This window comes from Pseudoalteromonas arctica, from assembly GCF_012927645.1.
Classification (GTDB): Bacteria; Pseudomonadota; Gammaproteobacteria; order Enterobacterales; family Alteromonadaceae; genus Pseudoalteromonas; species Pseudoalteromonas arctica_A.
Genome location: NZ_JABBMT010000004.1, coordinates 1 through 57,671, shown reverse-complemented (window position 1 = coordinate 57,671; position 57,671 = coordinate 1). Strand labels below are relative to the sequence as shown.

General features: G+C 40.1%; 52 protein-coding genes, 1 pseudogene and 1 riboswitch (1 of these 54 running past the window's edge). Of the genes and pseudogenes, 38 read left to right on the top strand and 15 right to left on the bottom strand.

Features of this window, described 5'->3' with window-relative positions; all coding sequences use genetic code 11:
* Positions 1-424 carry the final stretch of a DNA polymerase IV gene (dinB, locus tag HHO47_RS03860; RefSeq protein ID WP_169019081.1) on the top strand. The gene continues 635 nt to the left of window position 1, outside the view, so only the last 424 of its 1,059 coding nucleotides appear in the window; the start codon falls outside the window, past its left edge; its stop codon occupies positions 422-424.
* Positions 425-584: 160 nt separating this feature from the next.
* Here the strand turns inward: dinB and HHO47_RS03855 are convergent, their stop codons facing one another.
* On the bottom strand, positions 585-1,016 hold the full coding sequence (locus HHO47_RS03855; RefSeq protein ID WP_432651928.1) for an IS66 family transposase: 432 nt from the start codon (positions 1,014-1,016) through the stop codon (positions 585-587).
* Between the two features lie 317 nt (positions 1,017-1,333).
* Positions 1,334-1,456, top strand: a riboswitch (cobalamin riboswitch).
* 90 nt (positions 1,457-1,546) lie between these two features.
* Here HHO47_RS03855 and HHO47_RS03850 point away from each other — a divergent pair.
* The 7 genes from HHO47_RS03850 to ung are packed head-to-tail and all read left to right on the top strand — an operon-like array spanning position 1,547 to position 7,182.
* Positions 1,547-2,377: an ABC transporter ATP-binding protein gene (locus HHO47_RS03850; protein WP_211183600.1), complete on the top strand. Its 831-nt coding sequence runs from the start codon at positions 1,547-1,549 to the stop codon at positions 2,375-2,377.
* Entirely contained in the window at positions 2,370-3,365 is a 996-nt protein-coding gene (locus tag HHO47_RS03845; RefSeq protein WP_169019079.1) for a FecCD family ABC transporter permease, read from the top strand. The genes HHO47_RS03850 and HHO47_RS03845 overlap by 8 nt, the downstream gene beginning before the upstream one ends.
* Before the next feature lie 4 nt (positions 3,366-3,369).
* Complete coding sequence (locus HHO47_RS03840) at positions 3,370-3,543, top strand: hypothetical protein (RefSeq protein ID WP_169019077.1); 174 nt, start codon at positions 3,370-3,372, stop codon at positions 3,541-3,543.
* A 37-nt stretch (positions 3,544-3,580) separates the two neighbouring features.
* A complete protein-coding gene (locus HHO47_RS03835) occupies positions 3,581-5,083 on the top strand; it encodes a cobyric acid synthase (protein WP_169019202.1) in 1,503 nt (500 codons plus the stop codon).
* Complete coding sequence (gene cobO, locus HHO47_RS03830; protein ID WP_169019075.1) at positions 5,067-5,666, top strand: cob(I)yrinic acid a,c-diamide adenosyltransferase; 600 nt, start codon at positions 5,067-5,069, stop codon at positions 5,664-5,666. Before HHO47_RS03835 ends, cobO begins: the two co-directional genes overlap by 17 nt.
* The gene (locus HHO47_RS03825) at positions 5,666-6,523 is read left to right on the top strand and encodes a cobalamin-binding protein (RefSeq protein WP_169019073.1); all 858 of its coding nucleotides are present in this window, start codon (positions 5,666-5,668) and stop codon (positions 6,521-6,523) included. The genes cobO and HHO47_RS03825 overlap by 1 nt, the downstream gene beginning before the upstream one ends.
* Entirely contained in the window at positions 6,520-7,182 is a 663-nt protein-coding gene (gene ung, locus HHO47_RS03820) for a uracil-DNA glycosylase (RefSeq protein WP_169019071.1), read from the top strand. Before HHO47_RS03825 ends, ung begins: the two co-directional genes overlap by 4 nt.
* Positions 7,183-7,292: 110 nt before the next feature.
* Here ung and HHO47_RS03815 read toward each other — a convergent pair whose 3' ends face one another.
* Positions 7,293-7,481, bottom strand: coding sequence for a DUF3545 family protein (locus HHO47_RS03815; protein WP_054205331.1), 189 nt, complete (start codon positions 7,479-7,481; stop codon positions 7,293-7,295).
* Between the two features lie 190 nt (positions 7,482-7,671).
* On the bottom strand, positions 7,672-8,622 hold the full coding sequence (gene tal, locus HHO47_RS03810; RefSeq protein WP_169019069.1) for a transaldolase: 951 nt from the start codon (positions 8,620-8,622) through the stop codon (positions 7,672-7,674).
* A 250-nt stretch (positions 8,623-8,872) separates the two neighbouring features.
* Here tal and yaaA point away from each other — a divergent pair, with 250 nt between their 5' ends.
* Together yaaA and HHO47_RS03800 are read left to right on the top strand one after the other, a co-directional pair.
* Entirely contained in the window at positions 8,873-9,652 is a 780-nt protein-coding gene (gene yaaA / locus HHO47_RS03805; RefSeq protein ID WP_169019067.1) for a peroxide stress protein YaaA, read from the top strand.
* A 100-nt stretch (positions 9,653-9,752) separates the two neighbouring features.
* Positions 9,753-10,667, top strand: a complete 915-nt coding sequence (locus HHO47_RS03800; RefSeq protein ID WP_169019065.1) for a mechanosensitive ion channel family protein — start codon at positions 9,753-9,755, stop codon at positions 10,665-10,667.
* A gap of 161 nt (positions 10,668-10,828) precedes the next feature.
* Here the strand turns inward: HHO47_RS03800 and HHO47_RS03795 are convergent, their stop codons facing one another.
* Positions 10,829-12,439 carry a sulfatase-like hydrolase/transferase gene (locus tag HHO47_RS03795; RefSeq protein ID WP_169019063.1) on the bottom strand — a complete coding sequence of 537 codons (1,611 nt, stop codon included), beginning with the start codon at positions 12,437-12,439 and terminating at the stop codon, positions 10,829-10,831.
* A gap of 217 nt (positions 12,440-12,656) precedes the next feature.
* Positions 12,657-12,965, bottom strand: coding sequence for a hypothetical protein (locus HHO47_RS03790; RefSeq protein WP_169019061.1), 309 nt, complete (start codon positions 12,963-12,965; stop codon positions 12,657-12,659).
* A 677-nt stretch (positions 12,966-13,642) separates the two neighbouring features.
* On the opposite strand from HHO47_RS03790, the gene HHO47_RS19260 reads away from it, so the two are divergent.
* Positions 13,643-13,792, top strand: coding sequence for a DUF4879 domain-containing protein (locus HHO47_RS19260; RefSeq protein ID WP_248290916.1), 150 nt, complete (start codon positions 13,643-13,645; stop codon positions 13,790-13,792).
* A 34-nt stretch (positions 13,793-13,826) separates the two neighbouring features.
* Here HHO47_RS19260 and HHO47_RS03780 read toward each other — a convergent pair whose 3' ends face one another.
* Positions 13,827-14,228, bottom strand: coding sequence for a hypothetical protein (locus HHO47_RS03780; RefSeq protein ID WP_086993870.1), 402 nt, complete (start codon positions 14,226-14,228; stop codon positions 13,827-13,829).
* Between the two features lie 176 nt (positions 14,229-14,404).
* Here HHO47_RS03780 and HHO47_RS03775 point away from each other — a divergent pair, with 176 nt between their 5' ends.
* From HHO47_RS03775 to HHO47_RS03755, 5 genes and pseudogenes are all read left to right on the top strand, one after another.
* A complete protein-coding gene (locus HHO47_RS03775; protein ID WP_169019059.1) occupies positions 14,405-14,998 on the top strand; it encodes a phosphatidylglycerol lysyltransferase domain-containing protein in 594 nt (197 codons plus the stop codon).
* Between the two features lie 150 nt (positions 14,999-15,148).
* Complete coding sequence (locus tag HHO47_RS03770) at positions 15,149-16,066, top strand: alpha/beta fold hydrolase (protein WP_169019057.1); 918 nt, start codon at positions 15,149-15,151, stop codon at positions 16,064-16,066.
* Positions 16,063-17,400: an NAD(P)/FAD-dependent oxidoreductase gene (locus tag HHO47_RS03765; protein WP_169019055.1), complete on the top strand. Its 1,338-nt coding sequence runs from the start codon at positions 16,063-16,065 to the stop codon at positions 17,398-17,400. The genes HHO47_RS03770 and HHO47_RS03765 overlap by 4 nt, the downstream gene beginning before the upstream one ends.
* Positions 17,401-17,850: 450 nt before the next feature.
* Positions 17,851-17,958 (top strand): annotated as a pseudogene (locus tag HHO47_RS03760) (DNA polymerase IV); the annotation flags it as partial.
* Between the two features lie 192 nt (positions 17,959-18,150).
* Positions 18,151-19,674, top strand: a complete 1,524-nt coding sequence (locus HHO47_RS03755) for a M17 family metallopeptidase (RefSeq protein ID WP_169019053.1) — start codon at positions 18,151-18,153, stop codon at positions 19,672-19,674.
* Positions 19,675-19,743: 69 nt separating this feature from the next.
* Here the strand turns inward: HHO47_RS03755 and HHO47_RS03750 are convergent, their stop codons facing one another.
* Positions 19,744-21,381, bottom strand: coding sequence for a methyl-accepting chemotaxis protein (locus HHO47_RS03750; RefSeq protein WP_169019051.1), 1,638 nt, complete (start codon positions 21,379-21,381; stop codon positions 19,744-19,746).
* Positions 21,382-21,566: 185 nt separating this feature from the next.
* Entirely contained in the window at positions 21,567-23,792 is a 2,226-nt protein-coding gene (locus tag HHO47_RS03745) for a DPP IV N-terminal domain-containing protein (RefSeq protein WP_169019049.1), read from the bottom strand.
* A gap of 116 nt (positions 23,793-23,908) precedes the next feature.
* Here HHO47_RS03745 and HHO47_RS03740 point away from each other — a divergent pair, with 116 nt between their 5' ends.
* Both HHO47_RS03740 and HHO47_RS03735 read left to right on the top strand, forming a co-directional pair.
* Positions 23,909-24,304: an HIT domain-containing protein gene (locus HHO47_RS03740; RefSeq protein ID WP_169019047.1), complete on the top strand. Its 396-nt coding sequence runs from the start codon at positions 23,909-23,911 to the stop codon at positions 24,302-24,304.
* Positions 24,305-24,439: 135 nt separating this feature from the next.
* A complete protein-coding gene (locus HHO47_RS03735) occupies positions 24,440-25,183 on the top strand; it encodes a substrate-binding periplasmic protein (protein WP_169019045.1) in 744 nt (247 codons plus the stop codon).
* 67 nt (positions 25,184-25,250) lie between these two features.
* Here HHO47_RS03735 and HHO47_RS03730 read toward each other — a convergent pair whose 3' ends face one another.
* The gene (locus HHO47_RS03730) at positions 25,251-26,948 is read right to left on the bottom strand and encodes a dipeptidyl-peptidase 3 family protein (RefSeq protein WP_169019043.1); all 1,698 of its coding nucleotides are present in this window, start codon (positions 26,946-26,948) and stop codon (positions 25,251-25,253) included.
* Positions 26,949-27,240: 292 nt separating this feature from the next.
* On the opposite strand from HHO47_RS03730, the gene HHO47_RS03725 reads away from it, so the two are divergent.
* On the top strand, positions 27,241-28,080 hold the full coding sequence (locus HHO47_RS03725) for an HDOD domain-containing protein (protein ID WP_169019041.1): 840 nt from the start codon (positions 27,241-27,243) through the stop codon (positions 28,078-28,080).
* A 67-nt stretch (positions 28,081-28,147) separates the two neighbouring features.
* Here the strand turns inward: HHO47_RS03725 and rdgC are convergent, their stop codons facing one another.
* Both rdgC and HHO47_RS03715 read right to left on the bottom strand, forming a co-directional pair.
* Positions 28,148-29,059, bottom strand: a complete 912-nt coding sequence (rdgC, locus tag HHO47_RS03720; RefSeq protein ID WP_169019039.1) for a recombination-associated protein RdgC — start codon at positions 29,057-29,059, stop codon at positions 28,148-28,150.
* 120 nt (positions 29,060-29,179) lie between these two features.
* Positions 29,180-30,943 carry a sensor histidine kinase gene (locus HHO47_RS03715; RefSeq protein ID WP_169019037.1) on the bottom strand — a complete coding sequence of 588 codons (1,764 nt, stop codon included), beginning with the start codon at positions 30,941-30,943 and terminating at the stop codon, positions 29,180-29,182.
* Between the two features lie 281 nt (positions 30,944-31,224).
* On the opposite strand from HHO47_RS03715, the gene HHO47_RS03710 reads away from it, so the two are divergent.
* The 14 genes from HHO47_RS03710 (at position 31,225) to HHO47_RS03645 (ending at position 47,179) form a co-directional block, all read left to right on the top strand.
* Positions 31,225-31,590 (top strand): response regulator, encoded by a 366-nt coding sequence (locus tag HHO47_RS03710; protein ID WP_211183599.1) that lies wholly within the window; start codon positions 31,225-31,227, stop codon positions 31,588-31,590.
* A 230-nt stretch (positions 31,591-31,820) separates the two neighbouring features.
* On the top strand, positions 31,821-34,238 hold the full coding sequence (thrA, locus tag HHO47_RS03705; protein ID WP_169019035.1) for a bifunctional aspartate kinase/homoserine dehydrogenase I: 2,418 nt from the start codon (positions 31,821-31,823) through the stop codon (positions 34,236-34,238).
* Between the two features lie 9 nt (positions 34,239-34,247).
* Complete coding sequence (gene thrB / locus HHO47_RS03700) at positions 34,248-35,174, top strand: homoserine kinase (RefSeq protein WP_169019033.1); 927 nt, start codon at positions 34,248-34,250, stop codon at positions 35,172-35,174.
* An 18-nt stretch (positions 35,175-35,192) separates the two neighbouring features.
* Positions 35,193-36,476: a threonine synthase gene (gene thrC / locus HHO47_RS03695; protein WP_169019031.1), complete on the top strand. Its 1,284-nt coding sequence runs from the start codon at positions 35,193-35,195 to the stop codon at positions 36,474-36,476.
* Positions 36,477-36,812: 336 nt separating this feature from the next.
* Positions 36,813-38,069: a serine hydroxymethyltransferase gene (gene glyA / locus HHO47_RS03690; RefSeq protein WP_169019029.1), complete on the top strand. Its 1,257-nt coding sequence runs from the start codon at positions 36,813-36,815 to the stop codon at positions 38,067-38,069.
* Between the two features lie 102 nt (positions 38,070-38,171).
* Positions 38,172-38,621, top strand: a complete 450-nt coding sequence (gene nrdR / locus HHO47_RS03685) for a transcriptional regulator NrdR (RefSeq protein ID WP_016708083.1) — start codon at positions 38,172-38,174, stop codon at positions 38,619-38,621.
* Between the two features lie 2 nt (positions 38,622-38,623).
* Positions 38,624-39,751, top strand: a complete 1,128-nt coding sequence (gene ribD, locus HHO47_RS03680; protein WP_169019027.1) for a bifunctional diaminohydroxyphosphoribosylaminopyrimidine deaminase/5-amino-6-(5-phosphoribosylamino)uracil reductase RibD — start codon at positions 38,624-38,626, stop codon at positions 39,749-39,751.
* A 23-nt stretch (positions 39,752-39,774) separates the two neighbouring features.
* The gene (locus HHO47_RS03675; RefSeq protein WP_169019025.1) at positions 39,775-40,428 is read left to right on the top strand and encodes a riboflavin synthase; all 654 of its coding nucleotides are present in this window, start codon (positions 39,775-39,777) and stop codon (positions 40,426-40,428) included.
* A 29-nt stretch (positions 40,429-40,457) separates the two neighbouring features.
* Positions 40,458-41,570: a bifunctional 3,4-dihydroxy-2-butanone-4-phosphate synthase/GTP cyclohydrolase II gene (gene ribBA, locus HHO47_RS03670; RefSeq protein ID WP_169019023.1), complete on the top strand. Its 1,113-nt coding sequence runs from the start codon at positions 40,458-40,460 to the stop codon at positions 41,568-41,570.
* Positions 41,571-41,671: 101 nt separating this feature from the next.
* Entirely contained in the window at positions 41,672-42,136 is a 465-nt protein-coding gene (gene ribH, locus HHO47_RS03665; protein WP_169019021.1) for a 6,7-dimethyl-8-ribityllumazine synthase, read from the top strand.
* Between the two features lie 15 nt (positions 42,137-42,151).
* Complete coding sequence (gene nusB / locus HHO47_RS03660) at positions 42,152-42,562, top strand: transcription antitermination factor NusB (RefSeq protein ID WP_169019019.1); 411 nt, start codon at positions 42,152-42,154, stop codon at positions 42,560-42,562.
* A 44-nt stretch (positions 42,563-42,606) separates the two neighbouring features.
* Positions 42,607-43,581, top strand: coding sequence for a thiamine-phosphate kinase (gene thiL / locus HHO47_RS03655; RefSeq protein WP_169019017.1), 975 nt, complete (start codon positions 42,607-42,609; stop codon positions 43,579-43,581).
* On the top strand, positions 43,578-44,063 hold the full coding sequence (locus HHO47_RS03650; protein WP_169019015.1) for a phosphatidylglycerophosphatase A family protein: 486 nt from the start codon (positions 43,578-43,580) through the stop codon (positions 44,061-44,063). Before thiL ends, HHO47_RS03650 begins: the two co-directional genes overlap by 4 nt.
* A gap of 29 nt (positions 44,064-44,092) precedes the next feature.
* Positions 44,093-47,179, top strand: a complete 3,087-nt coding sequence (locus HHO47_RS03645; protein ID WP_169019013.1) for a ligand-binding sensor domain-containing diguanylate cyclase — start codon at positions 44,093-44,095, stop codon at positions 47,177-47,179.
* 56 nt (positions 47,180-47,235) lie between these two features.
* On the opposite strand, the gene dxs is transcribed toward HHO47_RS03645, so the two are convergent.
* The 3 genes from dxs to HHO47_RS03630 form a co-directional block, all read right to left on the bottom strand.
* Positions 47,236-49,098, bottom strand: coding sequence for a 1-deoxy-D-xylulose-5-phosphate synthase (gene dxs, locus HHO47_RS03640; protein WP_169019012.1), 1,863 nt, complete (start codon positions 49,096-49,098; stop codon positions 47,236-47,238).
* A gap of 105 nt (positions 49,099-49,203) precedes the next feature.
* Positions 49,204-50,091: a (2E,6E)-farnesyl diphosphate synthase gene (gene ispA, locus HHO47_RS03635; RefSeq protein ID WP_169019010.1), complete on the bottom strand. Its 888-nt coding sequence runs from the start codon at positions 50,089-50,091 to the stop codon at positions 49,204-49,206.
* Between the two features lie 3 nt (positions 50,092-50,094).
* Positions 50,095-50,337, bottom strand: coding sequence for an exodeoxyribonuclease VII small subunit (locus HHO47_RS03630; RefSeq protein WP_169019008.1), 243 nt, complete (start codon positions 50,335-50,337; stop codon positions 50,095-50,097).
* 300 nt (positions 50,338-50,637) lie between these two features.
* On the opposite strand from HHO47_RS03630, the gene pomA reads away from it, so the two are divergent.
* From pomA to HHO47_RS03610, 4 genes are all read left to right on the top strand, one after another.
* The gene (gene pomA, locus HHO47_RS03625) at positions 50,638-51,405 is read left to right on the top strand and encodes a flagellar motor protein PomA (RefSeq protein ID WP_145241117.1); all 768 of its coding nucleotides are present in this window, start codon (positions 50,638-50,640) and stop codon (positions 51,403-51,405) included.
* Positions 51,406-51,407: 2 nt separating this feature from the next.
* Positions 51,408-52,328 carry a flagellar motor protein MotB gene (locus HHO47_RS03620; protein WP_169019006.1) on the top strand — a complete coding sequence of 307 codons (921 nt, stop codon included), beginning with the start codon at positions 51,408-51,410 and terminating at the stop codon, positions 52,326-52,328.
* Between the two features lie 147 nt (positions 52,329-52,475).
* On the top strand, positions 52,476-52,958 hold the full coding sequence (locus HHO47_RS03615; protein ID WP_169019004.1) for a hypothetical protein: 483 nt from the start codon (positions 52,476-52,478) through the stop codon (positions 52,956-52,958).
* Between the two features lie 72 nt (positions 52,959-53,030).
* Positions 53,031-54,941, top strand: a complete 1,911-nt coding sequence (locus tag HHO47_RS03610) for a DNA topoisomerase III (RefSeq protein ID WP_169019002.1) — start codon at positions 53,031-53,033, stop codon at positions 54,939-54,941.
* 15 nt (positions 54,942-54,956) lie between these two features.
* Here the strand turns inward: HHO47_RS03610 and HHO47_RS03605 are convergent, their stop codons facing one another.
* Positions 54,957-56,267 (bottom strand): M20 metallopeptidase family protein, encoded by a 1,311-nt coding sequence (locus tag HHO47_RS03605; protein ID WP_169019000.1) that lies wholly within the window; start codon positions 56,265-56,267, stop codon positions 54,957-54,959.
* 86 nt (positions 56,268-56,353) lie between these two features.
* On the opposite strand from HHO47_RS03605, the gene HHO47_RS03600 reads away from it, so the two are divergent.
* On the top strand, positions 56,354-57,211 hold the full coding sequence (locus HHO47_RS03600) for a tetratricopeptide repeat protein (RefSeq protein WP_169018998.1): 858 nt from the start codon (positions 56,354-56,356) through the stop codon (positions 57,209-57,211).
* The last annotated feature ends 460 nt before the right edge of the window (positions 57,212-57,671 follow it).

Sequence of the window (57,671 nt, the reverse complement as noted above, 5' to 3'; positions counted from 1 at the left end):
AATTAAGTATGGAAAACTAGGTCAATTGTTGTGGGAGAGGTGTAGTGGTATAGACAATAGGCCTGTCGTAGTAAGCAGAATAAGAAAGTCAGTTGGAGTAGAAAGGACATTTCCTGAAGACTATTGCGATATTGAGTCATTAGACAGAGTGCTGTTTGATGAACTAGTTCCAGAACTCAAGCGGAGATCCTCTAAATACTTAATCGACAGAGGAATAAGTAAGGTTGGTGTGAAAATTAAATTCTCTGATTTTCATCAAACAACAAAAGATTTTACCGTTGAACGATTAGAGCCTGAAATTTTATCCGAATTGCTCCGTGAGGCATTTCTTCGAGGTAATGGTAAATCCGTTCGTTTACTCGGAGTGCACATTGGTCTATCCGAGTGCAAAAGGGCATCTGAACAAATCTCTTTTGATTGGTAATACCCTCCAAGTATAGAAGCTGAAGTTTTTGCCAGTTTCCCAAACAACCTGTGGGCAGCACTAAATAAACTGTAAGCGTATAGCTAACGACACCTAGCTTTGCTAATGTTCCAAGGTAGCAGTGGCTCAAGGTTATCTGTAAGCGTATAGCTAACGACACCTAGCCTTGCTTAATATTCCAAGGTAGCAGTGGCTCAAGGTTATCTGGCTGCTCAGCAAGGTGCTGTAAGCAAGTAGTGATATAGTCATGCACCACAAGGTCATTTGCCTTTGCGGTTTCAACAAGACTATAAAGTATGGCGCTGGCATGTGCACCACTGCTGGTATTTGAGAATAACCAGTTTTTTCGCCCTATTACGAACGGTTTTATTGCTCGCTCTGCGCGGTTATTATCAATACTGAGCCTGCCATCATCGAGGTAACGCCGGAATTTCTCAAACTGATTTATCGCATAGGTAATTGCTTTACCTAGCGCCATTTGGGGTGGGATTTTATCTTTGTGCTTTATCAACCATTGATACAATTCATCAACGATTGGTTTGGCTTTTTGCTGTCTAACTTTGAACTTTTCATCCGCCGTTTTATCTTTGATGGCTTACCAAATAGTATCGGGAGGACATTGCTTTATGCAGGAAAATCCTCTGGGAATAGCTCAAATAATATTGACTGACAGCTTTCCAAAGGTTATCAAATGAGTTTAAAAGAAGGTATCAATTTTTGGTAAAGCCTTTGGCAAGTAACCCCCTCATGGCGAAAGTATGAGGGGTTTTTATCAGCGAATAGCAACGTAGTGGCAAACGTTACTAATTGATATTGCAAATAATCACACTCATGCACAATTAGTTATTACGCATGCAAGAGTAAGCAACTATTAGATGTTTTTAGCCGTCTAGAAAGATATTAATTGAAATATTTATTCACCCGCCCATAATAGAGCCTTATGTATTTTGGAATGGGGTGTAACTCCTCAACTGTTCCCGCAACTGTAAGTCGCAAGCGCGATAAGTCAGATACAAAATGCGTTAATTTATTACCTATTGAGCGGGCTAACTCTTCTATTATCACCATGATCATAATGGTTTGTAGCGTATTGGGTTTAGCTATTGCTAGCGAGATAACACATTGCAAATACCAGCAGTAATTGATCCCCCTTTACTTGAAGTAACTAATTTATCGTGGTCAGTGGTAAATACCGCCATTTTGCATGATATTAATTTTGCAATAAAACCAGGGCAGTTTATTGGTTTGCTAGGGCCTAATGGCGCAGGTAAATCAAGTTTATTGCGTTGTTTATACCGTTACACTAAACCAGGCTGTGGTGAGGTTATATTTGCAGGGAAAAACATTTGGCAGCTAAGTGCGGATGAATATGCCAAGCAGGTTGCTGTGGTGCTACAAGAAACACCTTCGCAATTTAACCTATCTCTTTATGATGTAGTGAGTCTCGGCCTTACACCGCATAAAAGCTTATTTAGTTCGACGACTAAAAAAGATCAACAAATTATTTTTCAGGCGATTGAGCAAGTTGGCTTGAGCCACCATTTACAGCAATCGTTTGATTCCCTTTCCGGTGGCGAGAAGCAACGTGCATTGATAGCACGTTCAATTGTACAAAGCCCTCAATTATTAATTATGGACGAGCCTACCAGCCACTTAGATATTAAATATCAAATCCAATTAATGGAGTTGGCTAAATCGCTAAATGTAACGGTATTAGCGTCGTTCCATGATCTTAATCTGGCAGCAAGTATGTGCGATGGGCTGTTGGTACTCAAGCAAGGCCGGTTAGTTGCGTCAGGCTCGCCAGAGCAAGTAATCACAGAAAAAATGCTCAGTGAAGTATTTGGAGTGTGCGCTGAAGTATCGCCGCACCCGCAAAGTCAACAATTGCATAAAGTGGTTCCGCGTATTACCTATTTTTATGGTTATGAAGCGGGAGTGAACCATGTCTAGTCATCGCTCTTTGGCTGTTATTGCAGCGCTGATATTCGCGGTTGTGAGTATTTTTGTGGCGTTGAGCTTTGGAGCAGCGCCGAGTAAATTTATTGATGTATACCACAGCATTATTGGTCAAGGGCATGGCTCGTTTATTGAGCGGATCATTTGGCAATTACGCATGCCACGTACATTACTCGCGTTTTTAGCTGGCTCTGGTTTAGCTATAGCTGGTTTAATTTTACAAACCGTAACCCGTAACCCGTTAGCCGATCCTTACTTATTCGGTATCTCATCTGGTGCATCATTTGGCGTAGTGTGTTTTATTACAATCACTGGCGTAAGTGCAGGGATCACTATGTCTGCGGCCGCTTTTGGTGGCAGTTTAGTTACTATGCTATTACTGGTTTTTATAGCTGGACGTACTGGGCGCGGGCAAGTTGAAACCATGCTGTTAGCAGGGGTGGCGTTATCATTTTTATTTAGCGCATTTACTAGTTTGTTATTGTACTTTAGTGATCCACAGTCGATCACGGCTATTTTATTTTGGACGCTAGGAAGTTTTGCTCGCGCTCAGTGGGTAACGCTTTGGTTACCAGCTTTAGTTATATTAAGCTGCACAGCCTTAATGATGAGCTTTCGCCGTCAACTCAATGCTATGCTACTAGGTGATGAAAGTGCCGTGACGCTGGGGATCCCAGTGCAACGCTTTCGACTATTAATGCTGATACTCAGCTCATTGATCACGGCTGTATTGGTAGCGATGTGTGGTGGTATTGGTTTTGTTGGTTTGATGATCCCGCATATAGTACGGTTTTTTGTGTCGCAAGGCACTATTACTGGTTTGATCATGACGGCTTTAGTTGGCGGTATATTTATGGTGTGGGTTGATGTGCTATCGCGTGTTTTACTTGCAAATCAAGAATTGCCAATCGGTGTAATCACATCTGCAATCGGTAGTGTGTTCTTTTTATCGTTACTTTATTTTCGTAAGCGAGCAACGTAACCAAATGTTTAATATACCTAAAGTCACCAATCAATATAGCAGCTTAATTGCGTATAAAATTAATCATAAAAGCAAACACTTTGGTACATTAGGGAAGTTGGAGCAAGGGCATCGACTGATGTTAAACGCACTCGATGCTAAGCCATTGCCGCAAAAGCTGCGCGAGTTGCATTTATAATGGCAGGTCTTACCTTAACATTGAAAGGGCAGTCATGATGAAAACATTAATGGTACAAGGTACGACTTCAGATGCAGGGAAAAGTACTTTAGTTGCAGCGTTGTGCCGAGTATTTGTTGAACGCGGGATCAAAGTTGCTCCATTCAAACCGCAAAATATGGCCTTAAACAGCGCTGTAACAGAGGATGGCGGCGAAATAGGTCGTGCGCAAGCTCTACAGGCGATTGCTGCCAAAGTGCCGCCACGGGTTGATTTTAATCCTATTTTACTCAAACCAAATAGTGATACTGGCGCTCAAGTGATAATTCACGGTAAAGCCATTAGTAATATGGAAGCAGGTGCTTATCATGATTATAAAAAAGTCGCGATGGATGCGGTACTGGTTTCACAACAACGCTTAAGCGAAGAGTTTGAATTATTGGTAGTTGAAGGGGCGGGCAGTCCGGCCGAAATTAATCTGCGTGCTGGGGATATTGCGAATATGGGTTACGCTGAAGCGGTTGATTGCCCTGTAATAATAATTGCAGATATCGACAAAGGCGGCGTATTTGCCCATTTAGTCGGCACACTTGCGCTATTAAGTGAGTCAGAGCAAGCACGAGTAAAAGGCTTTGTGATCAACCGTTTTCGTGGTGATATCGCATTACTGCAAAGCGGCCTTGATTGGCTTGAAGAGTACACTGGTAAACCAGTGTTAGGGGTATTGCCGTATTTACATGATCTCGCCCTAGATGCTGAAGACGCGGTAGCGATAGATAACCAAGTTAGCCAAGCAAAAATTAGAATAGCCGTTTTGCTACTGCCTCATATTAGTAACCACACTGATTTTGATGCACTGCGTTTAAACCCGCAAATTGACATTAATTACATTCGCCATACTCAAGCAATTCCACATGTTGATCTGATCATCATTCCTGGCAGTAAAAATGTTATAAATGATTTAGTCTTTTTAAACAATGAAGGCTGGGGCGAGCAAATTCAGCGTCACTTGCGTTATGGCGGTAAGTTATTAGGTATTTGCGGAGGTTTGCAAATGCTGGGCACAGACATTTATGACCCAGAGGGTGTGGAATCAAGTAAAACACACTGTAAAGCTTTAGGGTTCGCTGATTTTGCCACTCATTTAGGGCAGCATAAAACACTAACTCAAGCTGCAGGTGTGATCCATCTTAGCGGTCAACAAGCAAAAGTCGCAGGCTATGAAATACACGCTGGTTGCAGCGCAGGTCCAGCATTTAAAAAGCCTTTTTTACAATTTACTCAGCATCCACTGCATATTAAGCAAGATGGTTTTATATCAGATGATGATTGTATAGCAGGTACTTACTTACATGGCTTATTTGATAGCAGCGAAGCCACGCAATTAATACTGGATTGGGTCTTACCAAATAGTGGCATTACGCAGTTAAGAGACATAGACACCCATCGCGAGCAGCAATTAACGCGCTTAACCACTATATGTAAAGAACATTTAAATTTAGACAAAATAACGCAAATTTACCAAAACTGGGAAGGAGTTAATCATGAGCGACATACATAACGACAAGCACCAACAGCGCCAACAAAAAGTAAAAGATAAAGTTGATGAACGTATAGCCGCAGCACAAACAGAAAAAGGCGTTTTTCAGGTGATCACCGGTAACGGTAAAGGTAAATCAACCTCAGGGTTTGGCACGGTAACACGTTGTGTAGGCCATGGCATGAAAGCTGCCGTGTGCCAGTTTATTAAAGGCACTTGGCCGTGTGGTGAGCGTAATGTATTGCAAGGCGCAGGGGTTGAATTTGCCATTATGAATACCGGTTTTACCTGGGAGACGCAAAATAAAGAATCAGATACCGCAGCGGCGCAAGCGACTTGGCAAGAAGCAAAACGTATGTTGGCTGATGAATCAATTAATTTAGTATTACTTGATGAAATTACTTATATGATCACCTACGGCTACATTGATTTAGACGAAGCACTTGAAGTGATCGCTAATCGTCCGCCAATGCAATCTTTAATTATTACAGGGCGTGGTGCGCATCGCAAGTTAACTGACTTAGCTGATACTGTTAGTGAAGTGCGCAATGTTAAGCATGCATTTGATGCCGGTGTTAAAGCGCAAATAGGGTTTGATTATTAATGGCTACGTTTAGGTGTGTACTCGTTTTATCGCTGACTCTGTGCTGCTTTAAGCTCGTGGCTGAGCCTAACAAGCAGCAATTAAGAATCGTCGCGCTCGCCCCACATATAGTAGAAAACCTGTACAGCATAGGTGCAGGAGAGCAAATTGTAGGTACTGTGGAGTATGCCGATTTTCCCGCTGCTGCTAACGACATCCCCCGTATTGGCGGCCACCAGGGTATTCAAATAGAAAAGCTACTGGCTCTCAAACCTGATTTAGTTTTAGCATGGAAAACGGGTAGCAAAGCTGAGGATTTAGCACGTATTAAAAGTTTTGGCCTTGATATAATTTACAGTGACGCGAGTGAAGTAGATAAAGTAGCCAATGAACTGCGCCGTTTAGGTGAGCTTACTGGACGTGAGCAATCAGCCGAGCAAGCCGCACTTGAATTTGAGCAGAAAATTGCTGTAATCAAAGCCAAGCAGCAAGGTAAAAATAAGGTTGCGGTATTTTACCAGCTATGGCCAGAGCCGATGATGACGGTGGGCAAAGATACCTGGATCAATCAATTAATCGAAATTTGCCAAGGACGTAATGTATTTGCAAACAGTCGCACAGATTACCCGCAGATCAGCATTGAAAATGTGATCGTAGCAAAACCAGAGGTAATAATATTACCAGATGAGAAATCACAAAAGCCACAAGCTGTGATTGATTGGTCATTATGGCCCGAAGTGCCAGCGGTAAAAAGCAATCAATTTTTGCATGTAAATGCTGATTTATTACACCGTTTTACCATGCGTATGTTGGATGGCCTTGCTGATATGTGTACTAAAATAGACGATTCACGCGTTGTAATTAAGGAGGCACAATGAGTGATTGGCAAGGCTTTTTAAAAACTGAATGTGCAAAAACTTATATGCAGCAGACATTGGATACCGTTGCGCAAAAGCGCAGCGAAGGAGTTGCTGTATATCCGCCAGAGCAGTATGTATTTAGTGCATTTGATGCAACATCATTAAGTAATATAAAAGTGGTTATTTTAGGACAAGATCCATACCACGGTGCAGGTCAAGCACATGGTTTGTGTTTTTCGGTATTACCAGAGGTTGGTAAGCTTCCGCCCTCATTAAAAAATATCTATAAAGAGCTGGCTACAGATATCGATGGTTTTCGCGTGCCTACGCACGGTTATTTACAACGCTGGGCAGAGCAGGGGGTGTTTTTACTTAATACCGTACTGACTGTTGAGCAAGGCCAAGCTCATTCCCATAAACACTTAGGTTGGGAGCAGTTTACCGATAAGGTTATTGCCCATATTAATCAACACTGTGAAGGTGTGGTATTTATTTTATGGGGTGCTCACGCACAAAAGAAAGGTAAAGGCATTGATAGTGCGCGTCATTATATTTTAAATGGCCCGCATCCATCGCCACTGTCTGCGCATCGTGGCTTTTTTGGTTGCCAGCATTTCTCTACAACCAATCAGTTATTAACACAGCAAGGGCAAACAGCAATCGATTGGCAAGTTTAATAATTGTAGGCGGAATATCCCGCGCAGAATATACGTTAATCGAAAAAACAAAGGCCCTTACTTTATCGGTAAGGGCCTTTTAGTTGGTTAGTAGCTATTGTGTTGCTGAATTAAAAATCTAATTCATCAATCGCAATATTGTCTGCAAAAAAGTCTAATTCCTGTAGTTCTTTACGTAAACGTTGCTTATCTTTTAACGCTTCGATTTCGCGCCATTTTCGCTTTTTATTTTTCTGAGAGGTCTTTCTTGTTGTATCAGGACCTTCTAATATCTCTAAAATATCGTCTAGGCTATCCATGAACTTCTCCTATTGAATTTTTTTAACCTCGAAAATACCTATACCACAGGCCACACTAAAATAGAATAAAAAAGTGACATTTATGTTACGGGGAAGTGATGAATTAATGAATTGAGATTATTTTTAGGCATAAAAAAACGCCGCAATAGCGACGTTTAGTTTTTATTAACTAACGAGCCGATAAAAGCGATTACATTGCTTTAAAACGCGCTTCTAGTTGCTCTTGCGCATCAGCAAATGATCGAATACCTTCAGCTAGCTTTTCTGTCGCCATGGCATCTTGATTATGTAACCAACGAAACTGTTCTTCAGTTAAAGGTGCCGGCTTTGGCTCTTTAGCAATATCACTTTCAAGTAAATACTCTTGTGCGCCTTCAAGGTTGCCTAGCTCTTCTAACAGGTTAGGGCTGATGGTTAGTTTATCGCAACCAGTTAGTGCGATGATTTCACCCGTATTACGGAAACTTGCGCCCATAACGACCGTTTTATAATCATGGCGCTTATAAAATTCAAAAATACTGCGTACTGATTGTACGCCTGGATCTTGTAATGGATCGGTTGGTTTTTCCATACCGTTAGCAACGTGCCAATCTAAAATACGGCCAACAAATGGGGAAATCAAAAATACGTTAGCATCGGCGCAAGCACGGGCTTGGGCATCACTAAATAGCAGCGTTAGGTTACACTTAGTGCCTTCTTTTTCAAGTTGCTCAGCGGCTTTAATACCTTCCCACGTTGAGGCAACTTTAATTAAGATCCTATCTTTGCTCACACCTTCTTTTTCATAAAGGCTTAGTAATGTGCGTGCTTTAGCGATTGTTGCTTGAGTATCAAATGATAAACGTGCATCAACTTCTGTTGAAATATAACCCGGCACAATGTCACTGATCTCTTTACCTAGCAATACAGCAAAGTAGTCACAGGCTAGTTCTAATTGTTTAGCAGCGTCTTGCTCGGTTTCTTTAGCATAACTCCACGCTTTATCTAAATACGGCTTATAGGCTTTAATCTCACTGGCTTTTAATAGCAATGAAGGGTTAGTTGTTGCATCTTCCGGTTGGTGCTTTTTAATCGCTTCAATATCACCAGTGTCGGCCACGATAGATGAATGTTGTTTGAGCCTTTGTAGAGCTGAAGTCATTTGCTTTCCTCATTCCAAGCAAGTTAAAAGAAAATCTACTGTAACTACCTTATACTGCAGCACTGTGACAGCGCTTAATAGGTCTTATGTCCGTATCAGTGAAGAACGAAGGTGCATAGCATAATTTACTGTGCTGATAAGGTAGGTATCATACCAATCAATTCTAACTAATTGATATAAACAAAACGTGCTTTTTGTTTCATTTAATGTTGAAATTGACATTAAATAATTTCCAAGTCAATAGCTAACTATGATCACTGTTATTTCACCTGCAAAAAATTTAGATTTCGAGAGCCAACCAAGCACTGATAAATTCACGCAACCTGAGTTACTTGAGCACAGCGAAGAGTTGATGACGGTGTGCCGCGAATTAACGCCGGCACAAATTGGCAGTTTAATGAAAATTAGCGATAAACTAGCGGGACTTAATGCAGCTCGCTTTAGTGAATGGTCGCAACCGTTTACTACCGACAACGCGAAACAAGCCGTGATGGCTTTTAATGGCGATGTATATGGTGGTTTAGATGCAAACAGCTTAACCGCCGGGCAACTTGATTACGCACAAAGTCACCTACGTATTTTGTCAGGCCTATATGGGTTATTAAAACCACTGGATTTAATGCAAGCGTATCGCTTAGAAATGGGTACTAAGCTTGATAACAGCCGTGGTAAAAACTTGTATGAATTTTGGGGCAGTATTATTGCTGATAAACTCAATACAGTACTTGCAGAGCAAGATAGCCAATATTTAGTAAATTTAGCATCAAATGAATATTTTAAAGCGGTTGATAAAAAAGCCTTAAACACACAAATCATTACTCCACACTTTAAAGACTGTAAAAACGGCCAATATAAAATTATCAGCTTTTACGCTAAAAAAGCTCGTGGCTTGATGGCTCGCTACATTATTGAGAATAAAGTTACCCAGTTAAGCGATTTAAAAAAGTTTACTGTTGATGGTTACTACTACAGCAGCGAAGCGACCCAAAAAGAGCTTGAGCCAGTATTTTTAAGAGATGAACAAAACTAGTTATTAATATGTTTAAAAGGCATGCAATGCATGGCTTTTTAGTTTTGGCGCTTTTTTTGCAGTAACCTGACACTATTTATAAAACAATCAAGGTTAAGCAATGCTAAAAATGCCTTCTATCAGCGATGCCGAAAAACTTATTGAAGAAAAACTCGGTGGCTGGTTTGATGTCGTAATAAGTCACATACCTAATTTTATAGTGGCGGTGATCATCGCCATTGTTTTTTCCATTCTAGCGCGCTTTTTAGGCTCAATGATGCGTAATGTTTTACGCCGTTCACTGGACTCTAAACAAATTGCCGACTTAATGGCCTCAATTTTCAAAATGATTATATTGTGCGTGGGATTATTTGTTGCCCTCGATTTTATGGGGTTAAAAGGCACTGTAACGTCATTATTGGCTGGTGCTGGGATTGTTGGTCTAGCAATTGGTTTTGCCTTTCAAGATATGACCGAGAACTTAATCGCTGGTATTGCGATGGGTATTCGCAAACCCTTTAAAACCGGCGATGTTATAAAAACTGATGATGTGTTTGGTAATGTGCGCTCAATAAATTTGCGTAACACGCTTATCGAAAACTTTTATGGGCAATTGATTTTAGTACCTAATAAAATACTTTTTCGTAATGTATTACGTAATTACAGTACCTTAGGTGTACGCCGCATTGAAGTGCCGGTGGGCATTTCATATGGCGATGACCCAGAGCTAGCTGCCAAGGTGATAGTTAAAAAAATCAATGAATTTGATTTTGTAATTAAACAAGATGAAACGGCTGTTTATGCTGAAGCGTTTGGCGATAGCAGTGTCAATCTATTGGTGTGGTTTTGGATTAAATACCCTGGTGAGGCCGATTTTATGACTGTACGTCATAAAGCAATCGTGGCAGTCAAACAAGCGCTGACTGACGCTGATATTAGTATTCCATTCCCTATTCGCACCCTTGATTTTGGTATTAAAGGCGGTGAAAAACTCGATGCGATGATCAGTGAAAAGCATCAGCACCCAGAGCAATAAATGGCACTATCAACAGGTAATATTTACCTGTTGATAGTGCTAATTTACACAAATATACAGCTGGTAATACAGTTGTAGGTTTGCGCATAATAACCAGTAAAAGGCAGTGGTCATAATTTAGTTGTCGCTAGCCGCTCTATGAGCGGCTGAACACAAAGGGACTACTTTGAAAATTCTGGACAAGTTTTATCTTGTATTTGCTTTAAATCGTATTGCATAAAGCCTGCCTCGCCAAATATATCGGTGCCGTTTAAGTAATACTTACCTTGCTCTTCGTTCGGGTTTTTAATGTCATAACCTAATACTTTAGCCACTTGCTGACTAATTAAATAATGGTTCGGCATACAGCCTAATTCTTTTTTAATCCGGGCTATTTCATCTTTTGGAATATCAACACCGTAAAACATAAATGGTACTCGGGCGATATCCAGATCGACAGCGTTATGTCCAAAACGGCCATCTTGACCTGTCAGTTCGCCATGATCTGGTGTAAAAAAAATGTATGTTGGTTTACCAGAATCTTTAAAGAATTCATATATGTTAGCTATCACTTTTTGTGTGTACAGTACTGAGTTATCGTAGCTATTCAACATGTACTTTTCATAGGGTTGCTCATCAACTGGGTACACTGCTTGAGTTTTAGGGTAGTTTGCTACATAAGGTGCATGAGCGCTGCGCATATGTAACGTAATAAATTGAGGCTTATTATAATCAAGATCCATAGACTTAAGTTCGAGTAATAGACGGTCATCATACCCACCATTGAACTGATCTAAATGCTTATCTTCTTTCCAAGTATCAATATCCCCAAGAGAGAACGCATAGGTTAAACCTCCTGCATTTTTTTGTGTTGTAATGTAGTGGGTTGCAAAGCCTTGACGCTTTGCTAAACGAAACAAAGCAGTGTCCATTTTACTGATATGGGCAGCATTATTAGGCTCATATACGGTGTTAAAAAATAGGCTAAGAGAAACTCGTGTCGAAACAGCACTTGAAATTGCAGGCAAGTAAAAGAAAGAAGGGTCTTGTTTATACGGCATTAAATCTGGCGTTGTATCTCTTTTATAACCATATAAACCCATATTGTAATAACTCAGGCTTTCACCCATTAAAATTACAATATTTGCATCAGCAGGTTCGCTTTTGTTCAATTCATAAGGCTGATAGCTAGGCATTTCTTTACGTAATCCCAGAATTATTTTTAACTGGCGAGCACTAAAGAATGACACACTGTATAGGCCATTTTTCATAGCTGAGTGTGCAATATTTGGCTGGTATTTTTGAGAGCTCTTAGAATCTAAAGACTGTAAAAATGGTAACATGAGCAATAATACAAACAACACACAGATATAAGGCACGGTAAAACTGGTTTTGTGATATTTATTATAGGTGAAATACGCTAAGCCATAAAATGCCATGGATAAAAAGAATATTGGTAGCATAAATTTCAAACCATCAGCAAAGCCAATCAGTGCGTCATGCATTTCCCCCATCATTAGCACCATATCAAAAGCACTGTAAAAACCGCCAAAGTATTGGAAATACATCAGTTCAGTGGCCTGCATTAAGGCCATTATCAGTAATACAATATTGTTAAGTTTAGGGGTGCGGCTTAACAGCATGAAGAGCATCAACAGTAAGGTAATGACAATACTTTTGAAGTTATAGCCGGCCAAGTAGTTATGATTAAACAAGCCATAAATGACATCCGGCATCAGTGCGAATGCCCATAAGGCTAAAAGCGTTAAGATCGTATGTTTAAATTGTTGCACATGCAGTTCCACTATTCAGATTTGCAGGTATTGTAATAAAAATTACATATAAAGGCATGAGTATTAAAAATAATGTATGAATTTTAACTATTAGGTTTTATATATCTTCTTTATTTAGCGCAGCCTACAGCAGGCTCACACGTTGGTAATTTGCTTTTGATGGAGTAATTCTGACCAACAAAAAGGTCGCATCACACTAAAACGGTTTGATTGATGATTACTCATCAGGCCCGTTGAGAGTGAAAACTAAATGCTTGCGCATGTCTTTTAAAATAACGCCTTTTTTGAGCATTGCACCACTTAAACGTTTTTGCCACTTTAATAAGTCAGGCTCCGCCGCTGTTAATGTTTGCTGATCCTCAAATTGAAAACACATTAGTAAAGAACCTGGGAACAAGTGATATTCCACATCAAACCAGCATTGCAGCATGCCAGGGAGTTCTTTACGGCCTTGATCTTCAATAACATCAGCAACTTTTAGTACCAGTGCTTGTTGCTTTATTTGCACTGCAGAGAGTTTTTTCATCGATTTAATCCAATTAGAGGCCAAAGACATAGCAGAAGAGCGGATTATAACCGATCCCGACAGTATGCCAAGCAAGGGCTATTACTTAATGGCCTAGCTTCAATGAATTTAAATAGCATCAACATCACAGAAATAGTTGAGCAAACCAAGGCTCAATTGATACTCCTGCGCTAAATGCAGACACAAAAGCGCGATATATACCCAAACCAGGTACTGTATTCTGCTTGCCACATTGGCTCAAAAAGCTGAGCTATCAAAAGTGATAGTGACCAAACTTACTCAGATGTTCCCGCATATCGATAACATTGCGATGAATGTGAGTGACTTTGAAAAGGCCACTTATTGTAATAAAAATCAACTCGAAAATAAGGAAGTATAATACGTGATCAAGCTCAGGTCATTTCAGCCAAACGATGTCTTATTGCTTGTTAAGTATCTTAATAATTTACAAGTTACTCACTTTTTATCATCGAAAATACCTAGCCCATATACTGAAGAGGATGCGCGCTGGTGGATTGAAAAAGGCTGCATATTAAGTAACGATTGAACTCGATGGGCAATGTGTTGGTTGGTTGCAGTTCTGCAGTATGGATATGGCAATGTTAATGATGCTAGTTTTGGTGGGCAAGTTAAGCCACCTACGGAAACAGAGAACCTTTGCGGGACTTTAAACGTTGATGTTCATACCTGCTCACCCGGAAGAGACAGTAACTGGATTTCTTTATTATTTCGATTTTTATGGTCCTCAAAATGGTCAATTTACAGTGTCTTCAAGTTCAATAGCTTCTCCTTTTGGTTATTGGAGTGATTCTATAATTATTTTATAAAAAGAATAGATGTAGATGTGAGGCCATACTTGAATTACGCTCTCACATCTATTTTAGGTGGTAATATATATCCTTGGTAGCTTTTAAGTGCCGATAGAATTTCTTCATAGTTTGTCGTAGGTTCACCAATACTATTTTTATACTCAATTCTTCTTTCTAAAAACCCTAAGTAATCTTTGTTTTCCACACCTTTTAAAGTACTACCATCAAATTCGAATTTTTCAAAAGGTATAAATTGCCAAACACGATCATCACCTGTCGCTTTAGCTAAATCCCTAATTTCTCCACTTGATATGTTTCTCATATCGAGGCCTTTGGGCTCTTCTTTCGTTACTTTTGCACTCGATGGCAATTCACTGCCGTCTTTTGGAGGCATTTTAGGTTGCTGAACTTCTTGATATTGACTGTAAATAGCTGTTTGATTACCGATTATCATCGTGAACATCCTTATTGCTGGTTTTAAGTATATAAAACTAGCAATAAGGATGCCGTTTTTAAGAGGATTCATTTCTAAAATATACTTTGTAGTGGTTTTCAAAGTTATCTGATATATCAAAGCGTTTTAACTTAGTGGAATATTGGAATAGAGAGCAATGATAGGCACGCTGTCGAATGTATACAATTACTGAAATCTGTAATCAAGCAGAATTTAACCATCATCAGTTAGCGCTTGAAGAAATTGATAAACAGTGGCTTAATAAAAAAAATGCTAAGGCATTGGATTTTATGGTGACAGATCGCAATAAAGTTAATATTGACGATGGTGAGCATCGTATATTTATTGCATCTTTAGATGATGTTCCTTTGGCCTATATTTTATTTTCGAGAAGTTACGGTGAGGAAGCTGGTTGGTTTCATAACTTATCTCGACATTTAAAAAGTGCTCCTATGGGCACTATGCAAGCCATTAATGATGTCGCTATAGAAAGATTTCAACATCAAGGTGAACAATACTTACACTTTGGCCTTACGCCAATGGCTGATTTGAATATTACAAGTGAAATTCAAGGTTATTATTCCAAAACATTTTGTTGGTTGGTTCATTTCTTACAAAAACACGGTGATAAGGTTTACCCTTCTAGAGGTCAGCGGCAATATAAAATGAGTTGGCGTCCACAACAGATAATTCCTGATTTTATTGCCTTTGAAGGTGGGTTTAGTTTGAGAGCACTACTTGCTTTTTTAAAAATCACTAATAGCTTGTAATAAAAAAGTTGATAATTAAACCTAGGTATAATGCTATTTAGAAAACTTTACTATAGTAACTAATTTTAACTGATAACGGATAAAACATTATTTCAAAAAATTATTTTTATATTGAAGTTTTGTTTATATATATGAAAGGTATCTAGCATAGTGAATACTGAAAAGTCAGTTCGGTTATTGTCAACATGGCAGTATCCATTGCCAAATGGTGTAATTATTCGCGGCCAGAGAACTCGGCCTTCTGGTAAACCGGTGATCCATTTTGTGCATGGAACGGGGTTTTCTGGGTTAACTTATTGGCCTATGTTATCTCAGTTAACTGATTACTATGATCTGTTTATTCATGATATTCAAGGGCATGGAAATAGCGATGCGGGGAGGTGTTTTTATGGTTGGGACAATAATGCGTTATTTACTTCTTTAGTATGGAACTCCTTTGCAAAAGATTATCCTAATGTTCCTGTGATAGGTGTTGGTCATAGCTTTGGTGGAGTATTGACAGCGCTAATGGCAGCAGAAAACCCTAATTCCTTTCATTCACTAATATTACTTGATCCGGTGATATTCAGTCAGAAGATGTTAATAGGTATGAAAGTATTTAAATTTCTTCGCTTAAAAAGTCCTAACCCACTAGCCCACCGTGCTAGAAAAAGAAAAAATGGTTGGGAGTCTCATTGTGCTGCGATAAGCTATTTTAAAGAGCGCGGTATTTTTAAAAACTGGGACGACTCTGCATTACAAGCACATATTATTCACTCGCTTTATGAACAAGAGACTACACTATTGAAGTTAAAGTGTCCTCCAAGTATAGAAGCTGAAGTTTTTGCCAGTTTCCCAAACAACCTGTGGGCAGCGCTAAAGAAACTTAACGTACCTACACATATAATTCATGGTCAGCAGTCTTATCCTTTTATCAAGCACTCAACTTCACGTTTACAAAAACTTAATCGACTGGTTTCTTCTCAAATAGTATCGGGAGGACATTGCTTTATGCAGGAAAATCCTCTGGGAATAGCTCAAATAATATTGACTAGATTGACTGACAGCTTTCCAAAGGTTATCAAATGAGTTTAAAAGAAGGTATCAATTTTTGGCATGAAAATGGAGAAAAATATATACCGGAGCCTTCACTTAGAGAAAATATAAACGCAGACTTTTTAGTTATTGGTGGCGGTTTTTCTGGACTTTCAACTGCTTTTAACTTGAAATTACAATCGCCTGAGGCAAAGGTTGTATTACTTGAATCAGAATTTATAGGTTTTGGGGCCAGTGGGCGTAATACTGGATTTTGTGTTGCTAAGTTTGGTTTAGACATGCCAACCATAAAAATGCTTTATGGTAGAGAACGCGCTATAGAGGCTCATCATTTTTCTGAACAAGCGCTTGATTATATTCATTACATGGTAAAAAAATATAATATGCAATCAGAGTTTAGAGCATGTGGTTTCCTTCAAGTAGCTTGTTCTGATTCTAGAAGAAAAAAATTACTTTCCACTATCGAAACCTATGAAGCTATGGGTCTCAATGGGGGGAATTGGTTAGAGCAAAGTAAGGTACAAGAAAATATTCATTCATCTTTGTTTAAAGGAGGTTTGTTTCATGAAAAGTCAGCACTTTTGCATCCGCTTAAACATATTAGGGAATGGAAACGACTTTGTTTACAACAAGGTGTGGACATTTACGAATTTAGCCCAGTACAACACATTTGCCATCAATCACAGGTAATAACTAATACACCTTATGGGCAAGTGCAATCTAAAAAGTTAGTGATTGCAACTAATGCTTATATGCATTTAATAAAAGGCCTTGAAGGACACCAACGTAAGCAAACTCCGCTTTGGGCTTACATTATCGCAACTGAGCCTTTAAGTGATGAACAATGGCAAGCTATTGGCTGGCAAAACCGAGAGGGTCTACAAGATAATCGTAACTTTTTACATGCAATAAGACCGTCAGAAGATGGTAGACTCATTATGACAGGCAATATGCCAGGACTTTCTTTTGGTCAAATGATGAATCGTGATAATAACCCTAAAGTTTGGCAAGCGTTGAAAGATAATCTTGCAGCTTTTTTCCCTGTATTGAAACAACTCAAGGTAACCTACGCTTGGGGGGGGGCTATTTCTGTTACTATGGATATGGCTCCCTCCATTGGTTACCTTGGTGATGAACGAATACTTTATAGTACTGGTTGCTTTGGGCATGGTGTTGCTTCTTCACAGTTCAATGGGCGATTGCTTTCGGAGCTGGCTTTGGAAAAAGAAACGGCATTGACCAATTTTTGGATTGTCAATCGACAGCCTCTAGCCTGGCCTTTCGAGCCGTTACGCTACCTGATGAAGAAAAGCATTGTGAAATTTATGTCGTTAGAGGATCGTTTGAAAGAAAATCGAATTAGATAAAGCCATTAAAGAGCTTATTGATAATAGTACGAATCAATTATTTTTTTGATACAGATACTAAACAATTAAATTAGCTTGACTATTCAACTCTTTACACCATTAAGTAAGAGTCTGTAATTATGGCACCCGAACCACCACTATTTGTCTGAATATTCACTCTATTGTAATGGGGTGGGAGTGTAAGCGTATAGCTAACGACTGCCTTTAACCGCTTCACCGGGGGTAATTTCTTGCTTTTCATCTTGAGGCAAATATTGGTCTAAAAGGGAAACAATATTAAGTCCTCAATGACACCAGAAACAATGCTATAACCGTTCGATTTTTAAGTTTATAAACACCTCTACATTAAGGTGATATTGTATCAAATTACAGCAGGGATAGGCTTTTTTAGCCATAAAATTAAATAGAAATTTATGGTTGTGGTCTGATCAATGTCTGCTTGACGAAACTATCTTGGCTGAGCTGCTGAGCAAAGCTTATCAACGAGGTTTACAGCAGCCAGTGCGGTTACTCGGTGTCGGGGTCGGTGTTAAAAATGAACCGCAGCAACATGTATAGTTGAGTATATTAGATTAATATGCTGCGCACTATTTGGTTTAAGCAACGATAAGTGGGCAGTGAAAAACTGCTTTACTTTATACTGTAACTCCAAGTTGCCAGTGTTATCTTGGCTCGTCGTACATTGCTGGCAATAGCTATTTAAATCAATGATAATAAGCTCCTACGTTTTTTGACAATAGGACCTTTTTTATGGCATATCCTCACGCAGTTGCAGCCCCGCAATTAGATCACGCAAAACATGATGCGCTTATTATTATTGCCGATGATTTTTCTAAGTTAGACGATCCGAATCTAAGCCAAGCTATTAAAGCACAAATGGCAGTTGATGCACGCATTGGTAAGCAAGTAACGCTGCTTGTTGTTGAGTCTAAACGGGTGATCTTAGCGCCGACAGGTCCATTAAATCGAGATTATGACGATGTACGTCGTTATTTTGATGCCGCTAAATTAGCTATCAATGAAGCGAAAGCATCAGGCAGTATAAAGCCTGCTATTTACTTACCGCAAGCTAGCCAAGATAGCCGTTATCAGTATGCCTTAGAAGTTGCTTATCTAGGTGCTTGTCAGGCGTTGTGGCAGCCGCTTGAGGCACGCGAGTTTCATGGTGAAAGCATTGAGCCGATCACCCAAATAGCCTTGTTTGGTGCAAATGAGCAAACAGTTAAAGCGGTGAATGCCATTGCCGCAGGACAGTATGCTGCTCGTGATTTATGTGGCACTGAGCCTGAGCGTATGGCGCCGCCGCGTTTTGCTGATTACTGCGTAGATTTATTTAAAGGCAGTAAGGTTAATGTTGCAGTAATTGCAGATATTGCCACCATTGATAAAGAGTACCCGATGATGAGCACTGTGGCGCGCGCTTCATATGCGGTTGAGCGTCATCATCCTCGGGTTGTAAAACTTGAATATGTACCAGAAGGCGAGGTGACACGTACCTTAATGTTTGTCGGTAAAGGCTTAGTATATGACACTGGTGGTGCCGATTTGAAAGTAGGCGGGCATATGGCCGGTATGAGCCGAGATAAAGGTGGCGCAGCCTCTGTTGCTGGTTTTATGAAGTCAGTGGCAGACTTTCAACCACAAGGCGTTAAAGTCATTGCTTACTTAGCGGTAGTGCGTAACTCAATTGGTGCTGATTGCTTTGTACCAGATGAAATTATTACTAGCCGAGAGGGCGTACGTGTTCGTATAGGCAATACGGATGCTGAAGGGCGCTTAGCTATGGGAGATTTACTCAGCGAGATGAAAGATTTAGCAAAAGGAGAAGTAAATCCTGAAATCTTTACGGTTGCAACTTTAACCGGACACGCAGCTCGTGCAATGGGACCTTACAGTGCCTATGTTGAAAATGGCCCTGCACGTGCGGCTAATATTTCTCGTAAGCTGGCTGACAGTGGTGACTTATGGGCTGATGGTGCGGAAGTTTCTCGCAGCCGTCGCGAAGACTATGATTTTATTAAACCGCGTACTTTAGCTGATGACGTATTATCAAGTAATAATGCAGCATCAGCAGTTACCGCGCGTGGTCACCAGTTCCCTATGGCATTTTTAGCCATTGTTGGCGGCCTTGATAAGCATGGTTGTGAGTCAGCACAGCCTTTACCTTATGTGCATATGGATATTGCTGGTAGTGGTGTTGAAGGTGGTGATTGGCAGCACGGTAAACCAACCGCAGCAGGCCTAAGCAGTTTATTTGCTCGTTACTGCTTATAATAAGCTGCATTAAATACAATAGCCCCGCCATATAAAATGACGGGGCTTTTTGTAATTTGTTTTTGTTTATTAACCTAATTTAAAGTGATTAACCACATCAGTCAGTTGTTGACTACTGTGTTTTAGATTATCGCTTGCACCAGAAAGTTGTGAGGTATTTGCCAGGGATTGTTCGGTTGATTGCGATAGTTCACTAATGCGTATATTGACTTCATCAGCGGCGCTTGATTGTTGCTCCGTCGCACGGGCTATTTGACCATTCATATCGGTGATCACCGACACTAGACGTTCAATTTCAGTTAATGAGGTATTAGCAGAACCGGCTTGTTGCACTGTGCTGGTGGATAATTGTTGGCTAGCTGTTACCGCCTCTACAGCCGCTTGTGCGCCTTTTTGTAATTTGGCTATCATCGCCTGAATTTCGTCTGTACTTTTGCCTGTGCGACTAGCAAGAGTGCGTACTTCATCAGCGACAACTGCAAACCCTCGGCCTTGTTCGCCAGCACGTGCTGCTTCGATTGCCGCATTGAGTGCCAGTAAGTTGGTTTGCTCCGCAATACCGCGGATCACGTCTAGTACCGAGCCTATATTATTACTTTCTTGAGCTAAATCAGCGGTAACTTGACTCACGGTTTCAATATTTTTGGACAGTGTTTCTATGGCTTGAATTGTTTTAGCAACGACTTCTTTACCTTCTGATGCATTCACCGCAGCTTGGTTAGCGGCTTGTTCAGCAGCTTCGGCATTGCGACTTACATCATGAATTTGATGGGTCATTTGTTCCATTGCTGTAGCGACTTGCGTAGAGCTATCGTTTTGCAGTTCAATAAAAGAATGATTGGTTTTACTCGCATCATCCACGGTTTGGGCATGCTGGTTAACATCATTGGCATTATTTGCCACTTGTTTTAGGGACTCACGCATTTTGGTGGTAAATAAATTAAAGTGGCGAGATAATCGCGATACCTCATCATTACCATTTTCATCTAAGGTTTGGGTTAAATCCCCTTCACCTTGAGAAATACTTTTCATCATATCTGTAGCAAGCCGAGTTGGCAGTAAAATACTTCTAGCGATTAAGTAACTTAAACTAATTAATAGCAAAATAATCACAGTGGCATTGAGAATAACTAAATTCCGTAAGCTGGCAAAAGCGTCATCAATAGTATCAATATAAACACCTGAACCGACGATCCATTGCCATGGAGTAAAACCTTTCACATAGGCTATTTTATCAACTGGTTTATCTTTACCTGGCTTAGGCCATTTGTAAGAGATAAAACCTTCACCACTTTGCTTAACTATTTTCACCATTTCAACAAATAACGGTACGCCATCGGGGTCTTTACTGTTGCTGAGTGATTTACCGTTTAACTCTGGTTTAAAAGGGTGCATAACCATGGCAGGTTGAAAATCATTGATCCAAAAGTAATTGTCATTCTCATAGCGAATACTTGCAATGGTAGTTAGTGCTCCTTGTTGGGCTTGTTGCACGGTGAGTTCGCCGCTTTGTTGTAATGAGTGATAATGGGTAATAACACTATAAGCAGCTTCAACTAGATTTTTTGTTTTCGTATATTGGTCTGCTTTGAGTGAACTATACTGCTGAGTTAAGCTGGTAATACTTAAAAAAAGCAAACCAACAACGACCAAACTTACCAAGATAGCTAAGCGCTGAAAAATAGTAAAACGGCGTAAGTACGACATAAAAAATCCTTTAAAAGTGCTCGCAGTAGACGCGCATAAATTAAGCGTAGTAAATATTACTTTAAAATCTAGTTAACTGTCTCTTGTTTTGGTTTAAAGTTTTTAAATAAATAGTATTATCATTAAGTCAAAAAAGGCTGGTTTTTCAATCAGCCTTTCGTCTAATTTGGGCAGTAAATACTAACTTACTTTACATCAAAATGACGATTAAAGAAGTTAGTGATAGTTTGATGTAAATGAGTTTGTACTTGTTTACCTCGTAAGCTGTGTTTGGAACCAGGGTAAGTCATCATTTCAAATTGCTTTTCGTTATCTTGCAATTGTTTGAATAACTTAGTGGCATGGGTAAATAATACGTTATCGTCGGCCATACCATGGTAGATCATTAATGGCCCTTTTAAGCCACCTGCGTATGGAAATACCGCGCTGTCTGCATAGCCTTTGGCATTTGTATCAGGGTGCCCTAAATAACGCTCGGTATAGTGAGTATCATACAATGCCCAATCGGTCACTGGCGCTCCAGATACGCCTGCTTGAAAATAATCACTGGCTTTAAACATGGTCATTAATGCCATATAGCCACCGTAACTATGACCATAAATACCAATACGTTGTGGGTCAACATAATCAAGCGTACGTAAAAATTCGACGCCTTTGATTTGATCAGCCACTTCAACCACACCTAAATGTTTGTAAATGGCATCTTCAAACTTTTTACCACGATTATACGAACCACGGTTATCTAATTGGAATACGACATAACCTTGCTGTGCCATATATTGGAAATATAAGTTCTTGCTGCGCCAACTGTTGGTTACGCGTTGTGCGTGTGGGCCACCATAGACATTAACAAGAACAGGATGCTTTTTACCATCATTTACCGTTACAGGTTTAAATAAACGATAGTGCATCACTTGAGCATCATCAGCAGTCAAAGTGCCGTATTCAGGCTCAGCTAAATCTGCTAAATAAGGCGTTAATGGGTGTGTTCTATCTAGCTTGTTTTCCTCAAGCCAAGTAATGAACTCGCCGTTTATTTTACGAAGGGCAGCGGAGCCAGGTTTATTTACTGATGAGCTGTTATCAATAAACGTTTTATTGTCTTTTGTTATTACCACATTGTGATAAGCACCTTGCTCGGTGATCCGTTTGATAGCTCCTTTTTTGAATAGCGGCACACTGTATAAATGGCTTTCAAGAGGGGTATCTTTACGCCCTGCAAAGTAAACAATACCTTTTTTCTCATCAATGCCTTTTAGGCTATCGACAACCCAATCCCCATCGGTAATTTGACGCACTAATTTGCCGTTAGTGCGATATAGGTATAAATGCTTAAAACCATTGCGCTCAGAGGCCCAAACAAAGTGTTTTTTGTCTTTCAAAAACTGTAGATCAAAATGTAAGTTGATCCAGCTATCACTCGTTTCTGTTAAAGCGACTTTTTGCTCTGTTGTTTTGCTGTTATAAAAGCGCAATTCTAAGTTGTGCTGTGAACGGTTTTGCCACTGATATGATAGGGTTTTGTCATCTTCTAACCATTTTGCACGGGCAATGTAAATATCGTCGTCTTTACCTAGATCAATCCAATCAGTTTTTTTATTGTCAAGCTTAACCACCCCAAGTTGAATTTTTACATTATTAGTGCCGGTAAATGGGTAGCGTTGGTTAAACAGTTTCACTTCATCAGCGTAAATTTCATTGCGGATAGCTTCTTTAACTGGACTTTCGTCAATGCGAGTGAAGGCTATTTTTGATTCATCACCAGACCACCAATAACCTGTCATTCGACCCATTTCTTCTTGCGCGACAAACTCCGCCATGGCGTTTTTGATCACACCGCCGCCATCTTTACTCAGCTGAATTTCTTTACCTGATTTAAGATTTAGCGCATAAAGATTTTGTTCACGGACAAATGAGACAAAGTTTCCTTTTGGTGAAAAGCGTGCGTCGGTTTCAAACGCCTCAGTATTGGTCAGTTTGCGGCTTTTCCCTGCTCCTAGCTCGTAATAATAGAGGTCACCATTAAGTGGAAATAACAAGGCTTTACCGTCTTTAGACCATTTGTATTCTAAAATACCTTTACCAAAAATACGTTGGCGTTCACGGCGTGCTTTTTCTTCGTCTGAGAGGTTTTCAGGGCCTGAAAAAAGCTGGGCAGAATCGACTAAAATACGATTTTTGTTATCTTTTAAATTATATTCCCACAAATCATAACGGTTATAATCGTCACTCTTACCTTGCAGGTAGGTAACTCGGCTACCGTCTGGTGAAAATTTAAGCTGTACAGGCGCTTTACCCGCTAAACTTGGATCATCAAAAATACGTTCTAAAGTAAGAGGCTTAGCTTGCACTGTGATGGCTGTTGCCACCAAAGGTAGCAAGCATGAGAGGTGTTTAATTTTTTTTAACACGTGTTTACCTTTGCTCGAATAAAAACTGCAATGATGGTAAAGCCAAGCGTGGGCAACTGCAACTAAATGCTATAAAGTAGCGAAAATGTAATGGACTTAATTTGTAAGGAATAAAAATGACCGTTGAATTTTCTTTAGCCCCAGAACTTGCCCGTGACTGTATTGAACTGGCCGATTGGCCATTATGTAAAGTGTTACTTATGAATGATAGTCAATACCCGTGGTTTATTTTAGTGCCTCGTAAAGCGAATTTAAAAGAGATCATTGATCTAAGCGAGTCAGAACAGGTATTGCTAATGCAAGAGTCAGCGAAGCTAAGTAGGCTACTAAAAAAAGTACTTAACCCAGATAAACTTAATGTTGCAGCGCTTGGTAACATGGTTCCACAATTACACATTCATCATATTGCCCGCTATAAAACCGATGTTGCATGGCCTGCACCAGTATGGGGTAAATATCCCGCAGTGCCTTATAGTGAAGAGCAATTGGCACGTTTAAAAGCATATTTTTAATCGTGGTTGAGTGTTTACATAATAGAGTTTGCTCACAGTATTATAACTTTTAGTTGAGTGAAAATAGACTATGCTTAGGGTCACTAAGTCGTGGCTGTTTATTACATTCAATATATAGGGATCGCAAACTAACGGATGAAAGCTTTTTTATTGTTTACCTTGTTAATTACATTTTCGCATCACAGTGCCGCAAATACATTTTACTTTGTTGGCACCACCTTTCCGTCGGTACTTGAAAAAAATGAACAAGGTCAAATAGAAGGCTTAGGTGCCGACATCGTAGGTGAAATTTGCCTGCGTTTAGGTTGCCAAATTAAAATTGATATTTTGCCATTTAAACGGGCGCTTAAAATGGTTGAGCTTGGTAAGGCTGATGCATTTATAGGTCCTTATAAGTCAAAAGTTAGAGAGCAATATATGGTTTATAGTGAAGCTGCTTTCTATCAAGATTCGCTGGTTTTTTATGTCAAAAATAGTAATGAATTTCAGTGGTATAACAATTTAGAGACATTAAAAGAGTTATCGGTAGGGTTAACCCGAGGTTGGAATTATGGTGATGATTTTGAACAATATAAAAGTCAGTTGAAGGTTTCTGAAGTGGGTACTATGGAGGCTAGTTTTTTGCAATTAATTCATGACCGTGTCGATATTATAGTGACTCACCCAAGAGCTGCACAGCCTGTTATTAAGCAGTTAAGATTAGCTGATCAAGTTAAACAGTTACAACCACCGTTAATTATTAATAAAGGCTATTTTGGCTTTTCAAAAAAACGTAATTTAAATGATTTTATTACCTCATTCGATAAAGAATTAAATAATATGATGGCTAATGGTGAAGTAAAAAAAATGAGTGAAAAATATGGTTTAGCATTCCCGTAATAACAATATTGAATTAAAAAAGGCGGTTTAGGTGAGCCCCTAAAACGCCTTTTTAGTATTAATTATATTATTTTAAACCTAACTCTTTCTTACCTTGTTTAAAGGTGACATCTACCGGGATATTTGCTTGGCTTAGTTTTTCTAAATCGTTAGCCAATTCTTCTTTAATATCACCATGAGTAGCAATCAGTTGATCGACTTTCTCATAATCACCATCACCTTGTAAGGTTAAGATCAAACCAGATAGCTTGGCCATTGCTTGGCCCATTTTTTCCATATTTACGCTGTAAAGACCCTGCTCATTTTTAGAGAATGCCCCTTCTTCTGCGAAAAAGTTAAAGCGGATCATATTTGCTTTACCATGGGCACTTGATGCGCCAAAGCGCACTGAGCGGAAAATACCGGCCATAAAAGTGATGTAATAATCTTCGAGTGTTCCCTCAGTGATCTCACCTTTTTTGAGTAACTGCTCAACCATGTATAAGCCTAAGATATCGGCTTTGCCTTCTTCTAAAGCACTGGCATGCTCTTGTAAAGACTGACGAACCGTGCCTTTGCCTGTGATAGTATTTTTGATCCCTAAACCATGAGCGACTTCGTGGAACATAGTATTGGCAAAAAATGCATCGAAAGTAATGTGTTTTCGCTGCTCAGGAACAATTAACTGCTCAGCGATTGGCACCAATATTTTATCAAACTTAGCGCGCATAGCATTTTTCAGCTGCAAACGGCGAGTGCCTTTTTCAAGTTGTACTTGTTCGTCATTTGGTAAGTTAATAGCAATGGTTTTACTGCCAGCATTAGAATGACCAGCGTAGTAAACAACATCATAGGCATTTAAGTCCGCATCAGAGCCTGGTACTTCTTGTTTGTACTTGGCATCAACAGGGAGGCCTTTTTGTAGTTCTGGTAAAAATGCTGCAAATTTAGCTAGGCGCTCTGACCAAGCTAAATCTTTCACTAAGACATACGATTCAAAGGCTGCGCGAGAGCCAAATAATTGATCTTCATAGGTTTCGATTGGACCAATAACGATATCGATCGGGTTGTTCTTCATGTCCATCCAAGCAAAGTCTGATGCTTGATAATCATCGTTTTGTAGTGCATCTGCACGTAAGTTCAGGTAACTAGCAAACTCTTTATCATCGGCAAGCTTGCTCGCCTCACGTAATAAGTTAGCTGCTTTTTCAAGCGCTTGAGCATATTCAACCGAATAGGCAACGCTATATAGCTTGCCGTGTTCATCTCGTTTAATTACTGAATACAGGCCATTTTTATCTGCTACATCAGCCTTATTTAGCTCTTCTTTAGTGATATCGGCTGGATAAAATTGAGCTCCGGCTGTTTTATCTTCATAGCCTGATAAAAAGACTTGATCGCCATTTAATCTATCCCATGGTCCATAGTTAATATCGGCAAATTTTTGTACTTTAGGATCATTGATTTTGGCTAAAAATGCTGCTTTATCTTCACCAAATGCTTGGCGCCAGAATAGCTCATCCATAATTTTAGACGCATCAATAAGTTTGGCTATTAACGCTTTTTGGTTGTCACTTAAATGTGATAAATCAGTGGTTAAACTAAAGCCGGTATAGATATCAAGACGATTAGTGTCAGCGTTAATAAGTTGTGGGCCGCTATTTTGTACTTGCTTTGTAGGGGCTGCAGCATTTGATGCTTTAGGTGCACTGGTTTGATCTGAACATGCACTAAGAAAAACGGCACCGGTAAGAATAAGTGCTTGGCTAATTTTATTGAGAGTCATTATATTGCCTGTTAAAAAGTAAGTTTAATTATAGATACCCTTGAGAGGGTATTTCGCTTCCTTGTTATGCCAGCATTAAAGCAAATATTACGCTTAAATAGCAAGTTTCCTGTGTTGTGCTGGTCTAAGCGAAGGGATATAGATTGCAGTAGAAAAAATAAACTAACATAATTTCTGTAATTTTCTTAACTTTAGCGGTAACTTAGACAATACTATTACGTATACTTATAAAAACATCGGTTCTTAGCCAGCACTAAGTTGCAGCACGCTAATTCAAGAGGATGGCACATCTATGTCTACAGAAAATGCATTATTGACCATTTTGGTCGACCGTATAAACAATGATACGTTAGTTTTACCAACCTTACCTGAGGTTGCGGTCCGTGTTCGTCAAGCTGCCGATAATCCAGATGTAAATTTAACGCAAATGGCTGATGTGATCTCTCATGATCCGGCATTAGCAGCACGGATGATAAAAGTTGCAAATAGTGCGTTTATGGGACGCACAGTTAAAGTTTCTAATATAAATCAAGCCGTAACGCGCATTGGTCTGCGTCAAATCAAAAATATTGCAACGGCAATGGCGATGGAGCAATTATTTGTTTCAAATAATGAGCTGATCAAAGGTTATATGGATAAGGCATGGCAGAAGACCCTAAAAGTAGCATGTCACTCAATTACTTTGATGGAGTTTTTTCTCAAGGAAAATAAGCAGACCTCATTAAACCGTGACACCATCACACTCGCATCATTGGTTTATAATATTGGTGTATTGCCTATTTTGACTGAGGCGGAACGTCACCCAGAAGTATTTGCCAATCCAAGCTTTTTAGCACATGCAATTCAAAAGCTTAGCGGTAAAGTAGGGGGAGCTATCATGCGCGCTTGGGAGTTTACTGATGAATTTGTTGAAGTAGCGGAAAGTTGGGCCAATCCTAACTATCGCCCTGAGCATATTAGCTATGTTGATTTCATTCGTATTGGTGCGATTATGGAAGGTATTTTACAAGTATCAGATAAGTCAGCGGCATTACAAACTTATATTGATAAAGGGGTGATCCCATCACTGGATATTTTCTCAAGTGATGAATATAACGATATGCTCGATGATGTGAAATTGGTATTTAGTTAAGCTAAATTGCCAGTTAAAAAAAAGCGCCAATAGGGCGCTTTTTTAGTATTTAAAATTTAGTCAAAATTTAGGCTAAATCTTCCTCGTCTCCTAAACCAGCCGTAAGCTCTTCTAGCATTAATTTAATTTCTTCAGAAGCGAGAATAAAGTCAGCATCAAGTTTGACTAACATGTCTTCTTTAGGGATGTCGGCATTTTCTTCTTTTAATGTTTCAGAGTAACTTAAACGCTTAATAGATCCATCATTTTGCAGCATGAACTTCAGACGCTCTTGCCAATCTAGTGCAAGTTTTGTTACGCGCTTACCGCTTTCAAGGTGCGATTTAACTTCATCACAGGCTAAATCATGGCCTTTAAGCTTAACCTGAGCACCGCTATCATCTGCTTCTTCAAGCTCTGCGTCAGAGCCTATAGCAAAGCCTTCGGGTGTGCTGAAGTTAGTTAACCAGTCAGTTAAAAACACATCTAGGTCATAGTTTGCAAATGCAGGAACTACCGGCAATGTGCCCAATGATTTGCGCAGTAGTGCTAGTAACTCTTCTGCTTTATTAAAACTACCACTGTTGACGACTACCCAGCCATTTTCTTGGTCAATAAAGGCAAACTGTAAACTCGACTTTTTAAAGGCTTGCGGTAATAAGCTATGGAGGATGTTTTCTTTGAGCTCGTCTTTCTCTTTTTTCTTAACAGGGCGATTTTCTTCTGCTTCGATAAGTTCTATTTTTTCCGCAAGCATATCGTTGATAACGGATGCCGGAAGTACTTTTTCTTCACGTTTAGCACAGACCAAAATACTCTTCTGCGAGAAATGAGAAAGGCTATCTCCATGCTTACCAAAGGCTTTGGTCCAGCCAAATGTACTTAAATCTTGACTACCGCAAGAGCGAAATAAATCTTGCTCTAAGGCTTTCTCAAAGTCTTCTTGGGTGTACGACACGTCTTGCTTAAAGCGGTAACAAATAAGGTTACTAAACCACATAGGGAGATTGATCCATTCGGTAAATTTGTCCAATCATAACAATAAAAAGCTGATGCGCAAATGACTGATTGGCCAAACGTTTAGCAATTAAGCAAAGCGTTCGGTAAACAGTATCGCGCACTAGTTATTAAATATAGACAAAGGTTTTGGCATGTCTTTAGGGAAACTAATATGATAGTGCAAGCCGTTTCCTGGTGAGCTTGTTGCATCGATTTTGCCGCTCAAGGTTTGCTTGACTAAATTGAAAGTAATGTGGGTGCCCAGACCACTGCCGCCTTGATCGCGTTTAGTGGTAAAAAATGGGTCAAACAGTTTTTCTAGTTGCTGTTCGGTAACGCCATTACCATTGTCTTTAAAGTCGATAATCACTTGGTCATCTTCATTTTTAATAGCAATGTCGATAATGCCATTGCTGACACCATCGAATCCGTGGATCAATGAATTCATAATCAAGTTGGTAAATATTTGACTGATAGCACCAGCAGGTAGATTTAAGGTTAAGTCTGCCGGACAATCTAAATTAATATGATGACTGGTATTTTTTATCTTTGGGTGTAACGAGCGAATAATTTCACCAAGGTATTCTTTTAGGTTGATGGTGCGCACAGCTTCACTGGCCTGATCAACTGCAATTTGCTTAAAGCTAGCAACCAGCTCTGAAGCACGGTCTAAGTTAGTGGTTAATAGGCTGGTACTTTGTTTGGCATCATTGATAAACTCCTCAAGTGCTTTAGGCGAGAGTGTTTTATCTTTGTAAGCATTTTCAATTTGTATTAAGCGCTCTTGCAAAAAGGATGAGGCTGTAACTCCAATACCGACCGGGGTATTGATATCGTGGGTAATCCCGGCAACTAAACCACCTAAAGCAGCCATTTTTTCTGAGCTGACCAAACGCTCTTGCGCCATATTGAGTTCATCAACATAGCGTTGCATTTCAGTTTGTTTAGTCAGTAACTCTTGTTCAGTATGGCGACGTAAATCAACTTCTTCGGTGAGCGTTAATTTTTGTTTTTCTAGCTCGTATTTTTGCTGCTGTAAGTCCATCATAGCTTGACTTAAATTTGATGTTTTACGTGCTACGTCTTGTTCAAGTTGCAGGTTTTGTTGATCGAGCTTTTCGTTACTGATCATTAATGCTTTTTGGGTGTGTTCAAGTTCTTTGCGGTATTGCACAACTTTATCTATTAGCTTATTAAATGATTGCTCCATCACTTTTAATTCGTTGTGCTCAGTTGTTTCAATTTCGATATGTTGACCTTCGAGGTCATCTAATTGAAGATCTTCAATTTGCTCAGTTAGTTGTGTTAGGGGTTCAGTGAGCAGCTTTCTAAATGCCATTAAAAATAAGATGATTAAAAATGTAGTTTTGATCATCGCATTTCCAATTAAAAAATAAATTGAGAGCATAATGCGACTAAATACCACTTCTCGGCTCGAAAATAGCGTGACATCGCCAACTTGGGTGGCGCGACCAGAAAATTCAAAGATCAATGGGAAGGTATAACCGAATAAGCCAGATGGAATATCTTCGATAATGGCTTCTTCTTGTACTAATTGTTGGTCGTATAGCTCAAGAATATCGAGAGAACGACCTAGTTGTGAGATTATTTCGCCGCTATCATCACGTACAATGATACCTTCAATCATTGGAATTGCTAATAAGCCTTCTGCTGTAGTGATGGTTTGTTTAGTGTTTAGCTCCCAAATAGCACGGGTTAAACTACGACTAAATGTTTTTTGTAAGGTCGTCAGTTCGTTACGTATATAATCTTTCGTGTTTACATATTCTGCAATAACTTGCCCGCACGTGACTACAAAAGTTAATAAAAAGTAGACGGATAACACGCTGGTAAGTAGCTTTTTTGATAGGCTTTTTTGTAGCATAGGTGGCCTATAGCTCCTTTATTTTCTTCACAAAGCTTCATTAATACCCTAGCAACGAGTACACCCAGTACTAAAGTTAGCTAATAAATGTTTAAAAATAAATAAAATAATCTTATTTAACAGCGCAAACATTGTTAATTTTCTTTTTTCAGCAAAAACTTAATCTTACCGCTGTTAAGTTTTTGTGTTATAAAATCACAACAGTATTATATCATCATTATTTATTGAGTGATTTATTGTCTACTCAGTAATCTATTATCCGTATTTTAGTTGTCTATATTATGAATTTTTCTGTACTGGTGTGTGATGATTCAACAGTAGCACGCAAACAAGTTATACGCTGTTTAAATGCGTGTATCGCAGCAAATATTATGCAAGCAAAAAATGGCCGTGAAGCGTTAGAGTTAATGCATATACATAACTTTGATTTACTGTGTCTTGACTTAACTATGCCTGAAGTCGATGGAGTACAAGTTCTTGAGGGTATTAAAGCACAAAAGATTGAATGCTTTGTGCTGGTTATCTCGGCAGATATTCAACTTGAAATGAAACAACGTGTCGCTAACTTGGGAGCTATAGCCTTCGTTGATAAGCCGATAGATAAAACGAGATTAAATGAAATACTGCATAAATTTGGCATTCATTAGATTTCTTTATAATCAAAAGGCATAATTTATCTTTTTGTTTGGGGTTGACATAATAGCCCTGTTTAAGGCAGTCTAAAGGCTATGAAAACAAATAATCACGTATTGACCATTATTATTACAACCACCATTCTTACTGGATAGTGGCATAGGTTGGTGCAACAAATTTAAAGGCCTGTGTTCACAACGAACACAGGCCTTTTTTCGTTTTATGGGATGAGGAAACATAAAAAATGCGCGTATTAAAATTTGGTGGGTCGTCACTTGCTGACTTTGCCTGCCTACAACAGGTAGCACAGTTAGTTAAAGCACAATTAAAAGACGAAATGTTATTGGTGTTATCAGCCCCAGGTGGCATGACCGATTCATTGGTTGCATTAGCAAGTGCCGCAGAGCAGGGACTGGATTATAGCGAGCAATGGGATGCACTCGTTGCACGGTGTGAAGGTTTAAAAAGGGCTGTTGCAGCTGACTTTGGAGAAGTGCAGAACTGGCCTGATTTAAATGAACTACAAAATAAGCTAGCGGGTGTCAAACTCATCCAATGTTGTCCAGATCAAGTGCGTGCCTATGTTATTAGTTTTGGTGAGCGTATCAGTGTATCTCTAATGCAGTGTTTATTAAGCTCACATAACGCCCACTACCTTGAAGCCACCGATTGCATTGCATCAACGAATGGTCATATTGATGCTGAAGCTGATTTAGTAGTGAGTAAAACTCGTTTCCAAGCCGCACTAAAAGCTAATCCAGCCACTATTTATATTATGCCAGGTTTTACTGCTAGCAACGAACAAGGTCAGTTAACAACTTTAGGTCGTAATGGCTCAGATTATTCAGCCGCAATTGCCGCGGCCTGTTTAGAAGCGCAAGTATGCCAAATCTGGACTGATGTTGATGGTGTATACAGTGCTGATCCGCGTTATATAAAAAAAGCCACTAAAGTTGATTTTTTATCATATAAAGAAGCGATGGAGCTTTCTTACTTTGGCGCCAAAGTGCTCCATCCTAAAACAATTTTACCGTGCGCTAAAGCTGGCGTGCCGTGTGAAATTAAAAACACCCATAATCCTGATGCACAAGGCTCACTGATCAGTAATGATAATGTGTCATCAGAGCCGGTAAAAGCGTTATCTAGTTTACAAAATCTTGCGATGCTAACGGTTTCAGGCCCAGGTATGAAAGGCAAAGTAGGCATGGCATCAAAAGTGTTTAATGCCCTTGCTCATGATAATGTTTCGATTGTACTGATCACTCAATCGTCATGTGAATTTAGTATCAGCTTCTGTGTCCATGAATCAGACTTGCCATTAGCTCTTGAGGCATTGCAAACTGCGTTTGAGCTTGAGTCACAGGCGGGACTAATTGAACCTGTACAAGTGCAGCGCAATTTAGCAATTGTTACTTTAGTGGGTGACAATATGCGCGCTCATAAAGGCTTAGCTGCTAAATTTTTCGCATCACTCGCCCAAGCACAAGTTAATATTGTCGCTATTGCTCAGGATTCAACTGAAAGTGCAATTTCAGCAGTGATTGACGGCGAACTGTGTAATGATGCTGTAAAAGTGTGTCACGAAAATTTCTTCACTCATATCCCATCAATTGATGTATTTTTATTAGGCTGTGGCTTAGTTGGCCAAGAGCTTATTAAGCAATTAGAGCGTCAGCAAGCATGGCTTGAAACACGTAATATCAAACTAAACTTGTACGGTGTTGCTAATTCTCGTCAATTACACCTTGATAGCGAAGGAATTGCTTTTGACGATTGGCAGCAAAAGTTGGCCGCATCAGAGCAACTATTTGATTTAAAAATGGTTGAGCAATTTGTTAGGCAAAATCATTTAATCAACCCAGTACTGGTTGACTGTACGTCTTCCGATGCTTTAGCTGCTCAGTATGTAGATTTTTTGAATGCCGGTTTTCACGTTGTGGCTGCAAATAAAAAAGCGACAACGAGTTCATATGCTTACTATCAGAATTTAATTACAGCAACGCAAAAAAATAACCGTAAGTTTTTATACGAAACAAATGTTGGTGCTGGCCTTCCAGTTATCGATAACTTACAGTCACTGTTTGGTGCTGGTGATGAGTTACTTGAATTTAGCGGTATTTTATCCGGTTCATTGTCATATATATTTGGCGCATTGCAAGATGGTTTATCATTGTCTGAGGCAACCATTAAAGCAAAAGAGAGTGGTTTTACTGAACCCGATCCACGCGATGACTTATCAGGCACAGATGTCGCGCGTAAGTTATTAATTATTGCCCGCGAAGCCGGTATGAAATTAGAGTTGAGCGATATCGAGGTTGGATCAGTGCTTCCCGCAGGCTTTGCACAAGGAGATAACGTTGACGAATTTATGACGAAATTACCAAGTTTAGATGCTGCGTTTAATGATCGTATTCAAAGTGCTGCAAGTGAAGGTAAAGTGCTGCGCTATGTCGGTACTATCAAACAAGGCTACTGCAAAGTAGGCATTGAAGCGGTAGATGAAAAGCATGCTCTGGCTGTTATTCGTGATGGCGAAAATGCCTTAGCAATTTTGAGTGCTTACTATCAACCACGTCCATTTGTTATTCGTGGTTATGGTGCAGGCTCTGCGGTAACGGCTGCGGGTGTATTTGCTGACATCTTAAAAACCTTATCGCGCTAGGAGAGTATAATGATCGAAGTATATGCTCCAGCCTCAATAGGGAATTTTGCTGTTGGTTTTGATTCCTTAGGTGCTGCGCTTGCCCCTATTGATGGTGCGTTATTAGGTGATGTTGTAGCAGTAAGTCCTAGCGAGCGCGACGAATTTATATGCTCTGGCGATTACGCAGATAAACTGCCAACCGATGCCAGTGAAAATTTAGCGTATCAGTGTTTGGTGTATTTTCGTGAGCATGTTGCGCCAACCATGCCAAGCGTTAAACTGGAATTAAAAAAGAACTTACCAATTGGCTCGGGTCTTGGTTCAAGTGCTTGCTCTGTAGTCGCCACGTTTGCGGCGCTTGATAAATTTGCCGATACGAAACTAAACCAAGTGCAGTTAATTGAATTAATGGCTAATTTTGAAGCGATTGTCAGTGGGGGTCGTCATTACGACAATATTACTCCCTGTTACTTGGGTGGTTTGCAGCTTACTGGTGATTTAGTTCCAAATAAATCAATTGCTTTACCGGTTGATGAAAGTTGGTATTACGTAGCGGCTTTCCCTGGTTTTTCACTTAATACCGCTAAAGCGCGTTCAGTATTACCAAAACAGCTAAATATGCATGCCAGTGTTGAATTTGCGCAGCGCTTATCAGCGTTTAGCACTTTATTGTTAACTAACCGATTTGATGAAGCACTTTCCATTATGAGTGATGAAATAGCAGAGCAGCATCGTGCGCCACTGATCAATGGCTTTAGTGAAGCTAAAGCGGCGCTGCCAGAGTTTGGTGCTGAGATTGTCAGCATCTCAGGTGCGGGTCCAACTTTATTTACCGTATGTAAAACACTTGATGCAGCAAAGCAATGCGCACAGTGGCTTGCACAAAACTATATTAATGAGCAAGGCTTCTGCCACATTTGTAAGCTCGATAACGCCGGCACGCGTCAGCTATAAGAATTTAAGGAACTAATAATGCAATTACATAATTTAAAAGATGATTCTCAAAAAGTGTCGTTCGTTGAAGCGGTTAAAACAGGTTTAGGACGCAATCAAGGAGTATTTTTTCCTGAATTGCTCGCGCCTTTAGCTGATGTTGATAGTTTACTCGATATGGATTTTGTTACTCGTAGCAGTAAGATTTTATCGCACCTGATTGGTGATGAATTACCTGCTGATACGATTGCACTCATGGTGCAAAATGCCTTTAACTTTCCAGTTAAATTAGTTGCAGTTGAAGACAATATTTATTGTTTAGAGTTGTTCCATGGGCCAACGCTGGCATTTAAAGACTTTGGCGGTCGCTTTATGGCTGAATGCTTAGCACAATTTAGCCAAGGTGAAAAAACCACAATACTCACAGCAACCTCAGGGGACACTGGGGCAGCTGTTGCGCATGCGTTTTATAACAAGCCAAATATTGATGTGGTTATCCTGTATCCAAAGGGAAAAATTTCATTAGCACAGCAAAAATTGTTTACTACTTTGGGTAATAATATCCATTGCTACGCTGTAGATGGCAGCTTTGATGATTGCCAAGCAATGGTGAAAAATGCCTTTTTAGATAGTGAAGTTAAATCTCGCTTAGGTTTAAACTCAGCTAATTCAATCAATATAAGTCGTCTTGTTGCACAAGTATGTTATTACTTTGAAGCCATCGCACAATTACCAAAAGAGCAGCGCGCTAAAGCGCATATCTCAGTGCCCAGTGGTAACTTTGGTAATGTATGTGCGGCGATGATCGGTGCGGTGATCGGTTTACCGGTCGCTAAACTTAGCGCTACAACCAATCAAAATGACACTGTACCGCGCTTTATGCTTGATAAAAACTGGGCGCCTAATACCACGATCGAGTCATTATCTAATGCCATGGATGTGAGTAAACCTAATAATTGGCCTCGTGTGCAAACCATGCTTGATAACAAATGGTTTAGTTATGATGATTTTTATTCAACTAGTGTTGATGAAAGTGATACCCGAGCAGTGATGAAAAAAATTCATCAAACAGGCTATGTTGCTGAACCACATACTGCGATTGCTTTCCATGGCCTGAAAGCTAACTTAGCAACTGATTTTGTTGGGGTTTTTCTGGCAACAGCGCACCCGGCCAAGTTTAAAGAGAGTGTTGAAGAGATTTTAAATATTGAACTTGAAATGCCAAAACCATTAGCTGATGCATTAGCTAAACCATGCTTAGCTGAAGGTATCGCAAATGATTACGATATCTTGCGTGAAATATTATTAGCTAAACTAGGTTAGTTTTTATTTTTTGAGTAAAACTAAAAATAAACGGCATATGTGAAAGCAATGTCGTTTTTTATTGCTTTAAATAGTACTTACCCATGATTACATCGGTATCATAATAGTGTAAACAATCGCGAATGTAACAGATTAAGGTATAAATAATGTAAATGTTATTTGCTTTTACTCATTAAAATTCCTGATGCTTTAATAAAAAAATATCATTACAAAAACACTGTGAATTAAATTCAATCCCTGTTTAAATATGTTCATCTTTACACCATAGGCAAATTGACGTTTTCAGCGTATAATTCAGCCTTCAAAAATACCATACACGTTGCCCTAGGAGCCCCCATGTTAGAACGTAGCATGAATATTTCGGATTTCGATCCAGAGTTATTTGCAGCAATCACTAAAGAGACTACTCGCCAAGAAGAACATATCGAGCTTATCGCATCTGAGAACTACTGTAGCCCACGCGTACTAGAAGCGCAGGGTTCACAGCTAACAAACAAATATGCTGAAGGTTATCCGGGCAAGCGTTACTACGGTGGTTGTGAGCACGTTGACGTGGTTGAACAACTAGCGATTGACCGTGCAAACGAATTGTTTGGTTCAGATTATGCTAACGTTCAGCCTCACGCAGGTTCACAAGCAAATGCTGCTGTGTTCTTAGCTTTATTAGATGCTGGCGATACTGTGTTAGGTATGAGCTTAGCTCATGGTGGCCATTTAACGCATGGTTCACATGTAAGCTTCTCTGGTAAGCTTTATAACGCAATCCAATATGGACTTGACGAAGCGACTGGCGAAATTGATTACGCGCAAGTTGAAGCACTTGCACTTGAGCACAAACCAAAAATGATCATCGGTGGTTTTTCGGCATACTCAGGTATTGTTGATTGGGCTAAATTCCGCGAAATCGCTGACAAAGTAGGCGCTTACTTGTTTGTTGATATGGCTCACGTTGCAGGTCTTATTGCAGCTGGCGTATACCCAAGCCCAGTACCACATGCACACGTTGTTACTACAACTACACATAAGACATTAGCAGGCCCTCGTGGTGGTTTGATTATTTCTGCTTGTGGCGACGAAGCTATTTATAAAAAGCTTAACAGTGCAGTTTTTCCTGGTGGCCAAGGTGGTCCTTTATGTCACATTATCGCAGCTAAAGCAGTGGCATTTAAAGAGGCATTACAACCAGAGTTTAAAGTATACCAAACTCAAGTTGTGAAAAATGCTCAAGCGATGGTTGCTGTAATGCAAGAGCGCGGTTATAAGATCGTCTCTGATAAAACAGAAAACCACTTGTTCTTACTTGATCTAATTGATAAAGATATTACTGGTAAAGACGCAGATGCGGCTTTAGGTAATGCTAATATCACCGTAAATAAAAACTCAGTACCAAATGACCCACGTTCACCGTTTGTAACGTCTGGTTTACGTATTGGTTCACCGGCAATCACCCGTCGTGGTTTTAAGGAAGCAGAGTCTAAAGAGCTTGCTGGCTGGATCTGTGACGTACTAGATAATATCAACGATGAGTCAGTACAAGCACAAGTAAAAGAGAAAGTTAAAGCAATCTGTAAAGAATTACCTGTTTACGCTTAATTGAGTTAAAAACAGTAATTTAGATCACAATAGCTTAGTTTTTTGCTATTATAAAGGCCGCCTAAAAGCGGCCTTTTTTGTTTTTAACGGAAGCTGATACCTATGCATTGTCCATTTTGCACCGCAAAAGATACCAAAGTGATTGACTCGCGTTTAGTGGGAGGTGGTCACCAAGTAAGGCGACGTCGTGAATGTAATGAATGTCACGAACGATTTACCACCTTTGAAGGGGCTGAATTGGTCATGCCACGAGTTATTAAGCAGGATGGCAGCCGCGAACCGTTTAATGAAGATAAACTCCTTAATGGCTTGCACCGGGCATTAGAAAAACGCCCCGTCAGTACCGAGCAAGTTGATGAAGTGGTCAATATTATCAAATCGCAATTACGTGCCACTGGCGAGCGTGAAATTTCCAGTCACCTGATTGGCGAATGCATTATGGAAGCGCTAAAAAAACTCGATAAAGTCGCTTACGTCAGATTCGCATCAGTCTACCGTTCATTCGAAGATATTCGTGAATTTGGTGAAGAAATAGCCCGCTTAGGAGAGTAGTAATGACCATGCAAAGCTCGTTTTCAGAGGATGATAAACGTTATATGGCACGTGCCATTGAGCTGGCAAAGAAAGGGCGCTTTACCACCACCCCAAACCCAAATGTTGGCTGCGTATTAGTAAAAGGTGACGCTGTTGTTGGTGAGGGTTTTCACCAAGTTGCCGGTCAAGGCCATGCTGAAGTGAATGCATTAATGATGGCGGGCAGTCAGGCCTTTGGCGCAACTGCTTATGTAACGCTAGAGCCTTGCAGCCATTTTGGTCGCACACCGCCTTGCGCTGAAGGGCTAAAGGCAGCAGGTGTAAAAAAAGTGATTGCTGCTATGGTTGACAGCAACCCACAAGTAGCAGGCAAAGGCCTTAAAATCTTAGCCGATGCAGGAATAGAAGTTGCTTACGGATTACTTGAAGAGCAAGCGCGGGCATTAAATTTAGGCTTTTTTAAGCGTATGGAGCAAGGCCTCCCGTATGTAACATGTAAAATGGCCGCAAGTATTGATGGTAAAACGGCTCTTAAAAACGGCCAAAGTAAATGGATAACCGGGCCCGCTGCGCGCCAAGATGTACAGCTATATCGTGCCCAGAGCTGTGCAATTTTAACCGGTGCTGATACAGTCTTAATGGATGATGCAAAATTAAATGTGCGCCCAGAAGAGTTACCGCACTCTTTACCAACTGATTTACCACTGCGCCAACCAGCTCGCGTTATTATTGATTCCCAAAATAGACTCACTCCTGAACTTGCCTTATTTTCAATTCAAAGTGAGGTGATAATATTCACCACTTGGGTTGATAAATCGCATCAGTGGCCTCATTTTGTTAAACAGATCGAAGTCCCCGAAAAGAACAATAAAGTAGACTTACAAGCAGTGCTGCAAAAGTTAGCGCAATTACAGTTTAATAATGTGTGGTTAGAAGCGGGTGCCACATTGGCCGGAAAAATGGCTGAACTTGATCTAATTGATGAGTTTGTTTTTTACATTGCCCCTAAGTTAATGGGCTGCGATGCAAAAAGTTTACTGAATTTCCCAGAGTTAATGAGTATGCAAAATACCATTAATTTAACTTTTAATGAGTGTGTGCCAATCGGTGATGATTTACGGATCACCGCACTAAAAAAAGCTCATTAATCATTTTTATAAAGAGTAGCACTATGTTTACTGGAATAGTTGAAGCAACAGGTAAAATTGCGTTATTACAAAAAAAGCAAGGTGATTTAGCTATTCGTATCCAAAGTAAAAACCTTGATATGAGTGATGTTAAGTTAGGTGACAGTATTGCAACCAATGGTGTATGCCTCACGGTTGTTGATAAGCATATAGATGGCTTTAGTGCTGACTTATCAAATGAAACAATTAGCTTAACAGGATTTGCACATTACGCTTTAGGGCAAACAGTTAACTTAGAAAAAGCGATGCAACCAGTATCGCGCCTCGGAGGCCATTTAGTGTCTGGTCATGTAGATGGTATTGCCACTATCACAGCAATTAATACCAATGCGCGAGCAATTGAATATTGGTTAGCCACCGACGAGAATTTAATGAAATACATTCCTTATAAAGGCTCGGTATGTATTGATGGTATTAGCCTTACTGTTAATGCCGTAGAAGATAACAAATTTAAACTGACGATCGTGCCTCATACCAGTGAACAAACAACCATTGCTGATTTTAAGGTAGGCACCCAAGTAAACTTAGAAGTGGATCAAATCGCCCGTTATTTAGAGCGTCTGATCAATGGGGCTGAGCAGCCTGCAAGCTCAGACATTTCGATGGGTTTACTTACCCAAGCCGGTTTTATTAAATAAACGCACTCCACAACTTACACGAGCAGATTATGAATTTACACAGCGCACAAGAAATTATTGATGATATTAAAGCCGGAAAAATGGTTATTTTAATGGATGATGAAGATAGGGAAAATGAAGGTGATTTAATTATCGCAGCCGAGCACATTAGTGCTGAAGCGATCAATTTTATGGCCACTCATGGTCGTGGCTTAATTTGCCTAACTATGACGCAAGAGCGCTGTGAGCAACTTGATTTACCGTTGATGGTTAAAAATAATGGCGCAGCATTTTCGACTAACTTTACCATGTCAATTGAAGCCTCAAAAGGGGTGACTACGGGTATTTCAGCTGCCGATCGTGCTCGTACTGTGCAAGCTGCGATTGCTAAAGGCGCAGTACCAAGTGATATCGTTCAGCCTGGGCATATATTTCCTATCATGGCACAACCAGGTGGCGTATTAACGCGTGCAGGTCACACTGAAGCGGGTTGTGATTTAGCCCGCTTAGCCGGTTTAGAGCCTTCATCAGTTATTGTGGAAATTCTGAATGCCGATGGCACCATGGCGCGCCGTCCTGATTTAGAAGTATTCGCTGAGCAACATAATATCAAAATTGGTACAATTGCTGATTTAATTGAATACCGTAATATGAACGAAACCACCATTGAGCAAGTGGCAAAGTGTAAGTTGCCAACTGTGCATGGTGAGTTTGATTTAGTTACTTATAAAGATACCATCGACGGCCAGCTGCATTATGCGTTGTTAAATGGTGAGGTTAAAACGAATGAGCCAACCTTAGTACGGGTTCATTTAAAAAGTACCTTTAATGATATTTTGTTATCTGATCGCAGCGCCGACAGAAGCTGGGGTTTATCAGATGCCATGGCTTATATTGCAAAGCACCAAGGGGTGTTAGTGATCCTTGGTAAACAGGAGAGTACCGAAGAACTAGCAGCGACAGTCAAAGCGTTTGCGGCAGAAGATGCTGGTGAGACGGTAGCGCATCGTAAATTCCAAGGAACATCACGCACTGTCGGTGTGGGCTCGCAAATTTTGGCTGACTTAGGAATAGAAAAAATGCGCTTAATGAGTATGCCTAAAAAGTACCATGCGTTATCGGGCTTTCACCTAGAAGTGGTTGACTACGTTGAACCACAATAAGCACGATGCTTAAACTAGGCTATTTTTTTATTTATATGATATGATGCGCAGCAATTTTTGCGCAATCGCAACCGCTTGAACTTATTTTTTAGGGTTATCGAATGAAAATTATTGAAGGTAATAAATACGCTCCTGGCAAAAAATTCGCTATTGTTATTTCTCGTTTTAATGACTTTATAGGTAGCAGCCTTTTAGCGGGTGCTGTTGATGAATTGAAACGTACTGGAGGTGTATCAGATGATGATATTACCGTAGTTTATGTGCCTGGTGCGGTAGAATTACCTTTAGCGGCGAAACGCGTTGCAGCAAAAAAAGAGTATGATGCAATCATCGCTTTAGGCGTTGTGATCAGAGGTGGTACACCGCATTTTGATCTGGTCGCTGGCGAATCAAATAAAGGCTTAGCGCAAGTGTCGCTTGAGTGCGATATCCCGGTTGCATTTGGCGTATTAACCACTGAAAGCATTGAGCAAGCGATTGAACGCGCGGGCACTAAAATGGGCAACAAAGGCGGCGAAGCTGCTTTAGGCGCACTTGAAATGGTTAATGTGTTAGATAAAATTTAAGTTTAAGGAATTTTTGTGAAACCAGCAGCAAGACGTAAAGCACGTATCTTAGCACTTCAGGCCGTATATTCATGGCAATTAAGCGGCAATGCCATTGCCGATATCGAACAACAAATGTTGATCGAAAACGATGTGACTAAAATTGATGTTGAATATTTTAAAGATTTAGCGCGTGGAGTTGCAGTAAATCACAAGCAACTAGACGAAGCCGTATCGCCACATTTAACTCGTCCATTTGATGAATTAGACGAAGTTGAACGTGCAATCTTACGTTTAAGCAGCTACGAGCTTAAATTTCGTGAAGACGTTCCTTACAAAGTGGCTATCAATGAAAGTATTGAATTAGCTAAAATGTTTGGCGCTGAAGACAGCCATAAATTTGTTAATGGTGTACTTGATAAAGCGGTAAAGCATTTACGTAAGTAATGTGGTCGTAAGAGGAGAGCCGGCATAGGCCGGCTTTTTTGTGTATGAAGGAATTTGAATTAATAAATCGTTACTTTAAAGGTCGTGGCATAACCCGCCGCGATGTTAATTTAGGGATTGGTGACGATTGTGCATTGGTTACTGTTCCCGAAAATTGTCAGTTAGCGATTACCACCGATACATTGGTAGCAGGCGTACATTTTTTTGATGACATCGATCCGCGTGCATTAGGCCATCGTGCCCTTGCTGTAAACTTAAGTGATTTAGCTGCGATGGGCGCTGAGCCTACGTGGGTTTCGGTTGCTTTAACGTTGCCAAATATTGATGTGGAGTGGCTGGAAGAATTCACCGAAGGCATGCATGAAATCGCAGAGTATTTCAATGTACAAATCATTGGTGGTGATACTACCCAAGGCCCTTTAACAATTACTATTTGTGCTAAAGGCACTGTGCCTGCAGGTAAAGCACTGCGCCGAAGCGGGGCTAAAGTAGGTGACTGGGTTTATGTTACTGGGCCGCTTGGTGATGCAGGGCTTGCGATTGAAGCTCGTAAGCAAGATATTAAGATTGCCCCAGAGCACTTAAGGTACGTTAATCAACGATTTGATTACCCAACTCCGCGTGTTGCTGCGGGGCAAGTATTACGTGGTTTAGCATCATCAGCAATTGATATCTCAGATGGACTGGTTGCAGACTTAGGGCATGTACTGGCAATGTCTCAAGTAAGTGCGTGCATTGATGTGAATAAAATACCAACCTCAGATGCAATGCGTGCTACTTTAGATAAAAATCAGCAACTGCCGTTTATCCTCAATTATGGCGATGACTATGAGTTATTATTTACAGTAACTGATAGCAATAAAAATATGCTGGAAATGAAATTGCGCCAGTATGGTGTTGATGCAGCCTGCATTGGACAAATAAAAAGTGGTGGAGGCGAAGTTGAGCTGATGCTTGATGGCGAAAAATTAGCATATGATGATGCTGGTTTTGAACACTTCACCAAGGAGTCGGTTTGAATAAACCTGCATTATTTAATTTAAAGCGCCCTCACCAATTTTTTGGCTTGGGCTTTGGTCTAGGGTTAGCGCCTAAAGCACCAGGTACGTTTGGTACTTTAGCTGCGCTACCGTTTATTTTTATCACTATGTATTGTCCGCTCTGGTTACAAATTGTATTTGCGGTGGTTATTAGTATTTTTGGAATTTGGGCATGCGGTAAAACCGCAGATGACCTAGGAGTCCATGATCATCCCGCGATTGTATGGGATGAAGTTGCCGGATTTTACATTACTATGATTGGCGCGGCATTAAGTTGGCAGTCTTTGTTAGTTGGTTTTTTGTTGTTTCGTTTTTTTGATATCGCTAAACCAGGCCCTATTCGCTTTCTTGATAAGCGAGTTCATGGTGGTGTAGGTATTATGGCGGATGATGTTTTAGCTGGTATATTTTCATTAATTTGTGTTCAGGCATTGTTTAAAATGGGCTATTTGCCCTTTTAACCTTAGTTTTGCAACGAGGTATTGACGTTATGATGCGATTTTTATTGGTTATTATTGTGCTGTTCTGCAGTATGCCAAGTAAGGCGTCAATTACCGACTATGTTGTAAAACAATGGAATATGCAAAATGGCTTACCATCGCAGTCACTTAAAAGTGTCGTGCAAGATAAGCAAGGTTATATGTGGCTGGGCACTCAGTTTGGCCTTAGTCGCTTTGATGGCAATACATTCACTAATTACAACACCTTAAATAGTCATTTTTTACCTAGTAACGGCATTAATAAACTGCTAGTGGATAGCGAAGGCTATTTATGGATTGGTACTAAAGATGGTATTGTGGTCATCGATCCTACCACCATGGCAGCGCAAGAATTTAGCGTAAAAGGCCCTGTACGCGATGTTATCGAAGATGCTAAAGGCAGTATTTGGATAGCCGCGAATGGCCTGTACTTTGTATCTCGCAATCAGATCAATGTCAGCGCAGGGCATGACTTACTAGTTCCTGTGATGAGTGCCAGTTCAGTAAAACAGATTGTTGGTACTGTTAGTCAGCTGGCACTATCGCCAGAAGGGATCTGGCTAGTAAATGAACGGTACTTGTTACGGTTAACTAATTCCTCCTCTGATTTTGCCAAGCTACGCTTAGAACTCACCGCTAAGGTATCGATACCTGAGCGTTTAGCGCAAACTATTATTCACGATTTAGCATGGCTGGAAGGCAACTTATATTTGGCGTCAGAGCTCGGTGCTTATTTTTTAGATTTAGATGACGAGTTAAGGCCTTTTCCACTGCCCAATGCGAATAACTCAGCGGTTTATAAATTTATGAGTGACTCAAATGGAGCACTGTGGATTTCGACCTATGGGCGCTTACTGTTTCGAGATAATTCTGGCGATTGGCAATGGGTTGAACCGAGCCAACTTGACCAAAGCATTTGGTTTGCTGATTTATATCGCGATAATGATAATAATATTTGGCTTGCTAGTTTTAGTGAAGGACTATGGCTTGCGCACGAAGGGCAAATAGAACGTCACTCTGCTATATCAAAAATGACCGAAGCGGTTATGGCTATCAGCCAAGCGCCAGATGGGCGATTGTGGGTCGCCAACCGCAGTGGTGTAGGCTACTTTGATTTAGATAAAAACTTTATCAATCAAATCCCAAGTAATCAATACGGGCGTGCAGCTGTGCATGATTTACAGTTTGATGGCTCACGTTTATATATTGCCACTGGACGTGGTGTGTATATTTATGAAAGCAATACCTTGTTTACTGTCCCTGGACGCGCTTTAAAAGATAACCCGGTGTTTGCGATTAGTCGCTCTAGCAAAGGAGGCTTCTGGCTTGGTACTGGCCGGGGGATGTACCGGCTTAGCTACGGTGGTTTAACCCCATTCGCTTATAACGCATTTTTAGGTAGTAAGTTTATTACGTATGTTGTCGATGAGGCTAATTTTGGTTTAATTGGTACAAGTAAAGGCGCTTACTACTTTACTGATCGTGGTATTGAAAAAATTGGCGACCAAACCAGCCTTGAAAGTGCTTATGTTACTAGCATCTTAAATATTGACGGGGTTGGTGTATTAATCGGCTCATTAAATGATGGATTATTTTATCGAAGCACACAAGGCCATTGGCATCAGCTAGATGCCACCAATGGCCTACCTTACGGTTCTATTTTTAGTTTACGTTACGATGAAAAGCTTAAACGCATTTGGGTTAGTACCATGAAAGGTGTCTACCGAATGCCGGTTGAGCAGTTTAGTAATGATATTGAAAGCTTAAAAGTAGAGCAGGTTATTTCGTCATACGATCGTCAACTTGATGGTAAAGCCAGCCAATGCTGTACCGGTCTTGGTCATGACGCTGTTGCTGAGTTTGGTAATTCAATGTGGTATCCAAGCCTACAAGGTGTCGTGGAGATCCCTAAAGATATTGAGCTATTTGGCGTTAAACCATTACAACCAAAGGTTGAGAGTTTAAATACCGAGATACGTAAACTTGCAACAGCGGCACTGGGAAGTAACCCGGAATTAGAAATCGATGAGCGTGATATCACCCTTAAATACACCGCGATAGACTATTATGCGCCGACCAGTATTGAGTTTCGCTATCGTTTAACGGGTTTAGACAGCGATTGGCGTTATGCTAATACCCGCCGTGAAGCTATTTATACCAATTTACCGCCTGGTGCATTTTTGTTTCAACTTGAGGCTAAACGACAAGGTGAAGGTTGGCAGAAGGCGCAACGTACCGAATATTCGTTTGTGGTGCCAAGACGGTTTGATGAAACAACTTATTTCAGACTGCTTATAACCAGTAGTTTTATTTTATTATTTTATTTAGTGTTTTGGGTATTTAGAAAGCAAGAGCGCCGTAAACAGACTGCGCTTGAAAGTCTGATCACAGAGCGCACTGGGGAGCTGCGCCAAGCTAATGATAAGCTCAATCAAGTTAACTCACAGCTAAAGCTGATGAGCCACTCTGATGAACTTACAGGGCTTAGAAGCCGTCGCTTCTTATTTGATCAACTACCAAAAGATATAGAGCACTTCCAACGTAACTCACAATCCTTACAAGCACAGGGGAAATCCTTGGTGTTGCTAATTATTAATTTTGATAATTTTAGCCGCATTAATGACGCTTATGGACCGATTGGTGGTGATAGTTGTTTGCAGCAAATGGCTGCGTTGCTTAACTCTCGCACGCAAGGATCTGATTATGTTGCCCGTTGGAGTGGTGATGAGTTTTTACTACTGCTACGTGATTTTAAACGTAGCGCTATCGATAGTTATGTAGCAGAGCTTTGCAAAGTAATCGCCGAGCACACTTTTAGGCTTCCAAGTGGAGATACTATAAATCTCACAGCATCAATTGGTTTTTCATTTTATCCTTTACCGTTATTAGGTGGTCAAGTGATAGGCTGGGAAACATCGGTCAATTTAGCCGACATAGCATTACATCAAGTTAAAAAGCGTGGTGGTGATGGTGTGGCAAATATTACCTTTGATGAACAGTTAGATGCTTTTGAATTTGAGCAAACCAATAATATTGAGCAACAACTGAGTGTATTACAAGCGAATGGGTTAGCTGATATCAAAGTGTGGATGCGCTAGCTCTAATCACGCGAGAATAAAAAGGAGCCAGAGGCTCCTTTTTATTAAACAGAATGTTAGCTTATAAAGGCTTTGATTGAGGTTAAGATACCTTGTTCACCTAAGCCCATTTCATTATGCATTTGCTCTTGTGTGCCATGCTTAATGAATTCATCGGGAATACCTAAATTTAGGATGCTGACATTTACTTTTATTGCGGCTAAATATTCATTAACAGCAGAGCCTGCGCCACCAACTATGGCATTATCTTCAAGTGTAACAATCACCTCGTGATCAGCTAATAAGCTGTCGATTAATGCGCTATCAAGCGGCTTTACAAAACGCATATCGATAAGAGTGGCATTTAGCTCATTAGCTGCTAGTTGAGCATTATTAAGTAATGTACCAAAGGATAAAATTGCGATTTTAGTGCCTTGCTGAATAACGCAGCCTTTACCAATTTCAAGCTCAGTCATTTGCTCGTTGATTTCAGTTGTGCCAGCACTACCACGAGGATAACGAACTGCAACAGGGCTATTACAACGATAACCTGTGTACAGCATTTGGCGACATTCATTCGTATCACTTGGTGCCATGATAATCATATTGGGGATACAACGGATAAAGCTTAAATCGTATGCGCCTTGATGAGTCTCGCCATCAGCACCAACAATACCAGCACGGTCAATTGCAAATAACACCGGTAAGTTTTGCAGAGCAACATCGTGAATGAGCTGATCATAGGCACGCTGTAAAAAACTAGAGTAAATTGCAACAACCGGTTTCAGCCCTTCGCAGGCAAAACCAGCGGCTAAAGTAACCGCGTGTTGCTCGGCAATGGCAACATCAAAATATTGCTCAGGGTATTCTTTTGAAAAACGCACCATGCCTGATCCTTCACGCATCGCAGGGGTAATTGCCATAAGCTTTGCATCTTGGCTTGCCATGTCACATAGCCAATCGCCAAATACTTTAGAGAAAGTGGCTGCGCTTGGTTTTGATTTTGGTAGGCTTGAAATTGCAGGATCGAACTTCGGTACACCATGATAGCCAATAGGATCAGCTTCAGCTGGTTTATAGCCTTTGCCTTTTTGAGTTTTAATATGCAGTAACTGCGGGCCTTTTAAATTACGCATATTGCGCAGTGTATCAACCAATATATTGACATCATGACCGTCAATTGGGCCAATGTAATTTAAGCCTAACTCTTCAAAAAAAGTGCCTGGGATAACCATACCTTTTAAGTGTTCTTCCATGCGACTGGCTAATTCTTTTACTGGTGGTACGCCAGATAACAACTTTTTACTACCTTCACGAATGTTAGTATAAAAGCTGCCTGATAAGATGCGAGCGAAATGATTAGTGAGTGCACCAACATTTTCAGAAATCGACATTTCGTTATCGTTTAATATGATCAACATATCAGATTTAACATCACCTAAGTGATTCATTGCTTCAAATGCCATACCTGCAGTAATTGCGCCATCGCCAATTACTGCAACCGTTTTACGGCCTTTACCTTCTTTTTTCGCGGCAATAGACATACCTAATGCAGCAGAAATAGAAGTACTAGAGTGGCCAACACTAAAGGTGTCGTATTTACTTTCTTCACGAAATGGGAAAGGGTGCAGGCCATCTTTTTGACGGATCGTGTGCATTTGATCACGACGCCCTGTGAGAATTTTATGTGGATATGCTTGATGACCTACATCCCATACTAAGCGATCTTCAGGGGTGTTATATACATAATGAAGCGCCACAGTAAGTTCAACGGTGCCTAAACCTGATGCTAAGTGACCACTACTTTGCGAGACTGAGTTTAGTAAGTAATCACGTAACTCATTACTAAAAGCAGGTAATTTGTCTTGCGCTAAATCACGCAACTGGGCTGGTTCGTCAACCAAACCTAATAATGGATACTTGCTACTATCAAGTGTCATGATTTTTAATACATCCTTCGCTAACCAGAGGTCATTATAGCGTAATATTACTCTGATTCTTTAGTTATTTTGTACATCATTACTTGCTCAAGCTAGAGCCTAGAATTAATAATCGCGTTCAACAATGTATTTTGCCAAGTTTTCTAGCTCAGAAGTGTCAGCATCTATTGCTGCTAACGCATCGAGTGCGCATTTTAGTAATGATTGTGCTTTTTGTTTTGCACCTGTAAGCCCAAGTAGAGCAGGGTAGGTCGCTTTATTTGCTGCAACGTCGGAGCCTTGTGGTTTACCTAAGACTTGGGTATCACCTTCGATATCAAGAATATCGTCTTGCACCTGAAAAGCCAGCCCAATTGCATCACCAAACAGTTTTAATTGTAATAATGTTTGTTGATTTGTATCAGCTGCGCATAATGCACCTAAAGTAATTGCACAATTTAACAAAGCACCTGTTTTTAATTTATGGATACGTTCGAGCTCAGCTAAATTGACTAATTTGTCAGTCGCTGCAATATCCAGTGCTTGACCACCGACCATACCTTCAATACCAGATGCTTTAGCAAGTGCTGCAATCATTTTTAACTGTTGCTGTGCAGGAACGTTAAATGGGTGGTTAGCAATTAAATTAAACGCCAATGTTTGCAGCGCATCACCGGCTAAAATAGCATGAGCTTCGCCATAGACAATATGGCAAGTCGGTCTGCCACGTCGTAGGTCGTCGTCATCCATCGCGGGTAAATCATCATGAATTAACGAATAACTATGAATGCATTCAATAGCAGCAGCCAACACGTCTAAATCTTGTTTATTTGCGCCAAGCATTTTCCCCGTGGCGTACACTAAAAATGGTCGTAATCGTTTACCGCCATTTAAAACACTATAGTGGGTGGCTTGCTTGATGCTTCGCTCGGTATCGAGCGGTTGCTCAAAATACCGATTAAGAGTGGCTTCAACATCTTGTTGAGCACATTTTATTTGTTCTGTTATTAACACCCGTTATTCCAAATCATTGTCAAAGTTAGTAAGTGCTGACTGACTACCACTACCCATTAAAATCGCTACTTTTTGTTCAGCTTGTTGTAATTTACTTGAAGATGCGCCTGCTAAAGCAATACCGCGTTCAAACTGTTTCAACGATTGCTCAAGTGAAAGCTCTCCTTGCTCCATTTCTGTGACGATTAAGGATAATTCATCAAGCGCTTGCTCGAAGCTTAGGTTTTCTGGTTTTTTCGTCGCCATACTGATTTAACTTAGATGATAGAAATGTGAGGCCAATTTTAGGGGGAATGCTAAACTAGGTCAAAGGGTGATGCATTTTTTTTGAATAATTAATTGTTTTCTTATCACTTTTAATTATTTATACCTTTACTTAAACCTTGCAGGTTATCAATGGTAGCTTAAAATACTAAATAGGATTGAAAACTTTCATTTCATTTTTTCATTAAATGGTTTAAGTAATTCAATAGATTGCCGATAAACTGTTAATAATAAAAATTTGTTGCTGGTAGCAGCAAAGCATCAATTCCTCTGGAGGGGTAAGTGGATTTAGCAACCATTATAGGTATTCTCGGAGCTATTGGTCTTATTGCTATGTCAATGGTACTAAGTAGTGGCGGCGAAGTGGCTATGTTTTATAACACGCCATCGGTGGTTATTGTTTTCGGTGGTTCGATTTTTATTGTGTTATCAAACTATACGATGAGTCAATTCCTCGGTATCGGTAAAGTCGCGGCTAAAGCCTTCATGTTCAAAATAGAGTCACCTGAAGAACTTATCGAAAAAGCAGTTGAACTTGCAGACTCTGCCCGTAAAGGCGGGTTTTTAGCACTAGAGGAAGCTGAAATACCCAATGCGTTTATGCGTAAAGGAGTTGATATGCTTGTTGATGGTCATGACGCTGATGTTGTTCGTGCCACCTTGCAAAAAGATATTTCTCTGACTTCTACTCGTCATGAATCGGGGGCCGGTTTGTTTAAAGCGCTTGCCGATATTGCACCTGCTATGGGTATGATCGGTACTTTGATTGGTTTAGTTGCGATGTTGTCGAATATGGATGACCCTAAAGCGATTGGTCCTGCGATGGCGGTAGCACTTTTAACAACATTATATGGTGCGTTTTTAGCAAACGTAGTGGCAATTCCTATTCAAGTAAAATTGGAATTGCGTAAAGATGAAGAAGCCATGAATCAGCGGCTAATTTTAGATGCGGTATTAGGTATACAAGATGGCCAAAATCCAAAAGTCATCGAAGGTATTTTGAAAAACTATCTCGCTGAATCAAAACGAAAAGTGGATACTGAGGAGTAAGCATGTCAGATCAAGAGTGCAAATGTCCACCACCCGGGTTACCAGCATGGATGGGCACCTTCGCGGATTTGATGTCATTATTGATGTGCTTTTTTGTGCTTTTACTCGCGTTTTCAGAAATGGATGTACTTAAATTTAAACAAATTGCAGGCTCAATGAAGTTTGCATTTGGGGTACAAAATAAAATAGAAGTAAAAGATATTCCCAAAGGCACGTCCGTTATCGCGATGGAGTTCACTCCAGGCAAACCTGAACCTACCCCAATCGAAACTATTCAACAGCAAACTGTCGAAATGACCCAGCAAATGCTTGAGTTTCAGGCCGGTGATGAAAGCTCCGCTGGCGGTCGTCAAGAGCAACGTGGTAATAAGCGTGGCGGCGAGTCACAAAGTACGGCGCAACAACAAGCAGCAGAACAATCTATATCTGCAGCTGATCAAGAGCAGGTTAATGAGTTAGTTAAAAAGATAGCCCAGCAATTGGAACAACAAATCATGGATGGGGCTATTGAGTTGGAATCATTAGGCCAGCAAATTATTATTCGTATTCGTGAAAATGGTTCATTTCCATCTGGTAGTGCATTTTTACAACCTAAGTTTAAACCAATTATTCGTGATATAGCTGTGTTACTAAAAGATGTGCCAGGTGAAATTACGGTGTCTGGTCATACTGATGATTTTCAAGTTTCGAATGAACTGTATACCAATAACTGGGATTTATCATCGAAGCGTGCAGTTGCGGTTGCAACTGAAATGCAAAAAGCGCAAGGCTTTGATAAAACTAGAATGGTTGTTGTCGGTCATGCCGAAACTCGGCCACTTGTTCCAAATGATTCTGATGCGGATAGACGACGTAATCGCCGTGTCGAAATTTCAATAATGCAAGGCAAGGCTAAAGAGTCAGATCCGATAGATGCTCGTTAAGATACTTGGCAAAGTACCTGATTTAGCTTAAAGTGGTTTTTTAACAAGTGTAATGGAGTGTATGATGAAAAACGTCGATAAATATAGCTATATGCCTGGTAATGGTAACGGACAGGATGAAGATAAAAAACCAGATTAGGTAATTCTATGCCTACATGGTTTAATAGTAGTATGCAAATACTCGAAAATAGTTGGGTGTTATTTTTATTCCCAGCTATTTTTGTATTTTACTTACGTAAGGATTGGTTGGCATTACGCTTTGTCTTTATTACAGCAGTTTTCTTCTTGTATGGCGCTGTGATTTATTCAAGCCTTAGAGAGTTAGATGACCCTTATATTTGGCGTTATGTAGTTTGGGCTTTTAATGATATTGCTTGGATGGCTTTGATTGCTTACTGGGCTATTAAAGATAAAGTGTATCTTTGGCAAAGTGTGATCGGTCAATTGGTTGTAATTAGTGCGCCTATTTTACAATTATTTAGATTAGTGGATCGCCACCTTTGGGATTTATCGTATAGCACTATGCTGTATAAAACGTTATTACCGTTAATCAATATTGGCACTGTCGTTGTGTGCTACCTTCCTCTGTTGTATTTATTTATGCGAAAAAATCGCAGTTTAAAGAGCTAATCATTAACTATTTGTAGATTAAATTACGTGTGCTAAACTACTGTGTAAATAACCAGTTGTTGATAGTGCCCTATGAAACTTTATATAGCCGAGAAGCCATCTTTAGGTCGTGCCATTGCCGATGCGCTACCAAAGCCTCATAAAAAACATGATGGCTATATTGAAGTGGCTAATGGCGATTGTGTTTCTTGGTGTATAGGTCACTTGCTCGAGCAAGCAGAGCCTGATGATTATAATGAGCAATATAAAAAATGGCGCTTTGATGACTTACCGATTATCCCACAGCAATGGCAGTTAAAAGCAAAATCTAAAACTCGTAAGCAACTTGCGGTACTTAAAAAGTTAATCAAACAAGCTGATCAACTTGTTCATGCTGGTGACCCAGACCGAGAAGGGCAATTACTTGTTGATGAGGTGATTGAGCAAGTTAAACTTAGCCAAGCCAAAAAACAGCAAATTCAACGTTTATTGATCAGTGATTTGAATGTTAGCGCGGTTAAAAAGTCGCTGCAAAACGTTCGCTCTAACCGTGAATTTATTCCACTTAGTGTATCTGCACTGGCGCGCTCTCGTGCCGATTGGCTGTTTGGTATGAATTTAACGCGCGCCTATACGCTTGCAGGTCAAAAAGTAGGGTTTGGTAATGTATTATCAGTAGGGCGTGTACAAACACCGATATTAGGATTGGTTGTCCAGCGTGATAACGAGATTGCTAATTTTGTGCCAAAACCTTTTTATGAAGTATTAGCTCATTTAAGTACCGAAAATAAAGAGCCGTTTACAGCAAAGTGGCAACCAAGCAAAGCGTGTGAACCTTATCAAGATGAAGAGGGGCGAGTGCTCCATCGGGGCCTTGCTGAGAATGTCGTATCAAGGATAGCAGGGCAAAAAAGCGAGGTGACGGCGCTTGAACAAAAGCAGAAAAAACAACAAGCACCTTTACCGTATAATTTGTCAGCGTTACAAATTGATGCTGCGAAAGCTTTTTCAATGCCTGCACAAAAGGTCTTGGATATTTGTCAAAATTTATATGAGCGCCATAAGCTAATTACATATCCACGTTCAGACAATCGTTACTTGCCCAAAGATCATCACCAAGAAGCAGCCAGTATAATAAAGGCAATTGCCATCAATGGCGGGCAAAATGACACTCATTGCCAAGGCGCAGATGTGAGTAAACGCAGTAAGTGTTTTAACGACGCTAAGGTAGCCGCACACCACGCCATTATCCCGACCGCTAAGCAGCAAAAGTCAGCAAGCTTGAGCGCTGAAGAAGGTAAAGTGTATGGTCTTATTAGCCGTCATTATCTGATCCAGTTTTATCCAGACTACATTTACAATGAAACAAAGGCTGAAATAACAATTAATGGTGGTATCTTTAAAGCCAACGCAAAACAAGATGTAAGTTTAGGCTTTAAAGCGTTAATGGGAAAAACCACGTTAAAAGATGAGCAGATATTGCCGCCATTAATTAAAGGGCAACAGTTGCAGTGTGAACGCGGTGAGGTAATTGATAAAATGACCAGCCCGCCAGCTCATTTTAATGATGCAACGCTGCTTAGTGCAATGACAGGTATTAGTCGGTACGTTAAAGATCCAGAAATCAAAAAAATACTCAAAGAAACAGACGGCTTAGGAACCGAAGCAACCAGAGCGGGTATTTTAGAGTTATTATTTAGAAGACAATTTTTAAGACGTCAAGGTAAACTCATTTTAGCAACCGATACAGGTAAAGCATTGATCAGTGCGTTACCACATGGTTTAGCCTGCCCAGATCTAACCGCAAAATGGGAAGCATCGTTGGGCGACATAGCAGAACAACAAATGAGTTATCAACAATTTTTAAATCCTTTATTAGCGGATTTAGCGGCTTTTGTGGAACTTGCCAAAAATTGTGACAGCAACGTATTTGCACAATTACCAAAAACGCCGCAAAAGCGGCGTTTTACAAGAAAAACTAAACCAAAAACAAAATCGGCTTAGTCATCATTGCTAAGATTATTGATTAAACAAAGCCACCGCAGCATTACTCATCGCAGTGATACCTGTGGGGATTGCAACTTTATAGTCAGGTGCAAATTTACTTGAATGTAGTGAAGGTAATGTTGCCCCTGATGTTTGTGCCGCTTGATATTGAGCTTGCTCTACACCACCTAACCAAAATAAGGTGATAGGAATGTTTTTATCTGTGCGGCCATATAAACCAAAATCTTCCCCTGCCATAACCGCTTCGGTTTCAAGCACATTACTTTGTCCAATCGCCGAGCTAATCGCACTACGTACAATATTAGTTTGTGCAGGGTCGTTATATGTAGATGGGATTGACTCATCTTCATGTACATAAACCACTGGTATTAAGCTTTCATCCAATCCTGCACTTAATGCAATGCCTCTAGTTATACGTTTTATAGCTGCAATTTGTTGCTCGCGAATTTTAGGATTATAACTTCTAAGTGTCAGCTGTAGCTTTACTTCATTCGAAATTACATTATGTTTAGCTCCACCGTGAATTGAACCCACTGTAATTACTGAGGGTTCAAGAGGTGATAATTCGCGACTGGTAATTGTTTGCAGTGCCAACACTATTCGTGATGCGATAACAACAGGGTCAATAGTCATATGTGGGTAAGCACCATGACCACCTTTACCTTTAACCGTAATATCTACTGAATCTACACTGGCCATAGTGTACTCATTTTTCATACTGACTTGTCCTGCAGGAACACTCGCACTAACATGCAAAGCGATAACGTGATCAGGAGTCGGATATTTACTAAATAAACCTTCTTTGAGCATCGCTTTTGCACCGCCTCCCACCTCTTCTGCAGGTTGTGCCACCATCATTAAGGTTCCTTGCCATGCATCTTTATGTAGCATTAATTGTTGCGCAGTACCAATAAATGAACTCATATGAATATCATGACCACATCCGTGCATCACACCAACGTTTGCTCCTTCATCATTTATAACAGTGACTGTTGAAGCATATGATTTACCAGTTTGTTCTATGATTGGTAAGCCGTCTGTATCAGTACGGATCATTATTGTCGGGCCATCACCATTTTTATATAAGCCGACTACACCAAAGCCACCCACATTGTCACTCACCTCATAGCCAAGCGCACGTAATTTGGTGGCAAGCTTTTTTCCCGTTTCTTGCTCATGGTATGAAAGTTCTGGGGATTGGTGTAAATCTAAGTAAAACTTTTCAATGGCAGGCATCGTTTTATCTAACTTCAGCTCCAAGGTTGTTGAGCTTACTAATGGACTAAGCAGTATAAGTGCAGCGTATAGACTATGAAATTTCATAAAAGACCTTTTTGATTTATGGCTTGTAATTATTATGTTTGCCTCCATATAAAACCCTAAATAGTCTGATATGGCAATCAATAGCAATGAATAATATGGTAAATGTTAATCCACAAAATCTTCAACAAGTGCTGGGTGAAACATCACAACAAAAATTAGTCCTGTTAAGTTTCTTTTCAGCACAAAGCTCAGAGTGTCAATCTCAAGCCGCTATTTTACAGACAATAGCTAAAGATTATGGTGACTATATATTAGTTGCCACATTAGATTGTGATTTAGAACAAGCACTCGCAGCACAACTAGCACAGCAAGTTGGACTACAAACATTACCAACATTGGTGCTATTAAAAGACTCAGCACCCGTTGATGTGTTAGCCGGTGCACAAGCTGAAGCTCAAATTAGAGAAGCGTTAAGTAAACATTTACCGCAGCCTCATGAAATGTTGTTAGAACAAGCCAAGCAAGCACTGATCGCTCAGGATTTAAATCAAGCGTTTAATTTTGCCAAACAGGCTTACGAATTAGACAATACAAATGCGCGTATAAAATTAGTATTGGCAGATATATGCATTCAAATACATAAGCTCGATGATGCACAAGCATTATTAGGCTCGGTGGATGAAATAGACCGAGATGCATATTTTACAAATATTCAAGCAAAGTGTGAGCAAGCTCTTCAAGCACAAGAGTCACCAGAGCTAAAAGCATTACAAGCGAAAGTTGAAAAGTATCCTAATGATTTTGAGTTAAAAGTTGAACTAAGTGCAGCATACGACCAAGCAGGCAAAAAAGAGCAAGCGTTAGAGTTACTATTTATAGTGTTGAAAAAAGATTTGAATTTTGCCGATGCCAAGGTAAGTTATTTAGCTATTATTGCCTCTTTACCTGATGGTGATAGTTTAGCGGCTAAATATAGAAGAAAGCTTTACAGTATCCTTTATTAACGAATTTTTATCTTCTTTATATAGAAAGCGCCGAAGTCAATGGCGCTTTTTTATGCCAAGAACTTGTGAAATATCGATAATAGATAATGCTGAAAATCCTCCCAGATAAAAAAGGCGTTGTTATTTTGTACAGTTAACTCGGGGTTTTAGTGTGTTTAGCTGGTAATTTGAACGAACAGCATATTATTTCAAGTTTTCTTAAAAAAACGCTTGCGTTAAAATCTGTTCTCCCTATAATGCGACCCCACTGAGACGGCAGAGCGCAACGCATAGCGAGGCACGAGCTACTCAGTGAGTCGAGTAAAACTTAGTTCTGAAAACTTTCAAGTTTAGCAAAATTAAGTGTTGACAAAAAAATAGGAAAGCGTAATATGCGCAGCCCTAGCGAGATAAAGTTTAACGCTTTAATCGCAACGTTCTTTAACAATATAAAGCAATCATCTGTGTGGGCACTCGTACA

Bases quoted from the DNA above. Each gene is read 5' to 3' on its own strand.
- HHO47_RS03845 (WP_169019079.1), top strand. From the start codon at position 2,370: ATGTCTAGTCATCGCTCTTTGGCTGTTATTGCAGCGCTGATATTCGCG.
- HHO47_RS03840 (WP_169019077.1), top strand. From the start codon at position 3,370: ATGTTTAATATACCTAAAGTCACCAATCAATATAGCAGCTTAATTGCG.
- HHO47_RS03835 (WP_169019202.1), top strand. From the start codon at position 3,581: ATGAAAACATTAATGGTACAAGGTACGACTTCAGATGCAGGGAAAAGT.
- cobO (WP_169019075.1), top strand. From the start codon at position 5,067: ATGAGCGACATACATAACGACAAGCACCAACAGCGCCAACAAAAAGTA.
- HHO47_RS03825 (WP_169019073.1), top strand. From the start codon at position 5,666: ATGGCTACGTTTAGGTGTGTACTCGTTTTATCGCTGACTCTGTGCTGC.
- ung (WP_169019071.1), top strand. From the start codon at position 6,520: ATGAGTGATTGGCAAGGCTTTTTAAAAACTGAATGTGCAAAAACTTAT.
- HHO47_RS03815 (WP_054205331.1), bottom strand. From the start codon at position 7,481: ATGGATAGCCTAGACGATATTTTAGAGATATTAGAAGGTCCTGATACA.
- tal (WP_169019069.1), bottom strand. From the start codon at position 8,622: ATGACTTCAGCTCTACAAAGGCTCAAACAACATTCATCTATCGTGGCC.
- yaaA (WP_169019067.1), top strand. From the start codon at position 8,873: ATGATCACTGTTATTTCACCTGCAAAAAATTTAGATTTCGAGAGCCAA.
- HHO47_RS03800 (WP_169019065.1), top strand. From the start codon at position 9,753: ATGCTAAAAATGCCTTCTATCAGCGATGCCGAAAAACTTATTGAAGAA.
- HHO47_RS03790 (WP_169019061.1), bottom strand. From the start codon at position 12,965: ATGAAAAAACTCTCTGCAGTGCAAATAAAGCAACAAGCACTGGTACTA.
- HHO47_RS19260 (WP_248290916.1), top strand. From the start codon at position 13,643: ATGTTCATACCTGCTCACCCGGAAGAGACAGTAACTGGATTTCTTTAT.
- HHO47_RS03780 (WP_086993870.1), bottom strand. From the start codon at position 14,228: ATGATAATCGGTAATCAAACAGCTATTTACAGTCAATATCAAGAAGTT.
- HHO47_RS03775 (WP_169019059.1), top strand. From the start codon at position 14,405: ATGTATACAATTACTGAAATCTGTAATCAAGCAGAATTTAACCATCAT.
- HHO47_RS03765 (WP_169019055.1), top strand. From the start codon at position 16,063: ATGAGTTTAAAAGAAGGTATCAATTTTTGGCATGAAAATGGAGAAAAA.
- HHO47_RS03755 (WP_169019053.1), top strand. From the start codon at position 18,151: ATGGCATATCCTCACGCAGTTGCAGCCCCGCAATTAGATCACGCAAAA.
- HHO47_RS03750 (WP_169019051.1), bottom strand. From the start codon at position 21,381: ATGTCGTACTTACGCCGTTTTACTATTTTTCAGCGCTTAGCTATCTTG.
- HHO47_RS03740 (WP_169019047.1), top strand. From the start codon at position 23,909: ATGACCGTTGAATTTTCTTTAGCCCCAGAACTTGCCCGTGACTGTATT.
- HHO47_RS03735 (WP_169019045.1), top strand. From the start codon at position 24,440: ATGAAAGCTTTTTTATTGTTTACCTTGTTAATTACATTTTCGCATCAC.
- HHO47_RS03730 (WP_169019043.1), bottom strand. From the start codon at position 26,948: ATGACTCTCAATAAAATTAGCCAAGCACTTATTCTTACCGGTGCCGTT.
- HHO47_RS03725 (WP_169019041.1), top strand. From the start codon at position 27,241: ATGTCTACAGAAAATGCATTATTGACCATTTTGGTCGACCGTATAAAC.
- rdgC (WP_169019039.1), bottom strand. From the start codon at position 29,059: ATGTGGTTTAGTAACCTTATTTGTTACCGCTTTAAGCAAGACGTGTCG.
- HHO47_RS03715 (WP_169019037.1), bottom strand. From the start codon at position 30,943: ATGCTACAAAAAAGCCTATCAAAAAAGCTACTTACCAGCGTGTTATCC.
- HHO47_RS03710 (WP_211183599.1), top strand. From the start codon at position 31,225: ATGAATTTTTCTGTACTGGTGTGTGATGATTCAACAGTAGCACGCAAA.
- thrA (WP_169019035.1), top strand. From the start codon at position 31,821: ATGCGCGTATTAAAATTTGGTGGGTCGTCACTTGCTGACTTTGCCTGC.
- thrB (WP_169019033.1), top strand. From the start codon at position 34,248: ATGATCGAAGTATATGCTCCAGCCTCAATAGGGAATTTTGCTGTTGGT.
- thrC (WP_169019031.1), top strand. From the start codon at position 35,193: ATGCAATTACATAATTTAAAAGATGATTCTCAAAAAGTGTCGTTCGTT.
- glyA (WP_169019029.1), top strand. From the start codon at position 36,813: ATGTTAGAACGTAGCATGAATATTTCGGATTTCGATCCAGAGTTATTT.
- nrdR (WP_016708083.1), top strand. From the start codon at position 38,172: ATGCATTGTCCATTTTGCACCGCAAAAGATACCAAAGTGATTGACTCG.
- ribD (WP_169019027.1), top strand. From the start codon at position 38,624: ATGACCATGCAAAGCTCGTTTTCAGAGGATGATAAACGTTATATGGCA.
- HHO47_RS03675 (WP_169019025.1), top strand. From the start codon at position 39,775: ATGTTTACTGGAATAGTTGAAGCAACAGGTAAAATTGCGTTATTACAA.
- ribBA (WP_169019023.1), top strand. From the start codon at position 40,458: ATGAATTTACACAGCGCACAAGAAATTATTGATGATATTAAAGCCGGA.
- ribH (WP_169019021.1), top strand. From the start codon at position 41,672: ATGAAAATTATTGAAGGTAATAAATACGCTCCTGGCAAAAAATTCGCT.
- thiL (WP_169019017.1), top strand. From the start codon at position 42,607: ATGAAGGAATTTGAATTAATAAATCGTTACTTTAAAGGTCGTGGCATA.
- HHO47_RS03645 (WP_169019013.1), top strand. From the start codon at position 44,093: ATGATGCGATTTTTATTGGTTATTATTGTGCTGTTCTGCAGTATGCCA.
- dxs (WP_169019012.1), bottom strand. From the start codon at position 49,098: ATGACACTTGATAGTAGCAAGTATCCATTATTAGGTTTGGTTGACGAA.
- HHO47_RS03630 (WP_169019008.1), bottom strand. From the start codon at position 50,337: ATGGCGACGAAAAAACCAGAAAACCTAAGCTTCGAGCAAGCGCTTGAT.
- HHO47_RS03620 (WP_169019006.1), top strand. From the start codon at position 51,408: ATGTCAGATCAAGAGTGCAAATGTCCACCACCCGGGTTACCAGCATGG.
- HHO47_RS03615 (WP_169019004.1), top strand. From the start codon at position 52,476: ATGCCTACATGGTTTAATAGTAGTATGCAAATACTCGAAAATAGTTGG.
- HHO47_RS03610 (WP_169019002.1), top strand. From the start codon at position 53,031: ATGAAACTTTATATAGCCGAGAAGCCATCTTTAGGTCGTGCCATTGCC.
- HHO47_RS03605 (WP_169019000.1), bottom strand. From the start codon at position 56,267: ATGAAATTTCATAGTCTATACGCTGCACTTATACTGCTTAGTCCATTA.
- HHO47_RS03600 (WP_169018998.1), top strand. From the start codon at position 56,354: ATGAATAATATGGTAAATGTTAATCCACAAAATCTTCAACAAGTGCTG.